The organism is Stenotrophomonas sp. P5_A9, assembly GCF_056400525.1.
In genome coordinates this window covers 1-57,671 of the sequence record NZ_JBFULC010000007.1, presented here as the reverse complement: position 1 = coordinate 57,671, position 57,671 = coordinate 1, and the positions used below count along the sequence as shown (strand labels likewise).

Genomic DNA, 57,671 nt, shown 5'->3' with positions numbered 1-57,671 from the left:
CAGGTGGTGGCCGGCGATGGCTCGCGCGAGGGCGTCGATGCCGAGGCGCTGGCCGACGGCGCGCCGCAGGCGGTGATCCGTCGGGGCACCGGCACCATGATCAACCGCAGCGCGGCCGCCGCCGCATCACCATCGCTGTCGCAGGCCGGCAACGGCACCGCCACCTTCAACTTCGAAGGCGAGTCGGTGCACGCGGTGGTCAAGGCGATCCTCGGCGACATGCTGGGCCAGAACTACGTCATCGCCCCGGGCGTACAGGGCACCGTGACCCTGGCCACGCCCAAGCCGGTGTCCTCGGCGCAGGCGTTGAACCTGCTGGAGATGGTGCTGGGCTGGAACAACGCGCGCATGGTCTACAGCGGCGGCCGTTACAACATCGTTGCCGCCGACCAGGCCTTGGCTGGTACCGTCGCGCCGAGTACCGCGCCGGCGTCCAGTGCGCGCGGGTTCGAGGTGCGGGTGGTGCCGCTGCAGTACATCTCGGCCACCGAGATGAAGAAGGTGCTGGAGCCGTATGCGCGGCCCAATGCGATCGTCAACGTGGACAGCGGCCGCAATGTGATCACCCTTGGCGGCACCCGCAGCGAGTTGGAGAACTACCTGCGCACGGTGGAGATCTTCGACGTCGACTGGCTGTCGGGCATGTCGGTGGGCGTGTTCCCGATCCAGACCGGCAAGGCCGAGCAGGTCTCGGCCGACCTGGAAAAAGTGTTCGGCGAGCAGAGCAAGACCCCCAGTGCCGGCATGTTCCGCTTCCTGCCGCTGGAGAACGCCAACGCGGTGCTGGTGATCACCCCGCAGGCGCGTTACCTGGACCAGATCCAGCAGTGGCTGGAACGCATCGACAGCGCCGGTGGCAGCGCGCGGCTGTTTTCCTACGAGCTGCGTTACGTCAAGGCCAAGGACCTGGCCGAACGCCTGGCCGAGGCCTTTGCCAACGAGAACGGGCGCAGCGGGCGGGGCAGCAGCAGTTCGCTCGCCCCGGGCGCGACCCAGATGGAGCTGGGCAGCAACCGCGACAACGCGCTCAACAACAGCACCATGGGCAACACCGGGTCCAGCAATGGCAGCGGTCTGGGCGATGGCACGATGAGCCTGCCGCAGCGGCAGTCCGGCAACGCCAGTTTCAGCCTGGAAGTGAAGGGTGACACCGTCGGCGTATCGGCGGTGGAAGAAACCAACACGCTGCTGGTGCGCTCCACGCCGCAGGCATGGCGCTCGATCCGCGAGGTGATCGAGAAGCTAGACGTGATGCCGATGCAGGTGCATATCGAGGCGCAGGTGGCTGAAGTGGCACTCACCGGCGACCTGAGTTATGGCGTGAACTGGTTCTTCGAGGAGGCGGTCAACGCGCCCGTCGAAAGTGGCGGGGCCGGATTGGCCAGCGCGCTCGGCCGCTCGATCTGGGGCAGCACCTCCGGTGTGGTTGGCAGTAGCGGGGTGGGCTGGACCTTCCTGGGCAAGAACGCGGCCGCGGTAATCAGCGCACTGGACAAGGTCACCAACCTGCGTCTGCTGCAGACCCCATCGCTGTTCGTGCGCAACAACGCCGAGGCCACCCTCAACGTCGGCACCAAGATTCCGATCAACTCGGTGTCGGTCAACACCGGCGTGGGCGACAATACCTACAGCCAGGTGCAGTATCTGGACACCGGTGTGATCCTCAAGGTACGTCCGCGCATTACCCGCGATGGCGTGGTGTTCCTCGATATCGTGCAGGAAGTCAGCTCGGCGGGCGCGACGCCGAACGGTTGCGATGCGACCAAGACCACCTGCAACCCGCCGATCAACACCCGCAAGATATCCACCGAGGCCGCCGTGCAGAGTGGCGATACCATCATGCTGGCCGGCCTGATCACCGACTCCAACGAGGATGGCTCCAACGGTGTCCCCGGTTTGAGCCGGATCCCGGTGGTTGGCGCGCTGTTCGGCCGGAAGACCCAGAAAAGCGCCCGCACCGAAGTCATCGTGCTGCTCACCCCCACGATCGTGCGCAACGCCCAGGAGTCGCGCAACCTCACCGACGAGTACAGCAGCCGCTTCCGCGCGATGGAGCCGTTCCCGAGCCATCCGAAGAAGAACTGAGCCGCCGTCGCGCTGTCACCGCAGCCGGCGCGCCTGCTACGCTGCGGCCAGGCGTCGGTCATCGTGACCGGCCGCTTCCCGTACGCCGCGCACAGGAGGACCGATGGGGACGATCGTGTTGCTGCCGATCGGGGTCGATGACAGCGCCCTGGACCGCTGCCTGGGCGCGCTGGATGCCGGCACCCCGGCCGACACCGCGCTGTGGCTGGCCGATGACGGCCAGGCCGGGCCACGCGCGCAGGCGGTGATCGCGCACTGGCTGGCACACACGCCGTTGCAGGCCGAGTACACCCGGCGCGCCAGCAGCATCGGCGAGGTCGCCCACCTGGATGAAATGCTGCGCGCCTGCGCAGGCGCGGATGTGGTGGTGCTGGCGCCCGACGCCATCCCCGCGCCGGGCTGGCTGCAGCAGCTCGATGCCTGCTTCGCGCGCGATTCCTCGATCGGCTCGGCCACCCCGTGGTGCAATGCCGGTGAGACTGCCGCATGGCCACGCCTGGGCGAGATCGACCCGGTGCCGGTCGACCTGGCGGCGATGGCCCAGGCCTGCGCAGCACTGCCGCCGATGCATCCGGAACTGCCCTCGGCCGTGACCCACGCGGTGCTGCTGCGCGCCAACGCCCGGCGCAAGGCCGGCGGACTGGACATGCACAGCTACGGGTCCTGGAACGCCGCGCTGGTCGACCTCAGCCTGCGGATGGCGGGCCTGGGCTGGCGCAATGCACTGTGCGAAACCGCGTTCGTCGCCCGCGCCAGCGAAGGCCGTGCGTTCGATGGCGACATGGACGCGCTCGGCACGCGCTGGCCCGGCTGGCAGCCGCGGCTGGCCGCGTTCCTGATGACCGACCCGCTGCGCCAGATGCGCGACACACTGCAGCAGCTGCACCGGCAGGCGATAATGCCGCGGTCCCAGGGCGATCTGTTCGCCGTGCCCGCCGCCCCACCGGAGTCACCTGCTTGAGCCTTGCCATTGCCGCGATCATCGTCAGCTACCAGAGTGCCAGCACCCTGGACAGCTGCCTGACCCGGCTGCGCGCCGCCCGTGGCGTGGTCGAGATCCGGGTGGTGGACAACGGGTCCAGCGACGGCACCCTGGAGATCATGCAGCGCCACGCCAGCGCTGACCCGCGCGTGCGTTTCATCGCCAATCCGGACAACCCCGGCTTTGCCGCCGCCAACAACCAGGGCGTGGCCGCCAGCCAGGCACCGTGGCTGGCCTTCATCAACCCGGACCTGATGGTCGACGCCGAGACCCTGGCGCAGCTGTGCGAGCGGGCGAGGGGCATCGGTGACTGCCTGCTCGGGGTCGAACAGGTCGATGAGCACGGCCAGCCCGATGCGGCGGTGCGCCGTCGCGATCCGGATTTCGGCGCGATGCTGCGCTCGCCCGGGCAGGGCGCGAAGCTGGCCCTCCCTGCTGATCCGAACCAGTCGCTGCAGCCGGTGCCGGCGCTGTCCGGCGCGCTGCTGCTGATGCCACGCACGCTGTTCGACCGCATCGGCGGCTGGGATGCCGGCTACCGCCTGCATGCCGAAGACCTGGACCTGTGCCGCCGGGTGCGCCAGGCCGGTGCGCTGGTGGCGATCGCCAATGACCTGAAGGTCGTCCACGTGCGTGGCGTATCCAGTCGCTCGCGCCCGTTCTTCGTCGAGTGGCACAAGCATCGCGGCCTGTGGCGCTATTTCCGCAAGTTCGAAGCCGGCCAGCGCAGCCTGCCGGTGCAGGGCGCGGTGTTCGCTGCGATCTGGGCCCACGCGCTCGTGCAGATCCCGCGGCTGCTCCGCGCGCGCTGACCGCCGGGCGTTGGTCGGTACATCCGGGCAGGCGCATAATCCGGGCATGATCATCCAGTCCCTGCTCGACACCGACCTGTACAAATTCACCATGATGCAGGCGGTGCTGCATCAGCATCCCGGTGCCCAGGTCCAGTACCGGTTCAAGTGCCGCACCCCGGGCATCGACCTGGCCGCCTACATCGATCAGATCAACGAAGAGATCGATCACCTGTGCCGCCTGCGCTTCAGCACCGACGAGCTCGACTACATGCGCGGGCTGCGTTTCGTCAAACCGGACTTCGCCGATTTCCTCGGTCTGTTCCACCTGGACCGCAAGTACATCGATCTGCGCCCGTCGGACAGCGTGCCCGGCGAGATCGACCTGAACATCACCGGCCCGTGGCTGCATACCATCCTGTTTGAAGTGCCGCTGCTGGCGATCATCAACGAGGTCTGGTTCCGCAACACCACCACGCCGGACGTCGCCGAAGGCGAGCGTCGCCTGCAGGCAAAGACCGCGCTGCTGCGCGACACCCCGGGCTTCGAGCTGTGCCGTATCGCCGATTACGGCAGCCGCCGCCGCTACTCGCGTGACTGGCATGCGCGCATGCTGCCGATGCTGCGCGAGGCGCTGGGTGCGCAGTTCGTGGGCACCAGCAACGTGCATTTCGCCCGCCTGTACGGCATGACCCCGCACGGCACCATGGCCCACGAATACCTGCAGGCGTTCCAGGCGCTGGGGCCGCGGCTGCGCGATTCGCAGGTGGCCGCGCTGGAATCGTGGGCGCGCGAATACCGCGGCGACCTCGGCATCGCGTTGTCCGACGTGGTCGGGCTGGACGCCTTCCTGCGCGATTTCGACATGTATTTCTGCAAGCTGTTCGATGGCGTGCGCCACGATTCCGGCGATCCCTTCGCCTGGGGCGACCGCATGCTGGCCCACTTCCAGGACCGTCGCGTGGATCCGCGCAGCAAGGTGCTGGTGTTCAGCGATGGCTTGAACATCGAGAAGGTGATGCAGCTGTTCGACTACTTCCGCGGCCGCTGCCAGGTCGCTTTCGGTGTCGGCACGCACCTCACCAACGACCTCGGCCCGACCCCGCTCAACATTGTCATCAAGATGGTCCGCTGCAACGGCCAGCCGGTGGCCAAACTCAGCGATTCGCCGGGCAAGAGCATGTGCGACGACCCCGGCTACCTGGCCTATCTGCGCCAGGTATTCGAACTTTCACCTGAGTGAAACGCGCACAAAAGCAACAATGAAGTGCACCTCGGGGCAATAAGTGACGCACAGCGTCACTTTTCTTGGGAAATGTGATCCACATCACGTTGCACTGGCTAGCTCTCGCCACTTGGCCTACGATTTGCGTGATGGAAGTCACACTCGTTGGTCATCACAGGGAGCTGTCCGGTGAAGGTTCTATCTGTTTTCGGTACCCGTCCTGAAGCGATCAAGATGGGACCGCTGGTCCGGGCGCTGCACGCCGCGCCGGATATCGAGTCCATTGTCTGCATCACCGGGCAGCACCGGGCGATGCTCGATCAGGTGATGTCGCTGTTCGACATCCAGCCCGATCACGACCTCGATGTGATGGTGGCCAACCAGACCCTCAACGGGCTGTGCTCGCGCCTGTTCGCCAAACTCGATGCCCTTTACGAACAGGTACAGCCGGACCGGGTGCTGGTGCACGGCGATACCAGCACGGCCATGACCGCGGCATTGGCCGCTTTCCAGCGCCGCATTCCGGTGGGGCATGTCGAGGCCGGCCTGCGTACCGGCGACCTGCAGCAGCCGTGGCCGGAAGAAATGAACCGCCGCGTCATCGACGTGGTCGCCGACCATCTGTTCGCCCCGACCGACAGCTCGCGCTACAACCTGGAACAGGAAAACCTGGCCGGGCGCATCAGCGTGACCGGCAACACCGTCATCGACGCGCTCAAGCAGACCGTGGAGCGCATCGACCAGGATGCCGCGCTGCGTGCATCGATCGATGCGCAGTTCCCGTTCCTGCAGGCCGACCGCAAGCTGCTGCTGGTCACCGGCCACCGCCGCGAAAACTTCGGCGGCGGCTTCGAGAACATCTGTCGCGCGCTGGCCGAACTGGCGCAGCGTCCGGACCTGCAGATCGTCTACCCGGTGCATCTCAATCCGAACGTGCAGGGGCCGGTGCATACGCACCTGGGCGGCCTGGACAACGTGCACCTGATCGCACCGCAGGATTACCTCAACTTCGTCCGCCTGATGCAGCGCGCGCACGTGGTGCTGACCGACTCCGGTGGGGTGCAGGAAGAAGCCCCGGCGCTGGGCCGGCCGGTGCTGGTGATGCGTGATGTCACCGAGCGGCCCGAAGCGGTGCAGGCCGGCGTTGTCCGCCTGGTCGGCACCGATCCTGCGCGGATCGTGGCGGCCGTGCATGCCGCCTGCGATGCGCCGCAGGTGGCGGCGCACTTCATCGCCGACGCCAGTCCCTACGGCGATGGCCGGGCCTCGGCGCGGATCGTTGCTGCATTGCGTGGTCAGCGGTTCGACGAGTTTGTGGCCGCCCACGCCGTCCCGATGTCCCACACCTCCCTTTCAGAACTGACGCCATGACCAACACCATCCGTAGTACCGCACGCTTCCCCAAGGTATTACCGCTGGTCTTGGCCTTGGCCTTCCCACTCAGCCCTGCGATGGCGGCCGACACCGCCGCCGGGCAGTTCAGCGAGTGGGCCGGCGATGCCACGGTGACCCGCAGCATGACCCTGCGCGAGCTGGGCTTCCGCCAGCCGATCACGCTCAGCGGGCAGGAAAGCCAGCGCGAGATCTACCTGCCGGTACCGGCAGGCGTGCCGACCCGCGACGCGCAGCTGCAGCTCGATGGCCGCTACGTGCGCGGGCATACCGGGCGCAGCTCGGGGCTGTGGTCGGTGGATGGCGACCCGGTCGCCGCGCGCTCGATCACCGATCCGCAGGGCGATGCCAGCCAGCTGCTGGCCATCGACGGCCTGCCGCGCGACAACGGCTTCGTGCGGGTCAATGTGGGCTGGTGGTCGGTCGTATCCGACTACCGCTGCGCCGACCAGAGCGCGCCGGCCAACGTCCTGCGGCTGTCGCCGGATTCGCGTTTCAGCTACCGCTTCGATGGCCGTGCCGTGAACACCGTCGCCAAGGCCTGGGGCGCATTGCCGGCACGGGTGCGGCTGCTGGTCGATGGCAAGGCGCTGCAGGCACCGGCCTATGACGCCGCCTGGCGCGTCGGTGCGGCCTTGCGCAACGGCGGCAAACAGGTCGAGGTGGTAGCGCTGCCGGCAGTGGGCAGCACGGTCGACCTGACCGGCATCAGCATCCCCGCCAGCCTGCAGGGCGTGCCGGCCTACGCCGCGCTGGCCGCCGGCGGCGCGCAGCATCGCATCGCCAGCCTGGCCGAAGTGGGCGCGCTGCTGTCGCTGCGCGACAGCGGTCCGCTGGCGGTGGATGTGGCGATCAGCAGTGATCCGCTGCGCGCCGGCGTGCGCGCAGCGCTGGATGCACTGGCCACCGAAGTAGGCGCCAGCAGCAGCGATGCAGCGGCCGCGTTCACTGCCTGGCGCGGTAGCGACATGGCCGCGCTGGAGAAAGGGCCGGGCAACGCGTCGGTGAGCGTGGCCGCCGTGGCCGGGCGTCCGACCCTGGTGGTGGCCGCTGCGGCGGGCGGCAAGGTTGCCGGCCTGCTCAGCGAGCAGTGGCGCAACTACGCCCTGGGCCGCGAGCTGCAGGTGGCCCAGGCCAGCCCGGCGCCGGTCAAGCAGGATGCCGTGCTGCTCAGCCGCCTGGGCAATATCGCCGGTACGCTGGATATCGTCACCCGTGGCGACCGCAGCGCTACCTTCGAGCTGGGCGCGCTGTCGGCCGATGGCCGACTGCCCGACCAGGTCGTGATCGACGTCTCGGCCGCCCCCAACGCGGCCGGGCAGGGCGCGGTGGCGAGCATCTATTTCAACGACTACCTGCTCGGTGCCAAGGTGCTGGCCACCGACGGCAAGCCGCAACGGCTGACCGCCAAGGTGCCCGCCTATGCACTGGCGGCCCGCAATGAAGTGAAGATCAGCTTCCTGCGCCAGCCGGCGCGGCCGTACTGCCACGATCCGGCCACCGCGTTCCCGGTGTCGATCCTGCCCAGCAGTCACCTGACCCTGGCCAAGCGCACGCTCGACAACGATTTCATCGGGGCCGCCAGCCAGCTCGCACACGCCAATGAGGTGTTCGTGCCGGCAACCTGGCTGCAGGACGCCCCGACGTCGCTGGACAAGGTGATCGCCATCGCCAGCGCGGTGGGCGTGTCGCCGCAGGCCGCCGAACTGAAGGTGGTGGCGGCCGGCAGCGCGATCAGCCCGGGCCAGCCGTACCTGGCCTTCGCCCTGGCCCCGTCCGGCACCACGCCGGCCGGTCTCAAGGACGGTCGCCTGGTGGTCAATGGCGGCGACGCGCCGCTGCTCGACGTGGCCGGACTCGACCACGCCGCCGCCGTGCAGGTCGTGGACGGCGGTGGCCACATCGGTGTGCTCTACAACGACCTTGGCCAGCAGGGGCCGTCGCTGGAGGCGCCGTTCCGGCTGCTGCGCGGCGACCTGGCCGTGCTCGATGGCAGCGGTGTCGTCAGCGATTTCGACAGCAAGGATCCCTACGGGGCGCGCGTGGCCGATGCCGGCAACCCGCAGCCGGTGTGGCAGCAGCACATGGTGTGGCTGCTGGTGCTGGTCGGGCTGGTGGTGTTCGCGCTGCTGGCCGCACGCGTCGCGCAGATCCGTCGTCGCCGCAAGTCCGGCAGCAGCGGGCACTGATCGGCCGTGAACGGTCTCCCCTGGGATATCCACCTGGCCAACTACTACGCCGCGCTGGAAACAGCCGCGGCGGTGGTAGCGGTGCTGATCCTGATCTCCAGCCTCGATGACCTGTTCATCGACGTCTGGTACTGGATCCGCGAAAGCTGGCGCACCCTGACCGTCAAGAAACGCCGCGACTACCGCCCGCTGACCCAACAGGATCTGCTGCAGCGGCCGGAGCAACCGCTGGCGATCATGGTGCCGGCGTGGGCCGAGTACGACGTGATCGCGCAGATGGTGGAAAACATGATCGATGTACTCGACTACCGCGAGTACATCGTTTTCGTGGGTACCTATCCCAACGATGCCGAGACCATCGCCGAAGTGGAGCGCATGCGTCGCCGTTACAAACGCCTGCGCCGGGTCGAGGTGCCGCATGCCGGGCCGACCAGCAAGGCCGACTGCCTGAACTGGCTGATCCTGTCGATCTTCGATTACGAGAAACGCCACGACATCGAATTCGCCGGGGTGATTCTGCATGACAGCGAAGACGTGCTGCACCCGATGGAGCTGCGCTTCTTCAACTACCTGCTGCCGCGCAAGGACATGATCCAGCTGCCGGTGACCTCGCTGGACCGCGAGTGGTACGAGCTGATCGCCGGTGTCTACATGGACGAGTTCGCCGAGTGGCACGCCAAGGACCTGGTGGTGCGCGAAAGCGTGTCCGGCATGGTGCCGTCGGCCGGCGTGGGCACCTGCTTCTCGCGCAAGGCGCTGCTGGCGCTGAGCGCGGCCACCGACAACCAGCCCTTCAACAACGACAGCCTGACCGAAGATTACGACGTCGGCGCGCGGCTGGCGGCGATGGGCATGCAGTCGATCTTCGCCCGCTTCCCGGTGCAGTTCCGCGTGCGCCGCCCGTCGTGGTTCGGCTGGGGGCCGGTGCGCGAGAGCACCCAGTCGATGGCGCTGTGCGTGCGCGAATATTTTCCCGACAACTTCCGTGCCTCGTACCGGCAGAAGGCGCGCTGGGTCCTGGGTATCGGCCTGCAGAGCTGGGAGACGCTGGGTTGGCGCGGCTCGCTGGCGACCAAGTACCTTTTGGCGCGCGATCGCAAGGGCATCATCACCTCGTTCGTCAGCATCCTCGCCTACTTCATCTTCCTGCAGCTGCTGCTGTTCTGGGTGCTGAAGATGACCGGGCTGTGGCATACCCAGTTTCCGACCATCTTCCAGGCCGGCACGTGGCAGATGAACATCGCCCTGATCACCACCGCCGCGCTGGCCTCCCGCGTGGTGCAGCGCTTCTACTTCGTCAATCTCCTGTATGGGTGGGAACATGCGTTGATGTCGATCCCGCGCATGGTGGTCGGCAACATGATCAACTTCATGGCCACCGCGCGTGCGTGGCGGATGTTCCTGCTCTACCTGCTGTTTGGCAAGCGCATGGTGTGGGACAAGACCATGCATGATTTCCCCAGCGCCTCGCAGCTGGTGCAGACCCGAAAGCGGCTGGGCGAACTGCTGACCACCTGGCAGGCGGTCGAACCGGAACGGCTGGAGCAAGCACTGCAACAGCAGCAGGGCGGCCGCCAGCAGCCGTTGGGCCGCATTCTGGTGTCGCAGGGCTGGCTCGACGATGAGACCCTGGCCGAGGCGATTGCCTTCCAGAGTGATCTGCCGCGCGCGTTGATCGACGTGGACTACCTGCGGGCCGGCGTGTTCCCGTTGTCGGTGGGAGCCTGCGTGCAGTGGCGGCTGTTGCCGCTGCCGGGCAGCACGCCCGGCACCCTGTCCATCGCCGTGGCCAACCCGCTGAACGGGGCCGAGCAGGCGCAACTGCTGCAGGATGTGGAGGCCACCGCGCTGGAGCAGTCGATCGCGCGCGAAAGCGAAGTCAATGCCGGCCTGCGCCTGATCAGTGGCGAAAGCTACCGCATCGATGCGGTGCCGCTGTTGGGTGATCTGCTGGTGGAAATGCGCTTGATCGCACGCGACCAGTTCGAACGTGTGCTGGACGAGTACAAGCCGCAGCGCGATGGCCGCATCGGCGACTACCTGGTCAAGCACGGCGTGGCCACCGAGGCGGCCATCGCCGAAGCGGTACGCGAGCAGCACCGCCGTTCCGGCCAACCCCAGTACAGCGCAGACGGAGAGCTGAAGGCATGAGGACCACCCTGCTTTCGAGCGTGATCGCGCTGAGCCTGTTCGGCCTGGGCAGTGCCGGCGTGCACGCACAGGAATCGCTGCCGCTGGCCGGCAATGCCTACCGCATTGCCGAGCAGGCCTTCGGCGCCTACGAGCGCGGCGACTACGCGCAGGCCTATCGCAACGCCACCGAAGCGGCGCGCCTGCGCCCGGACGTGGCGCGGCTGCGCCTGCTGCAGATCTACGCGGCGCAGAAGCTCGGTCGCAACGACGAGGCACGCGCGCTGGCCCAGCGCGCGATCGCCGACGGCATCAACGACCCGGCGCTGCCGGCGCTGGCGAGCGCGCCGCGTACGGGCAGTGGCGTGGCAGGCGCAGGGCGTGTCACCACCGCCGCCAGACCCACCGCTGCCGAGCTTGCCTACCAACGGGCTTTCGCGCTCGCCACCCAGGCCTACGAGGCCTAYAACAACGACCGCATGACCGAAGCGGCCAGCAAGGCCGAACACGCGTTCCGCCAGCAACCGCAGCAGGGTGCGTGGGCAACGCTGTGGGTGGCGTCGCTGGAAGCGCAGCAGCAACTCGAGCAGGCCGATGCCGCCGCCGCGACGGCGATCCAGCTGGGCGCACCGAACGTGGGCGACCTGCAGGCCAAGCGGGTTGCGCTCGGCCGCCAACGCGCGGTCAAGCCGGCGCAGGAAGCCTACCAGGCCCTCATCGCGCAGGATTTCGGCGCGGCAACCGGCTTTGCCAGGCAGGCGGTGGAGCGTGCGCCCGACGTCGCCTCGCACCGACTGCTGCTGATGACCGCGCAGATGCTCGATGAGCAGCTGCCGGCGGCCGAAGCCACGGCCGACCAGGCCCTGGACAACGACAGCGACGACACCGTCGCACTGGTGATGCGCGCCTACCTGCGCCAGCGGCAGATGAAATCCGCGCAGGCCAATGCAGACTTTGATGCCGCGCTCAAGCAGGACTGGCTGGACGCGCAGCAGCAACGCAACGTGCGTCTGCTGGCCGTGGACGCGGCACTTGCCGCCGGCGACCATGAGCGTGCCGTACGCCTGCTGCAGCCGCTGCAGCAGGGCAGCGACGCCGACCTGGATGCCGACAGCCGCAAGGCGATCGAGCAGGCGGTGGTTACGCGGGGCAAGGCCTTGCGCCATCCGCATGCCGCCACCGACCTGAGCCTGAGCGCGTACCCGGCACCGTTCCAGCAGTGCCGCGATACGCCTTACGGCACCCAATGCGAAGTGATGCCGGCCGATCTGCAGGGCGAGGGCGGCGCATCGCAGCGGGCCTATGCCGCCTTCGGTCGCCAGGATTACCAGGAAGCCATCCGGCAGGCGCAGCAGGCGCTCAACGATGATCCGGACAACCTCACCCTGCAGGCGCTGCTCACCACCACGCTGTCGGCCGGCGACCGCGCGCAGGCCGCGCAGGCGCGCCAGCGGCTGGATGCTGCCCTGGCCGCCAAACCGAATGATGCCGGCCTGCTGATGCAGCGCGGTTACCTCAACCAGCGGGTCGGCCAGCCCGAACAGGCCCTGGCCGATTTCCGCGCGGCCGAGGCCACCGGCAAGGCGCCGCCAACCGTGTTGCTGGACCAGGCCTATGCCAGCGCCGCCAGCGGCGACAACCGCCTGGCGGTCACCCTGTTGCGCGGTGCCATCGACAGTGCCGACGCCGGTACGTTGAAGCTGGACAAGGCGCAGCGCTACAACACCCGCAGCTCGATCGCCAACCTGTCGCGCGAGTGGGGCATCATCGCCTCGGCCGGCTATCGCGGTGCACGCCAGGCCGCCACCAACCTGGGCGGTGCGGCGATCAGCACGCCGGGCGATTCGGTGTTCGGCACGCTGGAAGCCTTCTGGCGGCCCTCGGCGACCAACAATCGGCACGGCACGCTGGAAGCCTATGCGCGTATCGCAAATACGCTCTACGACGGTGGCGGCACGTTCGAATCGATCAAGGCCGTGGACCCGTGTACGGGCGTGGCGACCGACGATGCACGTGAACGCGCCGAGCGCCTGAGCCGTTCGCGTTCGATCGCCGGCTGGCCGTCCACCATCGCCTCGTTCGGTGTGCGCTACGCGTTCGGCCAGACCGGCCTGAGTGCCGGCATCGAGCGCCGTCAGTTCGTCGGTACCGCCACCCGCAACGGCGGCATCTATCCCGATTCGGCGGCGATCCAGTGCCGCATCCAGGTCGAGTCGAACCGGCCGCTGCAGATCAACACGCTGGCCCGCTATCGGCTGGACAGCAACGCCGGCGGCTGGATGTCCTATCTCACCTACGGCTTCTACAAGGGCACCGGGGTCCGCACGGACGTCAACCAGTGGTGGACCGTCAGTGGTTACGCCCAGGCTGGCTACACCTGGGACGACAACGACGCGCACTTCACCATCGACAGTCTGGATGCCAACGGCGATCCGGCCCAGCGCATCCTCGCCTCCGACGGTCACCTGCGCCGCCAGCAATGGTTCGGCGCGGCCGAAGTGCGGGCGGGGCGCAGCTACCGCTTTGGAGCAGACCAGACCCGTTGGGTGGTCAATCCCTACCTGGTGGTGGGCGCGGACTGGATCGACCAGCGTTCCAAGGTGCGCGGCATCGAGTACCCGTTGATCGGCGTGCAGTCCTTCAACCTGTCCGATACCGCCAGCAGCTGGTCGCTCGGCGCCGGCCCGGGGATCGGCGTGCGCTACTGGTTCCGCGAAGACCATTACAACGCCGCGCGTTCGTACCTGGACTTGGGCGTGCAGTACCGCTTTGCCATCGGCGGCGGCGATACCCAGCGTGCCAAGGGCCTGTTCGCCACGGCCACGCTCTACTACTGATCATGCAGAAGGAATTGACGATGACCCTTGACCGTCGCAACGCCCCCCCGGCCCGACCGCTGCTGCGGGCCGTACTGTGCACCGCGCTGCTGGCCGCGGCGCCGCTGTCGGCACTGGCACAGGCCGCACCCGCGCCTGCTGCCGCCCCGGCCAGCCAGGATTCGTCCATCGTGATGATCGGCAAGGACGGCTGGCTGTTCCCGGCCTGGGGCAGCCTGACCGAGGTCGATGCCCCGGCGATCAACCGCAACACCCAGCTGATCGCCCAGGCACGCGCCGCGCTCGCCGCGGCGGGGGTCAAGCTGGAAGTACTGGTGCTGCCGGACAAGGCGCTGTTCTACGAAGACAAACTGCCCGATGGCAAGCGCATGAGCGATGCCGTGCGGGGTCGCTATGCGCTGGTCCACGACGGCCTGGTGAAGGCCGATGTCCCCGCGGTGGATGCACTGCAGGTGCTGCGCCAGGTCAAGCAGGGGGGCAAGGACGTGTTCTACCGCAGCGACCAGCATTGGACCCAGCCGGCCGCCGATGCGGTCGCCGTGGCGGTGGCCGCGCAGGTCCGCCAGCAGGTGCCACAGCTGGAGGGGCAGGCCGGTAGCGGCATGGCACTGGGCAGCGAGATCAAGGAACGCCGCTTCGGCGACCTGGCCGAGCTGTTCCTCACCGATGACCAGCGCAAGGCCATTGGCCGGGACACCTTCACCGTGCGCCGCCAGGCCGAACAGCAGTCGCTGCTCGACGACGCGCCGGCACCGGTGCATGTCACCGGGCACAGCATGGTGCAGCCGTATTTCGGTTTCCCGCAGAAACTCTCCAACGTGCTCGACCGGCCGGTGTCGGTGAACTGGAAGCCGGGCAACGTCGGGCACTGGGTGATGCTGCTGGAGTATCTGGAATCGCCCGAATTCCGCCAGCACAAACCCCAGGTGCTGGTCTGGCAGATGTTCGAGCCGTCCTACGTGCAGGGTCCGGAGGCGCGCGGCCAGTGGGACAACGCCTCGATCATGACCCCGCAGCAGTGGACCGCGCGCTTGAACAAGGCACTGGGGCAGTAAGGCGATGAGTGCACGTCCCGGCGCGCCTGCGCCCCTGCCACCGGCCGCGCCGGCCCGTGCCCACATCGCCACCGCGGTGGTGGTGATCGCGCTGCTGCTGATCGGCCTGCTTGCCGGCGGCTGGATGCTGGGCCATGCCAGGCTGCCGGCCGGCTCGCTGGCACCGGCGCGCTGGGCCGATGGCGCGGCGGGTCGCGCGATCAACGATGCGCTCAAGCTGCCCGTGCAGGCCCAGGCCGATCGGGTCACGGCCGCGCTGCGCTATCGCCTGCTCGGCGACCTCGGACCGCAGGTGGCGCTGGGCTGCCCGGACTGGCTGTTCTACCGCGATGGGCTGCGTCCGCAACCGGGCGCGGGCGCGGACGTGTTCACCCAGCGCGTGCGGCTGATGCAGCACTGGTCGAGCCAGCTCAAGGCGCAGGGCGTGCAGCTGCTGGTGGTGGTGGTGCCGGACAAATCGCGGATTGAACAGGCCCACACCTGCGGGCTGCGCACCTCGACCGCGATGCGTGCGCGCCTGGGCCAGTGGCAGCAGGCGCTGCGCGCTGCGCAGGTGCCGTCCACCGATCTGCTGCCGGTGCTGCAGGACGGGACGGCGCCGATGTTCTTCCGCACCGACGTGCACATGAACCGGATCGGCGCCCAGCGCGCCGCCGATGCCGTGGCCGGCTCCGCGCTGCCGCTGCTGGGGGGGCAGGGCGGGCAGGCCTTCGACGTGGGCGCGCCGGGTCCGGCCAAGCCGCGCATGGGCGACCTGATCGTGCTGGCCGGACTGGAACACGCACCACCGGCATGGCGACCGGCGCTGGACCGCGAGTCGGAGCAGGTGATCACCCCACTGCGCAGCGGTGGCCTGCTCGATGACACCCCGCCGGTGGAGGTGCTGCTGCTGGGCAGTTCCAATGGCCGTCGCAGCCTGTTCGCCGAACGCCTGGGCCATGCGCTTGGGCGCGAAGTGTGGAACCAGAGCCTGGATGGCGGCCAGTTCTCCGGCGCGCTGCTGGCGGCCTGGCCGCAGCGCGCGCAATGGCCGCCGACAGTACAGCTGGTGGTCTGGGAATTTTCTGAAATGGCCCTGTCCTTGCCGTTGACCGACGGTGAGCAGGCAACGCTGGCCGAGATCCACTGAGCGCTACGGACGATGCTTTTCAACTCTTTCCTGTTCCTGCTGGTCTTCCTGCCGATCGCGCTGGGCGTGCACTACGCCCTGGGTGCGGTGCGGCCGCGCCTGGCCGCGCTGTGGCTGTGCGTGGCCTCCATCGTGTTCTACGGCTGGTGGAACCCGCAGTTCGTGCTGCTGCTGTCCGGCTCGATCGTGTTCAATTACCTGATCAGCCTGGTGATCCTGTCACTGGCCAAGCGACCGAAGCTGCAGCTGCTGGCCACCGCGCTGGGCGTGGCCGCCGACCTGTTGCTACTGGTGCACTACAAGTATTTCGCGGCGATGGTGAACTTCGTCGGCGAGATGGGCTTCAACGTCGGCCCCATGGATGCGCTGATCCTGCCGCTGGGCATTTCCTTCTTCACCTTCACCCAGATCGGCTACCTGCTCGACTGCCGCGCCGGCGTGGTCAACGACCGCAGCCCGCTCAGCTACGTGCTGTTTGTGACCTTCTTCCCGCACCTGATCGCAGGGCCCATCCTCCACCACAAGGAGATGATGCCGCAGTTCAGCAAGCGCGAAACCTACCGCTTCCATGCCGACAACCTGTCGGTGGGCGGCATGCTGTTCGTGATCGGGCTGGCCAAGAAAGTGCTGCTGGCCGACACCATCGCCCCGTATGCCGATGCCGGGTTCGCGTCCACCGGCGATGTCCAGTTCTGGGGCGCGTGGGCCACCGCGCTGAGTTACGCGCTGCAGCTGTACTTCGATTTCTCCGGCTATTCGGACATGGCATTGGGGCTGGCGCGGATGTTCGGCATCCGGTTCCCGCTGAACTTCAATTCGCCGTACAAGGCGACCAGCGTGATCGATTTCTGGGCGCGCTGGCACATGACCCTGACCCGCTACATCACCGCCTACCTGTACTACCCGGTGGCCATGGCCGTGACCCGCTGGCGCACCCGCCATGGCCGCGCCACCGGCCCGACCGCAGTGGCCTCGGCCGGCGGCTTCCTGTCGATGATCGTGCTGCCCACGGTGTGGGCGATGGGCCTGGCCGGCATCTGGCACGGCGCCGGGCTGCAGTTCTTGATCTTCGGCCTGCTGCATGCCGGCTACCTCTCCATCAACCACGCCTGGCGCGTGTTCGTCGGCGGCCGCAAACCGGCCGCATTGCGCCAGCTGCGCTGGTACCAGCACGCCGGCTACGTGCTGCTGACCTTCGGCGCGGTGCTGGTGGCCCAGGCGTTCTTCCGTGCCGATGGCGTGCACGATGCCTGGGAACTGGTGCAAGGCATGTTCGGCGTCCGTGGCTGGGAAAGCATGGAGCAGCTGGGCTACCTGGGCCGCATGGGCCTGGCCGACGGCTGGCGGCTGCTGATGGGTCATCATCTGCAGCTGGTGTACATCGTGGTACTGCTGGTCATCGTCTGGGCCACGCCCAACGCGCAGCAGATCATGGGCGTGTACTCGCCCTCGCTGGCCAAGCCCAACCCGGCGCCGCGCGCGTGGATGCGCTGGCAGCCGAACCTGCCGTGGCTGGGCGTCATGCTGCTGATGTTGCTGCTGTGCCTGCTGAGCCTGCACAAAGAATCCCGTTTCCTCTATTTCCAGTTCTGACAAGGTGAACCCGATGGATATCCAGACCCTCCAGACCCAGTTGATCGACATCGTCGAGGCGGTGATCGGCACCCGCGTGCAGCCGGACGAATACATGGAGTCGCTGTTCGACTCGATGTCCAAGGTGCAGCTGATGGTTGAGGTCAAAGACCGCCTCGGCGTGACCCTGCCGGTGGATGAGATCGATGCACTGGTCGACTCGGTGCAGGTGCTGGCCGACTACGTGGCCGCGCACCAGCGCTGAGCCGTATCCCCCCTGCAGGAGCTGCGCGCATGCGATTCGATTTCGACAACTGCCGTTTCGTCGACCTGGACCATGCCGCGCATGCGCCAGCGCTGCACGATGCAGACGGCACGCTGGACTGGGCCGCACTGCATCGCGCCACCCTGGACTGGATCGTGCGCGCGCAGGTCGCGGGGGTCCGGCCGGGGTTTGCCCTGGTGATCTCCGGGCACAAGCAGTCCGCCTTCGTGGTGGCCATGCTCGGCTGCCTGCAGATGGGCGTCACCTACGTGCCGGTGGACACCATCAATCCGCCCGCGCGGTTGCAGCGCATCACCCAGCTGACCCATGCCGGCGCGGTCTACGATGCGGCCACCGATACCTTCGGGCCGGGCGCCGATGCACCGCGCGCGTTGCGCGTGCCGGACCTGGCGTACGTCATGTTCACCTCCGGCAGCACCGGGGACCCCAAGGGCGTGCAGATCGGCCGCGACAGCGTGGCGCTGTTCACCGGCTGGATCCGCGACTGCCTGCAACTGGGCCAGGCACCGGCGTTCCTCAACCAGATGCTCTTCAGTTTCGACTTCTCGCTGTTCGACCTGTGCGGTGCGCTGGGCCTGGGCGGCAGTTGCGTGCTGTGCCCGCGCGAGGTGATCGCCGACAGCGAGCGTTTCGTTGAACACCTGCGCCATTCGGCGGTGGCGGTGTGGGCCTCCACGCCCTCGTTCGTACGCCAGCAGATGCTCAACCCACGCTTCAATGCCGAGCATCTGCCGTCGTTGCAGGTGTTCGTGTTCGGCGCCGAATCGTTGACCCCGCGCGTGGCAGAGGAATTGTGGGCGCGCTTCCCGCAGGCGCGCATCATCAATTCCTACGGCCCCACCGAGGCCACCTGTTCGACCACCTGGGTCGAGATCGATCCGGCCTTGCGCGCGGCCGCCCCCAACCCGTTCCCGATCGGCGTGGCCAAGCCCTATGCGGAGGTGTTCATCGACGATGGCGAAATCTGCATGGCCGGCGACCACGTCATGCGCGGCTACCTGGATCGTCCGGACCTGGACCAGGGCGTGCTGTTCGACCACCAGGGCAAGCGCGCCTACCGCAGTGGCGACCTCGGCGATCTTGACGAACAGGGCCGGGTGTATTTCCGCGGCCGCAAGGACGACCAGATCAAGCTCAACGGCTACCGCATCGAGCTGGCCGAAGTGGACGCCTGCCTGTCGACACTGGACGGCGTGGTGGCGGGTGCGGCGGTGGTGCTGCGCCGCCCCGACGGCAGCCTGGTGCGGATGATCGGCTTCGTCGAACTGGCCCAGCCCGGCGACGGCCTGGTGCAGCCGCTGCCGGCCGCGCTGCAGGACTGGAAGGAACAGCTCGGCCGCCGCGTTCCGCCCTACATGATTCCCTCCGAACTGATCGCCGTGGATGCGTTGCCCACCGGCAACAGCAACAAGGTCGACCGCAGACAACTGGAGCAGCGCTATGCCTTGGCGCGCACGCTCCGCAGCCAGGAACCCAGACCATGAAGCTCCCCCTGATCCCGCTCGCCGCCGCCTTGTTCGCGCTTTCCCCGCTGGCCGCCCACGCGCAGCAGGGGGGCCAGGAAGGCCGTCTCGCGCAGCTGTATGCGCCGCGGCCGCCGGCCGGTTCGGCCTTCGTCCGCGTGCTCAACCCGGGCAGCGCCGCGCTCAAGGTCGCCGTCGGCAACGGTGCCGAGCAGAGCATCGGCCCCGCCACCCGCGCCACCCGCTACGCCATCGTCGAAGGCGGCAAGCCGTTCAACCTGCGCGTGGCCGGCAAGGCCCGCAGCCAGGCCCAGGTCGCCGCCGGCAGCTTCACTACGCTGGTGCTGGATGCGTCCACGCCGACCAAACCGCTGGCGGTATTGGCCGATGGCGGCGGCACCAGCGACGCGCTCAAGGCCGAGATCCGGTTCTACAACCTCGCCAGCGGCTGCACGCAGGGCCGCCTGGCCATGGCCGACAAGGGCGCGGTGGTGTTCCCCGCCGTCGCGGCCGGCAGCAGCAGCGCGCGCGGCATCAACCCGGTCAAGGCGCGCCTGGTCGCTGGCTGCGGCAGCAAGGACAGCGCACCGCTGGCGCTGCCGGCGCTGCAGCCTGGCGATCACTACAGCCTGTTCCTGACCGGCACGGCCGCTGCCCCGGTGCTGCAGGGCCAGCTGAGCGGCACCGATGCGGTGGGCCGCTGATCCCATGTCCGAGCGTTCCGTTTTCCGCGACGACCACGCCCTGTTCCGCGCGCAGGTGCGTCGCTTCATCGACAGCGACATCGCGCCGCATTACGCACAGTGGGAGCGCGATGGCATCACCCCGCGGTCGCTGTGGCGCGCCGCGGGCGAGGCCGGCCTGCTCAACTGCCAGCTGCCCGAGCCCTACGGCCTGGGCGGCGACTACGGGCATGCCGCGTGCGTGACCGAAGAACTGGCGCGCGCCAATTACCTGGGCATCGGTTTTTCGATCCATTCGGACATGGTGGCGCCGTACCTGATGCAGTACGGCAGCGACGCACTGCGTGATGCATGGTTGCCGGCGATGGCGCGTGGCGAGGCGATCGGTGCCATCGCCATGACCGAACCCGGCGCCGGCAGCGACCTCAAGGCGATCCGTACCCGCGCCGAGCACCAGGGCGATCATTACCTGTTGAACGGCCAGAAGACCTGGATCACCAACGGCAGCAATGCCGATGTGGTGGTGGTGGTGGCGACCGTCGCGCCGGAGCTGGGTGCGCGCGGGTTGACGCTGTTCTGCGTGGATACTTCCTGGCCCGGCGTCACCCGTGGCGCGCCGATGCCCAAGATCGGACAGCACGCGCAGGACACCAGCGAGCTGTTCTTCGACAACGTGGTGGTGCCCGCGTCGCACCTGCTGGGTGAAGCGCAGCGCGGCTTCGATTATCTGGGTGAACAACTGGCGGCCGAGCGGCTGGCCATCGCGCTGCGTGCGGCGGCCTCGGCCGAAGGCATGCTGGCCGAGACGGTGGCCTACGTGCGCCAGCGCAAGGCGTTCGGGCGCTTCCTGATCGACCACCAGAACACCCGCTTCGTCCTCGCCGATGCGGCCGCCAAACTGGCGATGCTGCGCAGTTTCCTCGACCAGTGCCTGGGCGAGCAGATGCAGGGGCGGCTGGATGCCACGATGGCGGCGATGGCCAAGCTCAACGCCACCGAACTGCAGGGTACGGTGCTCGATGACCTGTTGCAGCTGCATGGCGGCTACGGCTACAGCAGCGAGTACGGCATCGGTCGCGCCTGGACCGACGCGCGCGCGCTGCGCATTTTCGGTGGCAGCAGCGAGATCCTGCGCGAGATCATCGGCCGGACGCTGTAACGCGCGTACGGCACGAACCTGCCGGTACCCACTGTTGGTCGGTACCGGGGGACGCCCTACAGACCCCAGTGCCGGCGCAATGCCTTGGCCTGCGGCGTGTCCTGCGACAGCCACGGGTCCAGCGCGTACACCAGCACATGTTCGGCACCGCTGTCGCGGGCCCAGGCCAGTTGCCGTTCGATGCGCGCGGCATCGGCGGTTTCGCCCTTGAACTGGGTGCCGTCGGTGTTCTCGCCGGGCAGTTCGCGGAACAGCTCCACGATCGCATCGAAGGCCACGCCGCGCTGTTTCAGCATCGCCAGCAGCGGCCGCAGTTCCTGCACATTGCCCGCACCGGCCACCCCGACCCCGTCCTGCACCATCGGCCGCAATGGCACCTGGTCGAGCAGGCTGGCCCAGACCGTTTCCAGCCGTCCGCTGGTCTGCAGCCGGCTGAAATAGGTCGACACCGCGCAGTCGCCACCCTGTGCGTGCGCGGCCTGCTGCAGTCCGTGCAGCCACTGCCCCAGCCATTGCACGCGCGCTGGATCGGCCCAGTGGTATTGCTCGATTTCATACGGCAGGTACCAGCCGCCGAAGGCCTGCAGACGCGCCCACGGTGCCTGTGCCAGCCACTGCTGCGCGCGCGTCAGGGTCTGGGCGAAGAACGCCTGCAGGGTGGCGTCATCGCCGCCGATCGCCTTCCACCACGACTGCTCGAACGGCAGCCCGACCCGCACGGTGATGCCCGCTTCACCCGCAGCGGTGAACAGCATCCGCAGGCTCGCATCTGGCAGCTGCCAATCGCCCTCGGGCGCGCCATGGATGCCGGTCCATTGCAGCACCAGCTGTCTGCAGCCCAGCCGCTTTGCCAGCTGCACCGAACGCTGCCAGTCGGCCATCGTCCAGTCCAGGTGGCTGCGCCAGGGCTGCAGGAAGGTGCCATCCACCTGCGCGGGCATCGAACAGCCGGGCAGGGTGGCCAGCATGCCGACCGCCGGGGCCAGCAGTGCGGCACGCAGCAGGCGGCGGCGCAACGGCGAGCACGGATCGGCAGGCAGGCGGGCATCGGTCATGCCCCATCATCCCAGAGCCACGTTGCGGAGGGGTGAACCGCCGCGCGCCGCGGCGGCGCCGCAGTCATTCCAGTGCGTAACGCAGCACGAACAACCCGGCTACCAGCCACACCGCCGGATGCACCTCGCGCCAGCGACCGGTGCCGGCCTTGAGCACCGCATAGGCGATGAAGCCGAAGGCCAGGCCGTTGGCGATGGAGTAGGTGAACGGCATCGCCAGCGCACACAGGGCGGCCGGCACCGATTCGGTCAGGTCGTTCCATTCCACGTCGACCAGCTCGCGCAGCATCAGCCCGGCCACGAACAACAGGGCTGGGGCCGTCGCGTAACCGGGCACCATCGCCGCCAGTGGCGAGAACAGCAACGCGGCCAGGAAGAGCGCGGCCACCACCAGTGCGGTCAGCCCGGTGCGGCCACCGGCCTGCACGCCCGAGGCGCTTTCGGCAAAGGCGGTGGTGCTGCTGGTGCCGAGCAGCGAGCCGGCCACGATCGCGGTGCTGTCGGCCAGCAATGCGCGGCCGAAACGCTTCTGCGCGCCCGGCAGCTTGAGCAGGCCCGCACGTCCCACCACGCCATACAGCGTGCCGGTGGCATCGAACACTTCCACCAGCACGAACACCAGCACCACCTGCAGCAGCACCGCGATGGGCGCGCCGCCGTCGTGATGCAGCAGGCCGGGCAGGTCCAGTTGCAGGAAGGTCGGGGCCAGGCTCGGCGGCAGCGAGATCATCCCGTGGAACTGCACGTCACCGAGCAGCCAGGCCGCGCCGGTCACCGCCAGGATGCCGATCAGGATCGCACCGCGCACCTTGCGTGCTTCCAGGATCGCGATCAGCAGGAAGCCGGCCAGCGCCAGCAGCGGGGTTGCCGTATTGAGCGGGCCGAGTGCCACCAGGGTGTCGGTGTTGGCGATGATCACGCCGGACTTCTGCAGCGCGATGATCGCCAGGAACAGGCCGATACCGGCCACGATCGCCGCGCGCAGCGAGGCGGGAATGCCCGCCACCAACCACGCGCGCACGCCGGTCAGCGACAGCAGCAGGAACACCAGTCCGGAAATGAAGACCGCCGCCAACGCCTGCTGCCACGGCAGCCCGGCGGCACCGACCACGGTGAAGGCGAAGAACGCATTCAAGCCCATGCCCGGGGCCATGCCGACCGGGAAATTGGCGGCAAACGCCATCACCAGCGAGCCCAGCGCGGCGGCCAGGCAGGTGGCGACGAACACCGCACCGGGATCCATGCCGGTGGTGGCCAGGATGTCCGGGTTGACGAAGACGATGTAGGACATCGTCAGGAAGGTGGTCAGGCCGGCCAGCAGTTCGGTGCGCACGGTGGTGCCGTGCTGCTGCAGCTGGAACAGGCGCTCGGGGAGGGACATGGGGGAACCTCGTGACGATAAGGCGTCACGACCAACGGTCGTGACCTACCGGAATGCAAACGGCCGCGCAGTGCGCGGCTGTGTCATGACCAACGGTCATGACCTACCCAAATGCAAACGGCCGCGCAGTGCGCGGCCGTTTTTCTTCTCTTATTTCAGCGCCTTGAAGCGCAGGCGCTTGGGCGCGGCGTCGTCGCCCATGCGGCGGCGCTTGTCTTCTTCGTACTCGCGGTAGTTGCCCTGGAAGAACTCCACRTGCGAGTCGCCTTCGAAGGCCAGGATGTGGGTCGCGATGCGATCCAGGAACCAGCGGTCATGCGAAATCACGAAGGTGTTGCCCGGGAACTCCAGCAGCGCATCTTCCAGCGCACGCAGGGTTTCGATGTCCAGATCGTTGGACGGTTCATCGAGCAGCAGCACGTTGCCACCCTGCAGCAGGGTCTTGGCCATGTGCAGGCGGCCACGCTCACCACCGGACAGCGAACCGACCAGCTTCTGCTGGTCCTGGCCCTTGAAGTTGAAGCGGCCGATGTAGGCGCGCGACTGGATCTCCACGCCATTGATGTTGAGGATGTCCAGGCCGCCGGCGATTTCCTGGAAGACGTTGTGGTTGCCCTCCAGCGCGTCGCGGCTCTGGTCCACATAGGACAGCTTCACGGTCGGGCCGACCACGATCTCGCCGGTATCGGGCTTTTCCTGGCCGGTGATCATCTTGAACAGGGTCGACTTACCGGCACCGTTGGGGCCGATGATGCCCACGATCGCGCCACCGGGCACCAGGAAGTTCAAGTCGTCGAACAGCAGGCGGTCGCCGAACTTCTTGGAGACGTTCTTGAATTCCATCACCGCATTGCCCAGGCGCTCGCCCGGCGGGATGAAGATTTCATTGGTCTCGTTGCGCTTCTGGTAATCCACCGACTGCAGTTCTTCCAGGCGGGCCAGACGGGCCTTGCCCTTGGTACGGCCGCCCTTGGCATTCTGGCGCGACCATTCCAGTTCCTTCTGGATCGCCTTCTGGCGGGACTTTTCCTGGTTGTCTTCCTGACGCAGGCGGTCGTCCTTCTGGGTCAGCCAGTCGGTGTAGTTGCCCTTCCACGGAATGCCGCGGCCGCGGTCCAGTTCCAGGATCCACTCGGCGGCGTTGTCCAGGAAGTAGCGATCATGGGTGACGGCCACGACGGTGCCGGTGTAGCGCGCCAGGAACTGTTCCAGCCATTCCACGGACTCGGCGTCCAGGTGGTTGGTCGGTTCGTCGAGCAGCAGCATGTCCGGCTTCTGCAGCAGCAAGCGGCACAGCGCCACGCGGCGCTTTTCACCGCCGGACAGGGTGCCCACGACGGCCTCCCACGGCGGCAGGCGCAGGGCATCGGCCGCCACGTCCAGCTGGTTTTCCAGGGTGTGCGCATCGCCGGCGGCCAGGATCGCCTCCAGGCGCTCCTGTTCCTTGGCCAGCTTGTCGAAGTCGGCGCCTTCCTCGGCATAGGCCAGGTAGACGGCGTCCAGCTGGGCCTGGGCCTGCAGCACTTCGCCGACGCCTTCCTCGACCGCTTCACGCACGGTCTTGGTCGGGTCCAGCTCCGGTTCCTGGGCCAGGTAACCGACCTTGATGCCGGCCTGCGGGCGGGCTTCGCCCTCGAAGTCGGTGTCCACGCCGGCCATGATCTTCAGCACCGTGGACTTGCCGGAGCCGTTCAGGCCCAGCAGGCCGATCTTGGCACCCGGGAAGAACGACAGCGAGATGTCCTTGATGATCTGCCGCTTGGGCGGGACCACCTTGCTGACGCGGTTCATGGTGTAGATGTATTGCGAGGACATGAGGTCTCCGAAGGCGCAACCCTGAGCCCGTTCCGAGCGGAACAGGAACAGATGGATAAAAGGGGTACCCCCGATTATAGCCGGAAGCGATGACAGCCGCCGGTGGCCCCATGGGGCGGGGCTTGCCGCCGCCTGAATGGGCGGTCAAACGGCATAAACTGGAAACCGTTTCCAGCCGGAGACCGTTCAGATGACCTGCGCATGATGGAGCCATCAATCCACCAAGCGAGGCCAATCATGAGCATCAATCGATTTGTGGTCGGGGCCGTCGCCTCGCTGCTTGCCCTGGGTGCAGTGGCCCCGGCCTTCGCCGACGACGACCATCGTGGCCGTGGGCATGACCGCCACGACCGTCATGACGATCGCCGTTACGACCGTCATGATCGCCGCGACTGGCGCGATGACCGCCGCGAGGCGCGGCATGATCGCCGCTACTACGACAACCGCGGCCACTACCGCCCGGCGCCGCCGCCGCCGCGCGTGGTCTATCGTCCGGGACCCGGTCGCGGCTATGGGTGGGCGCGCGGTCACCGCTACAACGAGTACTACCGTGGCCCGGTCTACGTGGTCAACGACTACAACCGCTACTCGGTCCGTCGCCCGCCGTATGGCCACCACTGGATCCGCGATGACCGCGGCAACCTGCTGCTGGTCGCCATCGCTACCGGCATCATCGCCGACTACGTGATCAACAGCCGGTAAGCCGGCAGTTTCTGGCCACCTCATGCGGCGCCCTCCGGGGCGCCGTATGTCGTTCGGATATCGCGTGGCATGGCTTGGAAGAGCTTCTTCTTCTATGTGCGTTCCATGCGCTTGGCGTGCGTTGAGCTTTTTCAGACGCGGCCGTCGGTGGGTCGGGCGCTGGGCCCCCATGCCCTTGGAGGCGAAATAAAGGAGGAGGCCGCGCAGCGGCCGGGGGACATTCGCCGGAAAGGGCATGGGGGCCCAGCGCCCGACCCACCGACCCGCCAGAAAAGCCTGGCTTCTGCCTGCGCACCGCGAGCCGAGCCCCGTAGCGGCCGGTAGGCTTCTGGGCAAAATCAAGGAGGAGGCCGCAGGCCGGGGGACATTTGCGCCAGGGGCCTACCGGCCGCTACGGGGCCCTCACGCGCGCGACACTCCCGATCGGAGACGCCACCAGATCCAAAGGGCGCCGGGACTGCCCGAGCATCCAACGCCGCGCACCCTCGGCTGTGGTCCCTGGAACGCGACGCTCCCCTCCATTGAGAAAAGAAAAAAAAGGGCGCGCCTACAGGCGCGCCCTTTGATGGCTGCGCCGGCCATTGGCCGGCACACCCGCTTCCCGCTCACGTCAGAAGCCGACCGACCAGTCCAGCTGGGCACCAACGTCACGCTGCCCATCCCCATCGCGCCCCTGCACCTGCAGCGACACGCGGCTGTTGGCGGTCGGGCTGACCGCCACCCCGAGCTGGGCCAGCACACTGCTGCGTGCCAGCGGTGCACCGGTGATGGCGAAGTCCTGCGTGCCCGCCACGAAACGGGCGGTCGCCGTCGGCAGGCGGTCGCCGTCGGCGTACTGCCAGCCCACGCGTGCGGTCAGCACGGCCTTGTCCTGCTCGCCGCCACTGATATCCCAGTCCGCCTTCAACGCCGCCAGACCGGTACGGTAACGGCCATCGGAAGAGGCGATTCGCAGCGCGCTATGGCCACCGTGTTCCTGGCTGCCATCGCTTTCCAGACGCACCTGGGCCAGCTCGATTTCCGGCGTCAGCTGCAAACGCGGTCCGCCGAACGTCCAACCGGCACGCACGAAAGCAGTAGTGGCGGTGGCATCTTCGCGGGCCGACAGCGTCTCGGCGAACGTCGTGCCGATCTGGGCTGTGCGGGTGCTGTCGGTGCGGTAGTCCGCGCGGGTCACCCCGCCGCGCAGGCGCAGCCCCAGCCAGCCATAGTCGGCGTAGACGCCGTACTCGGTCGCATCGGTCTCGGCGCGTGCGTCGCGCTCGCGCAGGCGGGTGTCCAGCTGCTGCTGGCCGGCGGCCACGCCGAACTCCAGCGACTCGCCCACCTGCCAACCGGCACCAGCCATAAGCCCGTGCTGCTGCGCGCGCGTGCCGACATTGGCGGCAGTGGCGTCAGTGCGCCGTTGCCCGCCACTGCCGGCCAGCCACACGCGCACGCCCGGTGCGATGCCGCCGCTGATCGCGCGGCCATCCAGGTGGCGGTCGATGCCGTCGTGCAGGAAGCGGTTCTGCAGCAGCGTGCCGCGGTTGGCCGCATGCACTTCACCGCTGAGGCTGTCGAAGGCCGGCACCACCTGCGGCACTTCCAGGCGCACCACTGCGTCATAGACCGCGTTGCCGGTACCCAGCGCTTCCACGGCGCCGGCCACCGCCTTCTGGTTGTCGTTGACCACCACGTCCGGGAACGTCAGCTGCACGTCCGGCATCGATACGTCGTTGCGCGCCATCGTCAGGTAGACGTTGTTGGCGTCGTAAGCCAAGCTCGGATCGAGGAAGGCGAAGTTGCTGCTCACCCCGGCGAAGGTGCCCTGCACGCCGTCACCGGCGCTCAACACGGTGTAGCGTGTGGACACCTTCCAGTCGCCGGCCGCAGCCACCGCCACGGTGCCCGCACCACCCAGCGTGGCCACGCCCGCCACGTCCACGCGGTCGCTGCTGCCGTCGGCGGCGACATCGACGCGATAGGTCGCGCTCGGGTCGAACACCAGATCGCCGGTAACCGTCAGCCGGCCCACGCCCATGTTCGGGCCCGGGTCCAGCGTGCTGCCCGAGCGCAGGTGCACGTTGCCCACCCGGCCACTGCCGGCCAGGTACGCCGCGTTGTCCAGGTTCACCTGGCCGCCGAGCGCGCCGTCCACCATCAGGCGGCCGCCATCCACCACCGTGGTCCCGGCGAAGGCACTGCTGTCCCCGGTCAGGGTCAGCCAATGGCGCCCCTGCGCGAAGGTGCCGGTGCCGCTCAGTTGCCCGGCGTACTGCAGCACGCGGGTGGTGTCGATCTGGAACGTGCCGGCACTGCCGATGGCGATGTTGCCGGTGGGCAGGGCATTGCCGGTGGCCAGCACGCGGCCGTCGTCAATGCGGGTGGCGCCGCTGTAGGCGCTGCCCGCCATCACCAGCTCGCCGCCATCGGTCTTGACCAGCACGCCACCGGCGCTGGCACGCACGTTGCCGGCCAACGTGGCACGGCTGGCGGTGCCGACGGACACGGCCACTTCGCCGCGCAGCTGCACGCTGTTGTCCAGCGCCACCGCATCACCCAGTTCCAGTCGCGTGGCATCGTCCAGGGTCACCAGGCCGGTGCCCAGCGCCTTGCTGCCATAGACCGCCAGGGTCCCCGCATCGACCACCGTGCCGCCGCTCCAGCCACTGCTGTCCACGCTCATGGTGAGGCTGCCGGCCCCGGTCTTGCGCAGCTGGCCGTTGCCACTGACGGCACGCTGCATGAGCACATTGTTGACCGTCTCCATGGTCGAATCGGCCGCCAGCAGCACGTTGCTGTCCACGCGCAGCACGCTGTTGGCACGCAGCGTGCCACCGCCCAGTTCGAGGGTGCCGGTGCCATTGCCGGTGGTGATGCTGGCCGGCAGCGCGCCGCCGACTGCGAGCACCGCCTGCGGGCCGACTACCAGGGTGCCGACGCCCAACGCGTTGCCGCCCAGCAGGATGTTGCCGCGCACGGTTGCCGTGGCGCCATCGGCGATATCCACGCGCCCCCAGCCATTCACGCCGATCCGCAGCGACGCGGCGTCCAGGCGCGAGCCCGTGCCGGTCACCGAGGCGGTGCCGACGCCGCTGGCGGCCAGGCCGAACGTGGTGGCGTCCAGGCTGACCGCGCCGCCGTTGGAGACGTCGATCGCACCGATGCCCGCGTTGCCGATCACCGCGACGCTGCCGGTCTGGACAAAGCGCGCGTCGGTGCCGGAGACCCGCAGGTCGCCGCGTGAGCGGTCGCTCGCCGAGCGCGCCTGGTTGCCGATGTACAGCGCGCCGCGCACTTCTACGCTGGCACCGTCCTCGACCTTCACCGTGCCTTTACCGAGCTGGCCGATGTAGAGCACGTCGGTGTTCACCCACCGGCTGCCGGTGCCGGAGATCTCGGCCAGGCCCACGCCGGTATCGGTGTTGCCGACGTAGCCGGCGAGGCTGGTCATCTGCGCCCCATCGAGGATGCGCACCGTGCCGTTGCCCTGGTTGCCCAGCAGCAGGTTGCGATCGGTGCGGAACAGCGACTGCGCGCCGCTGACGTTGACCGTGCCCACGCCGCTGATGGCGGCGCCGATGTAGGAATCCAGGCCGATCGACAGCGTGCCGCCGTTGTCGATGTCGACCAGGCCCCGGCCGAGATGGCCGACGCCGAGGGTGGTGAGCGAGGTCCAGGTCGACCCCGCACCGGAGATCAGCACCCGCCCGTCGGCGGTGGCGGCGGTGCCGCCGTCACCGGTGCCGACGAAGATGGTCCCCGAGGTCAGCGTGCCGCCGGCCAGGACCGACAGGTCGCCCCGGCTGGCATAGCCGACGTGGAGGTGGTCGGTTTCCTCGCCAGGCTGGGACACCACCGCCGTGCGGCTGCCGTCGATATAGGCGGCCACCGAGCCGGCGGTGGGTTCACCGAATTCCCAGTTGCCGCCCGTGCCCCAGTCGTTGTTGATCGAGGCGCGCCACTCGTTCCAGCCGTTGACGCCGGCCAGCGCGGCCGGGGCCATGCAGGCCAGCGCGATGCCGGTGACCAGCGGTGCCAGGCGCGGCGCGCGGCGCGCACTGCGCGCGCCTGCACGGCCGCCGCCACGGGCGAATTCGGATACCACCTGCACGCACTTGAGCGCGTGGTTGAAGACCACGCGGTAAACATGATTCACAGCCAACCCCTGTTTTGATCTGAATCGGCGGTATCGGCCGTCGGCTGAACGACTTTAGGGTTTGAAATCGATTAATCTGAATAATTCAAGGAACGGCGTCGCATATCCCGTGTTTGCCCTGTACCTGCCCGACCGTCAGGCGGCCGGTCGACCGGCACGGGCCAGTCATGGGCGACCGGGCTTACAATCAACGGCTTGTCGTTTCTCTCATCCAGCCTGGAGTAACCGATGTTCCCGCGTGACGTCCGCATCGAAACCTACGATCCCGAACTGGCCAAGGCCATCGCCGCCGAAACCCAGCGCCAGGAAGACCACGTCGAGCTGATCGCCAGCGAGAACTACACCAGCCCGGCGGTGATGGAAGCCCAGGGCAGCCAGCTGACCAACAAGTACGCCGAAGGCTATCCGGGCAAGCGCTACTACGGTGGCTGCGAATACGTGGACATCGCCGAGCAGCTGGCCATCGACCGCCTCAAGCAGCTGTTCGATGCCGACTACGCCAACGTGCAGCCGCACAGCGGTTCGCAGGCCAACCAGGCGGTGTATTTCGCGCTGCTGCAGCCGGGCGACACCATCTTGGGCATGTCGTTGGCCCACGGCGGTCACCTCACCCACGGTGCCAAGGTCAATGCCTCGGGCAAGCTGTTCAACGCCGTGCAGTACGGCGTGGACGAGGCCGGCCTGATCGACTATGACGAGGTCGAGCGCCTGGCCGTCGAGCACAAGCCGAAGATGGTCGTCGCCGGTTTCTCGGCCTATTCGCAGGTGGTGGACTGGGCGCGCTTCCGCGCCATCGCCGACAAGGTCGGTGCCTACCTGTTCGTGGACATGGCCCACGTGGCCGGCCTGGTCGCCGCCGGTGTCTACCCGAGCCCGCTGCCGCACGCCCACGTGGTCACCTCGACCACCCACAAGACCCTGCGCGGTCCGCGGGGCGGCATCATCATCGCCAAGGGTGCCAGCGAAGAGCTGCAGAAGAAGCTGCAGTCGATCGTGTTCCCGGGCATCCAGGGCGGCCCGCTGATGCACGTCATCGCCGGCAAGGCCGTGGCGTTCAAGGAAGCGCTGGAGCCGGGCTTCAAGGCCTACCAGCAGCAGGTGGTCAAGAACGCCCAGGCGATGGCCAACACGCTCATCGCGCGTGGCTACAAGATCGTCTCCGGTGGTACCCAGAATCACCTGATGCTGGTGGACATGATCGGCAAGGACGTGTCCGGCAAGGATGCGGAAGCTGCCCTCGGCCAGGCCCACATCACCGTCAACAAGAACTCGGTGCCCAACGACCCGCGCTCGCCGTTCGTGACCTCGGGCCTGCGCCTGGGCACCCCGGCCGTCACCACCCGTGGCTATCTCGAGCAGGACTGCGTGGACCTGGCCAACTGGATCGCCGACGTGCTCGACGCCCCGGCCGATGCGGCGGTGATTGCCCGCGTCCGCGACGCGGTCAGCGCGCAGTGCCGCAAGTACCCGGTTTACGGCTGAGGATGGACGAGGGCCGCCAGCGTCGTCGATACGCGCTGGTGGCGGGTCTATTGGGTGTTCCCGGTGCTGGCTGCGCTGGCGCCGGTGCAACGCTGCTGGTCGGCACTGCCGCATGGGAAGGCGCGCGGTGGTCTGCGCTGCTTGGGCTGGCCTGCTGGCTGGCCCTGATCGCTTGGGCCGTGCTGAGCTGGCGCTACCTGCGGCGAGGTCGCGAGGGCCTGCGCGCGGGTCGGTGGCCGTTCTGGGACCGGTCGCTGTGGGCACTGCTCATCCTGGGCCTGATCGCCGCCGGCTGCATGCTCGCGATGTCGGGCCTGCTCGTGCTTGGTGGCCTGATGAATCGGGAACCAGGCATGATCGCGACCGGCGCCATCCTGCTGTTGTTTGGCCCGGCGCTGATGTGGCCAGTCACCCTGCTGCTGCAGGCACGTGCTGGATACTGACGCTCACAGCCAAGAGGCCCCGATGCCGACCGTCGACGATGTTCGCCACCAACGCCTCTACCTTGCCCAAGCGCTGGTGTTGGGCGTGCCCGCGGTGTTGGCCGGCGGTGGGCTGGCGATCCTGGCGATCTGGGCGTTTTTCACCCGACGCACCTATATGGGGGCCAGTGAAGGCCCGCTCCTGCTGATCTGGAGCGTGGCTGGCCTGTGCGGGCTGCTGGCCTGGCTATGGCTGAGTGGCGTGTACCTGCGGCGCGGGCGCAGCGGTCTGCGGCATGCCGGCGCGCTGGCGTGGGCTGGTCTGGGCCTGGGCATGCTTGGCGCGCTCGGGGTAGCCGGTTTCATTGCATTCGCCCTCGTCAACGGCAGCCCGTGGCAGGTGCTCGGTTACCTGGTGTTCGGCCCGCTGCTGCTCTTTCCCAGTGCGCACCTGGTGTGGCTCGCACGAGGGCAGATGCGCTGAGCGCATGCACCGAGAACATTTCTGCGGTGAGGGAGCCTCGATACGCGATCGGTGGATCGACGTGTGAAGACCGGCGACTGGCGCATCTGGCGTGATCCAGGCGCAGGCTGCAGCCGAGGGCAGGGCCTCCAGCACTTGATATTTGCTGCCGGCAGGCCTTCTCAGGTACCGTTGCGACGCTGCCGTGACCACGGCATGACGTTTTCCTGATGCAAGGCGTTCCATGTACTGTCCGTTCTGCCAGCATGCCGATACCCGTGTGATCGATTCTCGCGTCTCTGAAGACGGGGCGACGATCCGGCGTAGGCGTGAGTGCGAGGCCTGCAGCGAACGCTTCAGCACCCTGGAAACCATCGAACTGAAGCTGCCGGCGATCGTCAAGAGCGACGGCAGCCGTGAAGCGTTCGATGCGCGCAAGGTGCGCAGCGGCTTCGACCGCGCGCTGCAGAAGCGGCCGGTGCCTGAAGACAAGATCGAGCTGGCGGTGCGCGCGGTGATGCAGCAGGCGCGGATCTGCGGCGAACGTGAAATCCCCTCGATCAAGGTCGGCGAGTTTGTGATGAACGAACTGCGCAAGCTCGACCATGTCGGCTACGTGCGCTTTGCTTCGGTGTACCGCAGCTTCGAAGACGTGGCCGATTTCCGCGAAGAAATCGAGAAGCTCGAACGTGAGCTTCCTTCCAGCACCGAACAGCTGCAGTTGCTCGGCGATGTGATCGCGCTGACCAAGAAGAAAAAGGGCTGAGCCCGGCCGCATCGCGGCCAGCATCGCTGGGCTACCATCGGCGCTGAACACCTGCTGCCGATGACTGCCGCCATGACCGACTTCTCCGCCCTCGACCACCTGCACATGGCGCGCGCGCTGCGCCTGGCCGAACGCGCCGCCTACACCGCACGGCCCAATCCGATGGTCGGCTGCGTGATCGCACAGGGCCAGGACGTGGTGGGCGAAGGCTGGCACCAGCGCACCGGCGGGCCGCATGCGGAAGTCTTCGCCCTGCGCCAGGCCGGCGAACGCGCCCGCGGCGCCACTGCCTACGTCACCCTGGAACCCTGCGCGCACCATGGCCGCACCCCGCCGTGCGCGCTGGCGTTGATCGACGCCGGCGTCAGCCGCGTGGTCGCGGCGATGCGCGATCCGTTCCCGAAGGTGGATGGCGGCGGCTTCGTGCTGCTGCGCGAAGCCGGCATCGCGGTGGTTGAAGGGCTGATGGGCGCGCAGGCGCGCGAACTCAATCGCGGCTTCCTGTCGCGCATCGAGCGCGGTCGGCCGTGGCTTCGGGTGAAGCTGGCCGCGAGCCTGGATGGGCGCACCGCGATGGCTGACGGCCGTTCCAAGTGGATCACCGGCGCGGCCGCGCGCGAGGATGTGCAGCACTGGCGCGCGCGTGCCGGCGCCATCCTCACCGGTGCCGACACGGTTCTGGCCGACGACCCGATGCTGACCGTGCGGCTGGCCGACACCGAGGTGCTGCCGCCGCTGCGCGTGGTGCTCGATACGCGGTTGCGCTCGCTGGAATGCGCCCGCGTGCGCGAGGGCGGGGCGCCGACGCTGTACCTGCACGATGCCTCGGTGAGCGCGCCGGACGCCGCCGATGCCGAGTTTGCCAGCGTGCCCAGCCGCGACGGCCGCCTGGACCTGGGCGCAGTACTGCGCCTGCTCGCCGAGCGTGGCATCAATGAAGTGCACACCGAAACCGGTGCCACCCTGGCCGGCGCGTTGCTGGCCGGTGGCTGGGTCGATGAGGTGCTGCTGTACCAGGCGCCCACGCTGCTGGGTGAGCACGGCTTGCCGCTGCTGTCCGGGCTGGGCATCCATGCGATGGACCAGCAGCGCCGGTTGCGCATGGTGGATCAGCGTCAGGTGGGCGAGGACCTGCGGTTGCTGCTGCGGGTGTGATCGGTGCGCGTGGGTCGGTTTGGGTGGGGGCCGGCCGCCGTCGGTGGGTCGGGCGCTGGGGCCCCATGCCCTTTCCGGCGAATGTCCTCCGGCCGCGGGGCGGCCTCCCCCTTTATTTCGCCTCCAAGGGCATGGGGCCCCAGCGCCCGACCCACCGACAAAAGCCTGGCTCCCGCTTGTGCACCGCAGCCGCTACGGGGCCCTCACGCGCGCGACCAGCCCGAACGAAGCCCCCATGGATTCACACCGTGCCAAGACCACACGACCACACGGTCACACGCGTATCGCGCGACGCGATCTGCCAAGTCCAATGGAACAGGACGCTCCCCTCCAGTGTGAGAAGAACCAAAAAAAACGGGCCCCTTTCGGGGCCCGTTCGATCATGGCGCGGCGGAGACCGTCGCCGCCCGATCAGAAACTCGCGCGCACGCCCACCGACACCTGGGTGACATCGCGGTAGGCCTGCACTTCAGCGACCAGACCCCAGGTCTGGGTGAAGTTCACCTGGCCACCGAGGTTGCCTACCCACGTGCCCTTGAAGTCGCTGCCGCCGTCCAGGTAACCGGCCTTGGCCCACGCTTCGGTACGCACCGACGGCTTGCCACGCACGCCCACGGTGGCGCGGCCGGCGTTGGTGTGGTCCTTGTCGGTGGCGCTGTCGAAACCGTCCACGGACAGCTTGGCTTCCACGTTCTGGCGGATCCAGGCGATGTCGGCGGTGAAGTCGACGCGGTCGCTCATCGGCATGTGATAGCCGATGCCCAGCTCGGGCTGATTCAACTCCAGCTTGAGGCTGGCGTCATAACCGGCGTAGCTGCCGTTGTACTTCTTGGACACGTACGACCAGGCGCCGAATACATTGACCTGCGGGCCGATGTCGAACGAGCCGCGGATATAACCACCGTCGACCTTCGGATCGCCGAAGTAGTCGTCGTTGGTGTCCAGCTGGGTCCAGCCGGCTTCGACATAGGTGTAGCTCACGCGCTCGGCGGCGGAAGCGGAAAGCGGGGCGGCGGCCAGCAGGGCGGCGGCCAGGAGAATCTTGCGCATGCAGGTTCCTTGGGTGAAGTTGAGGTCCATTTCAGCCAGCCCTTCGTGGGCGGCAGGGCGGCGATCACTGCCGCGCGGCCGCATTTTAACCATATCTTCACAAAAAGCGAGCAGTCAGCTTGGCTTGCTACAATGGCGCGGCCGGTTCGCCGGTACACAAACGTCTTCAGGGCGGGGTGCGATTCCCCACCGGCGGTAGGTGCGCAAGCACGAGCCCGCGAGCGCTTCCAGTTCCGCTGGAAGGTCAGCAGATCCGGTCCGATGCCGGAGCCGACGGTATAGTCCGGATGAAAGAAGACGGTGCGGCCGTGCCTTTGCGCGCGGCGTGCGCCTATATGCCTTGCGGCGTTTTTCGCTCACTTTCTGCGGGAAACGTTATGTCTGATTGCACCTCCATCCCCTGCCTCCGTCCGGGGGGCCGCTGATGTTCACCGGCATCATCGAAGGCGTCGGCCGCCTGGCCGCGCGTGACACCCTTGGCGGCGACGTCCGCTTCACCTTCAACGTCGGCAACCTGCCGTTCGACAGCGTCCAGCTCGGCGAAAGCATCGCCATCAATGGCGTCTGCCTGACCGTGATCGCTTTCGACGCGACGAGCTTCCAGGCCGATGCCTCCACTGAAACCCTCGGGTTGACCACGCTGGGTCAGCTTGCCGATGGCGCAGTGATCAACCTGGAACGTGCGATGCGTCCGACCGACCGCCTGGGCGGGCATCTGGTCAGCGGCCATGTCGATGGCCTCGGCCGGGTCCTGTCCATCCACGACGACGCCCGGGCCCAGCGCTGGCGTTTCGCCGCGCCTGCGGCACTGCTGCGCTACATCGCCAAGAAGGGCTCGATCTGCGTGGACGGGGTCAGCCTGACCGTGAACGAGGTCGACGACCAGGGCTTCGAGGTCGCGCTCATTCCACACACCGTGGCCAACACCGCCTTCGCCGCCACCGGCGTGGGCAGCGCAGTCAACCTGGAAATCGACCTGGTCGCCCGCTACGTCGAACGGCTCATCGCCGTGCCCGCCCAAGGCCCGCAGCAGGGAGCCAACGCATGAACTTCGCCTCCATCCCCGAGATCCTCGAGGACATCCGCCTGGGCCGCATGGTCGTCATCGTCGATGACGAAGACCGCGAGAACGAAGGCGACCTGATCATGGCCGCCGAGCTGGTCAAGCCGTCGGACATCAACTTCATGGTCACCCACGGCCGTGGCCTGGTGTGCCTGCCGCTGACCCGCGAGCGCGCCGCCGATCTGGGCCTGGCGCCGATGGTCCAGGCCAACACGGCCCAGTTCCAGACCAACTTCACCGTCAGCATCGAGGCCGCCGAGGGCGTCACCACCGGCATCTCGGCCTACGACCGCGCGCACACCATCCGCACTGCGGTGAAGCCGGACGCCAAGCCGGCCGACCTGCACCAGCCGGGCCACATCTTCCCGCTGATCGCCCAGCCGGGCGGAGTGCTGACCCGCGCCGGCCATACCGAAGCCGGCGTCGACCTGGCCATGCTGGCCGGCCTGGAACCGGCCGGCGTACTGGTGGAAATCCTCAACCCCGACGGCAGCATGGCGCGTCGCCCGGAGCTGGAAGTGTTCGCGCGCGAGCACGGCCTGAAGATCGGCTCGATCGCCGACCTGATCGCCTACCGCCTGGCCACCGAGAAGACCGTCGAGCGCGTGGACGAGCGTGAGATCGAGACCGAGTTCGGCCCGTTCACGCTGGTCACCTACCGCGACCGGATCGCCCACGACCTGCATTTCGCGTTGGTTCGTGGCACCCCCGACGCCGAGCCGACGTTGGTCCGGGTCCAGGTGGAGAACCCGCTGGCCGACCTGCTGCACTGGCGCCGCGACGACTTCGGCGTGGCCTCCACCGATGCCCTGCGCGCGATCGCCGCCGCCGAGCGGGGCGTGATGGTGGTGCTGTCCGCGCCGCGCGACAGCAACAGCCTGCTGGCCCGCCTGCGCCAGCAGCCGGTGCCGGTGGTGCCGGGCAAGGACAAGGATGTGAGCCAGTGGCGCCGCAACGGGGCCGGGGCGCAGATCCTGTCCGACCTGGGCCTGGGCAAGCTGCGGGTGCTGGGCACCCCGCGCCGGCAGATCGGGCTGGCCGGGTATGGCCTGGAAGTGGTCGAGACGGTGGGGAACACGTCATCGCATGCGCGCTGACGCCCCACGATGTGCTTCGCAAACCGCGGGCCCCTCTTACCACCATCCAGGCCCCCGCCGCGTCGCGGCAGCCCCCTGACTCAGGGGGCTGCTGCACCCGACCCGTCCCGTAACGCGCGGCGACCCGGCTACACGCGGCCATGCGCTAGAATATTCACCTATTAAATGGACCCCACGCCGAACATGAGCCACTACGAAGGCGACCTCCGTACTCCGGAAAAGGCCCGTTTCGCCATCCTCGCCAGCCGCTGGAATGCCCGCATCACCGACGTGCTCGTCGCTGGCGCGCGCCAGAGCCTGGCCGGCAATGGCATCGCCGAGTCGGCCATCGACGTGATCCGGGTGCCCGGCGCGTGGGAACTGCCGCTGGTCGCCGCGCGCCTGGCCGCCGCCCATGAGCATGCCGCCATCATCGCCCTGGGCTGCGTGATCCGGGGCGATACCCGCCACTACGAGCACGTCGCCGATGGCTGTGCCGAGGGCCTGATGCGGGTCCAGCTGGACTTCGGCGTGCCGGTGCTCAATGGCGTGCTGGCGGTCGAACGTGCCGAGGATGCCGAGGCACGCGCCGGTGGCAGCCACGGCAACAAAGGTGAGGAAGCCGCACTGACGGCGTTGGAAATGGTCAATCTTCTGGAGCAGTTGCCGTGAACAAGTCAAACCCGGGCAAGCCCTCCGGAAAGCCCGTCCGCCGCGATGGCATCGACCCGGTGCTGCGCTCGCGCGCGCGCCGTCGTGCCCTGCAGGCGATCTATGCCTGGCAGATTTCCGGCGGCAACGCGCAGTCGGTGATCGCCCAGTTCGCCCACGAACAGGCCCGCGAAATCGCCGACCTGGCCTACTTCGAAGCGCTGGTGCACGGCGTGCTCGACCACCGCAAGGACCTGGACGAGGCGCTGACCCCGTACCTGGACCGCGGCGTCGAGGAAGTGGATGCGATCGAACGCGCCGCGCTTCGCGTGGCCGCCTACGAAATGCGTTACCGTCTGGACGTGCCGTACCGCGTGGTGATCAACGAGGCGATCGAATCGGCCAAGCGTTTCGGTTCCGAACACGGTCACACCTACGTCAACGGCGTGCTGGATCGTGCGGCCGTGGAATGGCGCAAGGTCGAAAGCGGCCACTGAGCCGATTGTTCGCCGGCGGCTGATCCCGCGCACGCCGCCGTGTGATCGTTGGTAGAGCCGACCGTTGGTCGGCTGACCGCTTGGTAGAGCCGACCGTTGGTCGGCTAACCGCTTGGTAGAGCCGACCGTTGGTCGGCTGGCCGCGCAAAGCGCGATCCGTCGCAGCCGGCATGATGTCCGGTTTCAAGGCAGCCGACCAACGGTCGGCGCTACATCCCAACGGTCTTGCCGGATCCGACCACGGTCGGGCCCCACACGGCGGACGTTCCGCTGCCGGAGTTGCCTATGTCCCTTGCCGAATTCGCGTTGATCGACCGCATCCGTGCCCGCACCCGTGCGCGCGCCGACGTGGTGCTGGGCATCGGGGACGACGCGGCCCTGCTGCAGCCGCGCGCCAGCGAACAGCTGGTGGTCACCGCCGACACGCTCAACAGCGGCGTGCATTTTCCGACGGAAACGCCGGCGTTCGAGATCGGCTGGAAGACGCTGGCGGTGAACCTGTCCGACCTGGCCTCGATGGGCGCGCGTCCGGCGTGGTGCACCCTGGCCATGTCGCTGCCGTCGACCGAGCCTGAGTGGATCGACGCCTTCGCCGATGGCTTCTTCGCACTGGCCGACGAGCACGACATCGTGCTGATCGGCGGCGATACCACGCGCGGTCCGCTGTCGCTGTCGGTCACTGCGATGGGGCAGGTCTCGGCCGGCCACGCGCTGCGCCGCGATGCGGCCCGGGTGGGCGACGACATCTGGGTGAGTGGCACGCTGGGCGATGCCGCCGGTGCGCTGCGGTTGTGGCAGCAGGGCCGGCTGGATGTGGCGGTGGTGTCCGATGATCCCGACCTGGAAGCGCTGCGACAGCGTCTGCTGTGCCCCGTTCCGCGGGTGAAGCTGGGCCAGCGCCTGCGTGCCTACGCGCATGCGGCGGTGGACATCTCCGACGGCCTGCTCGCCGATCTCGGCCATATCGCGGCCCGCAGCGAGGTGGCCGCGCGCCTGGAAGTGGACACGCTGCCGATGTCCTCGGCGCTGCGCAACGCGCTAGGTCGCGATGACGCGCGCGATTGCGCGTTGCGCGGTGGCGATGACTACGAACTGTGCTTCACCGCCGCCGCCGACCAGCGCGACGCGCTGCATGCGCTGGCCGAAGCGCTGGCGCTACCCCTTACCCGCATCGGCCGCATCACCACCGGCCAGGGCGTGCACGGCGACGACCTGCCCAACGCGGACGGCTACGAGCACTTCGTCCTCCAGTAGAGCCGACCGTTGGTCGGCTGCTGTTAGAGCCGACCCTTGGTCGGCCGCTGTTAGAGCCGACCGTTGGTCGGCTGCTATGCGATGGGGGGATGTCTGCAACTGGACGAGGAGCAGCCGACCAACGGTCGGCTCTACGAAACGGTTGCGTCGACGATGGCCGCACGAAACGGTTGCGTCGGCGGTGGCCGCACGAAACGGTCGCGTCGGCGGTTGCCGCACGAAAAGGTTGCGTCGGCGGTTGCCGCACGAAACGGTCGCGTCGGCGGTGGCCGCACGAAACGGTTGCGTCGACGGTGGACGCACGAAACGGTTGCGTCGACGGTGGACGCACGAAACGGTTGCGTCGACGGTGGACGCACGAAACGGTCGCGTCGGCGGTGGACGCACGAAACGGTCGCGTCAACGGTAGCCGCACGAAAAGGTTGCGTCGGCGGTTGCCGCGCACGCGAGGATCACCCTACAGGCGGCAGCACCTTGCCCGGGTTAAGGATTCCGTCCGGGTCCAGCGCCTGCTTGATCGCGCGCATTGCCGCCAGCGTGGCCGGGTTGAACGCCTTGGCCATGAAATCGCGCTTGGCCAGGCCGATCCCGTGCTCGCCGGACAGCGTGCCGCCGAGCGACAGCGTCAGTGCGAAGATCTTCGGCAGCGCCGCGTGCGCACGCGCATTCTCGTCGGCATCGTCGGGGTGGTAGAGGATGTTGACGTGCAGGTTGCCGTTGCCGGCATGGCCGAAGGTGACGATCACCAGCTGATGCTCGCGCGCCAGCGCCTGCACCCCGGCCACCAGGTCGGGGATGCGCGACACCGGCACCACCACGTCTTCATTGATCTTGCCCGGGGCGATGCTGCGCAGCGCAGGCGACAACGCCTTGCGCGCGGCCCACAGTTTCTCGCGCGCGCTGCCTTCCATCGCCACATCCAGCGCGATCATGCCGTCGCCTTCGGCGGCCGTGGCCAGGGCCTGCAGCAGGTAGGGGAGGGTGTCGTGGTCGCCGTCGGCCTCGACCAGCAGCATCGCGCCGGCTTCGGGCACCTCGGCGCCATTGCGGCGCAGCAGCTCCAGGCTGCGGGCATCCATGAATTCCAGCCGGGTCGGCACCACCGGCTGGCCCATCAGCCGCGACACGGCCGCGGCCGCCGCATCGGCATCGCGGTACAGCACGCGCAGGCCGGCCTGCGCCACCGGTAGCGGGGTCAGTTTGAGCGTGGCCTCCACGATCAGCGCGAGGGTGCCTTCGCTGCCGACCAGCAGGTGGGTGAGGTCGTAGCCGGTGGCGTCCTTGGTATAGGCGCCACCGCAGTGGATGAGCTCGCCGGCGCCGGTCACCGCGACCAGACCCAGCACGTTGTCGCGGCTGGTGCCGTACTTCACCGCGCGCGGGCCGCCGGCATTGCAGGCCAGGTTGCCGCCGATGCTGCAGATGTCCGCGCTGGACGGGTCCGGCGCCCAGAACAGGCCATGCGGTGCCAGCGCGTGCTGCAGGTCGCCGTTGAGCACGCCYGGCTCGACCACCGCGCAGCGGTTGCCCGGCTGGATATCGAGGATGCGCGCCATGCGTGCGAACGACAGCACGATGCTGCCCGTGACCGGCACCGCTGCGCCGGTGGTGCCGGTGCCGGCACCGCGCGCGACCACGGCGATGCGATGTTCGCGGCAGGCGTGCACCAGCGCCACCACCTGCTCGCGGTCACGCGGGAAGGCCACGCCGAGCGGCAACCGATGCCGCCAGGAATTGTCCTGCGCGTGCGCGGCGAGCGCGGCCTCATCGGTGCGCCAGCCGTCCTCGCCCAGAAGCGCATGCACAGTGGAAAGGAAGGCGGCGGGCAGGGCGGTCGTCATGACGGGGTCCGGGCATCGACAGGGGCGCGTTGGATCAGCTTCCAGCCGATGACGGCGGCGGCCAGAGGCAACCACACCCAACGCAGTTCAGAGAAAACGGTGGCCAGTCCGCGCGCGCTGAAGAACTGGCCGGCGAAGGGCGAGACGCGGATCGGTCGCCAAGGTGCGAATACGCGCTCGCCGCTCCACGGCCACCACAGGGCAACGCCGAGGCCACCGGAGGTGAAGGCATCCAGCAACGGGTGCGACAACGCGCTGATCCCCACGAACGCAGCGGCCTGCACCGTGCCCGCACGCAGCGGCCGGTGCAGCACTGCGGCGAGCACGGCCAGCAGGGTGGCAAACACGATCGAGTGACTGGCTCCGCGATGACCGAAGCTGTCGGCGTAGGGGATGTGCAGGGCGAAGGCCAGCACGTCGGTATCGGGAAGTATCGCCGCGACCACGCCAGCAGCCAGCAACGGCCTGGAAATGCGCCCGCGATCAGCGGCGCACCACAGCGCCAGGGGAATCGCGGCGTGGGTAAAGATGCTGGGCATCAACAATCCTCCAGCCGGAACGCATCGCGCAGCCAGCGCAGCTGCGGTGGATCGCCGCTGGCCTCGACCACGTCGAACCGGCACGGCCGTTGCGCCAGCGCCGGGTGCGCGCCGAGGAATAACTGCGCGGCCAACACCAGCTTGCGTCGCTTGCGCAGGTCCACCGACGCCGCGCCGCCACCAAAGCCGGCGCTGGCGCGGTAGCGCACTTCGACGAAGACAGTGGTGTCGCCATCGCGCATGATCAGGTCCAGCTCGCCGCCGCGATAGCGCGCGTTCTGCGTGATCGGGCTCAATCCCTGCGTGCGCAGGTACGCCTGCGCCGCAGCTTCCACCGCTGCCCCACGCTGTGCCCGCGCGGTCGGCACGGGCCGCAGATCAGTTGGCGTTGGCGATCGGCATCGGCCGGCCGCCGCTGAAGGTCGACCATGCCGGCACGCGCAGCACGTTGCCGTTGCTGTCCAGGAACAGCGTGCCGGTGGCGCCGGCCAGGCCGCCCTCGTTGGCCATCTTGTCCAGGTAGGCGCTGATCTTCCACGCATCGAAGCCGAAGGCGAACAGGCGGCCAGCCGCGCCGCGCGCGTTGGGCAGGATCTGACCGGCCGTGCTGGCCGAGGGCAGGCCGGCGACGCCGCGCACGTTCCATGCCTCGTTGGGATAGACGATGCCGTCCAGTGCCATGTCTTCCTCGGCCTTGCCCGCGCCGACGGTCAGCTGCGAGGTGCCCACGCGGGTGGCGCCACCGGCACCGGCCAGGGCCAGCTGCGGTGCCAGCGCGCGCGCCTGCGGCGCCTTCACCGCCAGCAGCACGCCATCGACGCTGCCGGCCGCGCGGATCTGCGCGCTGATATCGCCCACGGCTTCGCCGACCCCGATCGTGGCCACCACCTGGCCGCCGCGCTGGGCGAAGCGTTCGCGGAAGGCGGCGGCGGCACGGCGGCCGTTGTCGTCGTTGCTGTGCACCACCAGCACCTTGCTGCGCTCGCGGCCGCGCAGGAATTCGGCGGCGATGATGCCGTCGTCTTCCGGGGCCAGCGAGAACCCGGCGCTACCGGCCGGCGGGCTGCTCTTGCCACGGTTCAGCGCCAGCACCGGCACCGGCAGCTGGGCGCGGCCGAACACCGCATCGACCTCGTCGCGGCCGAGCGGACCGACCACGAAGTCCACGCCGGCACCGACGGCTTTGTCATAGGCCGCCACCGCACCGGCAGCGGTGCCGGCGGTATCGATGAACTGGATGTCCGGGCGACGGCGGGTTTCGGCGTAATAACCGCTGAGCAGGCCATCGCGCACCGGCTGGGCGGCGGTGGCCAGGCGACCGCTGAGCGGCAGCAGCACGGCCATCTTCAGCGGCGGGCGGTAGCCATCGCTCATGGCCGGCGGACGCTTGCTGGTATCGAACTGCACCGCCTGCTCGCGATCAAACGGACGCGGCAGCGGCAGCCCGCGGGCGATCAACGCGCGCCCGGCGAAGTTGTACAGCGGCTCGTTGGCCGGCAGTGCCGCCGCGCGCGAACGCAGGGTGGCATCGTCGAGCGTGCCGAGCAGACCGGCGATGGCCTGCTGGTTGTCGGTGCGCGCCTTGCCGGTCAACGCGGCATGCGCGCGGGCGCGCTCCTGCGCGGCACCGATGATGTCGCCGGTGCCCTGCAGCGCATCGGCGCGGGCCAGCTGCCAGCGCGTGCGCAGCTGCGGCACCACCGTATCGGAGGATTCCTTCAGCGAGGCCAGCGCCTGCGCCGGCTGCTTGTCGGCCAGGGCCAGCTCGGCGGTGGTCAGGTGGTAGCGCTGCAGGTTGGCGCCGTTGAGCTGGCGCGGGGTGATCTGGGCCAGCAGGCTGCGCGCGCGTGCGCTGTCGCCGGCCTCATGCCAGGCAAAGGCAGCATCGGCCAGCGCGGCAGCGCGGGCGCTGCCCTTCAAGGTGTTGGCCAGTGCTTCCAGCTGCACGGCGGCGTCGCGCGGCTTGCCCTGGTCGATCAGCGCCAACGCCTGGCTCTGCGCCGGCGATTCGGGCGCACTGGTCAGGCTCGTCGTGGCGCAGCCGGCAAGCAGCATCAGCGACAACGAAAGGGCGGAGATCCGTGCGACGGGCTTGTTCATGATCAGGTCCATTCGATGGGGGCAGCGGCCGTGGCCGGGGAACGGTACGATTCTACCCTTGACCCACGAGTGCCGTTGCGATGAGTGTTGTCCCTACGCTGTATGTCGTTGCCACCCCGATCGGCAACCTGGCCGACCTGACGCCGCGGGCGCAGGACGTGCTGCGCTCGGTGGCGGCGATCTGCGCCGAAGACACCCGCCGCAGCGGCCAGTTGCTGGCCCATTTCGGCATCCAGCAGCCGCTGGTGGCATTGCACGACCACAACGAGGAAGCGCTGTCCCAGCGCATCGTGGCGCGCCTGCTGGCCGGTGAATCGCTGGCGCTGGTGAGCGATGCCGGCACCCCGCTGGTCAGCGATCCGGGCTATCGGCTGGTGCGCGCTGCCCGCGAGGCGGGCATCCGGGTGAGCCCGGTGCCGGGTGCCTGCGCGGCGATTGCCGCATTGAGCGTGGCCGGCCTGCCCAGCGACCGCTTCACCTTTGAAGGCTTCCTGCCGGCCAAGGGCTCGGGCCGCCGCGAACGCCTGCAGGGCCTGACTGGCGAAACCCGCACGCTGGTGTTCTACGAATCCTCGCACCGCATCACCGAGTCGCTGGCCGACATGGTCGCGGCCTTCGGCGCGCAGCGCCCGGCGGTGCTGGCCCGCGAGCTGACCAAGCTGTTCGAGACCGTCCTCGACGGCACGCTGGCCTCGCTGCTGCAGCAGGTGGAAGCCGACGACAACCAGCGCAAGGGCGAGTTCGTGGTGATGGTGCAGGGCGCCGCCGACGACGAACAAGCGCAGCTGGCCGCCGGCCGCCGCATGTACGCCAAGCTCAGCGAACACCTCCCGCCGTCCACCGCCGCCAAGCTCGCCGCCGAACTCACCGGCGCCCCACGCAAAGCCCTCTACGGCAGCTGATCGCGAGCTGGGCGCAGGCAGAGCCACCCCACGGGTGGCTGCACGCGRTGCCGAAGAGGTAGAGCCACCCCAYGGGTGGCTACGCACGATGCCGGAACGAACARCAGCCACCCATGGGGTGGCTCTACCAGRCGTGCAGCAAACACCGCWTTKGAATAAMSCCCCCCGCAAACCGTCTGGAGGCACAGCCCCCTTTAGTAAAGGGGGCGCGGCGACAGCCGCGGGGAATTGGACGCTGGTGGCGCCCGGGGCCCACGGTTTGCACCGCAAACCGTGGGGCTTCTTCGCGGCATCGCGAAGAAAGGGCGGAGCCGGCCGATAAGCCGGGTTTTGTCGTGGACAGTCATTCCTCTAGGCGCTACGTCACCGCAGCGCTCAAGCAACCTACCCGGACCCGACGCGGGCCACGCCATTAGGTCCCTATTTGGTCTTGCTCCAGGTGGGGTTTGCCGTGCCGGTCTGTTGCCAGACTCGCGGTGCGCTCTTACCGCACCATTTCACCCTTACCGGCTTCCCGAAGGAAACGTAGGCGGTATCTTTCTGTTGCACTTTCCGTCGGCTCGCGCCGCCCAGGCGTTACCTGGCACCTTGCCCTGTGGAGCCCGGACTTTCCTCGGCATCCGCAAGGGATGACGCGACTGTCTGGCCGACTCCGCCGCGCGCATTGTCCCACATCCCGGCGTGCGGAGGGCGGGCGATCACCCCGGCGTTCGGTATTGCCCGGCCGAGATGAACTGCGCGAAGCGCTCGCACCACACCACCACAGTGGTGAATTCCTCGACATCCACGCCCGGTGGCACCTCGACCAGGAAGCGGTTGAAGGTCTTCACTTCGCCGATCCGCACCGCATCGGCCTTGATCCGTTCAAAGCCGGCCTTGGTGTCGACGAACTCGCGGGTCAGATAGACCTTGTAGTCGGGCCCCGGAGCGATCTTGCCGGTGAAGGCCACCTGGGTGGCGCTCACGCTCAGCGCGCCATCGGCCCAGTGCAGCGCATCGCTGCCCTTCTGGTCGCGGTGGAGGTTGGCGTGGTAGCGCGCCTGCTCCATCGCAGCCTGTACCTGCTGAGCCGGCGGATCGTCCGGTGCGGTGAGGATCGGCAGGAAGTACACGCCCAGGCCGAAGCCCACGCCAAGCACAAGCAGGTGGCTGATCAGAAGAAGGAGGATGCGTCGTCGCATGGAAGCTCCGTACAGAGTGGAGACGCGGCAACGGCGCCGCCCCGCCATCCTCGGCACGCAGCGCGTCGCGTCAAGGCGCCCTGGAGGCGGCGTCGGGCCGGCAACCTGCGCAGAACCAGCTCCATCTGGGCCGAGGGGCCGGGAATGCCTTCTGGCGCAGCGGCGTTAAACTTTCGTGAACACCCTTGCTTGTGGCTGAAGTGCCGCAATGCCCGGTCCCTGAAGATTGGCTTGGCAACGTCAAAGTGCGCCGATCTGCGCCCTTGCCTCCAGCCGGGTCTCACCGATGCAACTGCCGTCCGGCCCAAACCGGCGCTCGTGGATGAAACCCTCGCCATTGGCATCCAGTGCGATCAGCGTGCTGGCGCGGGTGCCGTACTCCGGGCTGCGGATGAACGCTGCGCTCAGCCAGCGCTCGCGTTCCAGGCCGATGCCGGTGTTGGGCAGGGCGCTGTCATCAGCCCGGGTTTCATCGGCCAGCGCCGCCCACAGGGGCCCCAGGTCGTCGCTGCCGCTGGCGATCCAGCCCCGCAGGGCGGCGTTCAAACGCTCGGTCTTGGGCCACGGCGCATCCAGCGGCCCGTTGGACATGCCGTGGATGCCAGGTGGCAGCGCCTGGCGGCCCAGCGGGTGATTACCCAGGAACTGGCAACTGCCGCGGTCGGCCAGCAGCAGGTTGAACGGCGCGAAGGTGGTGGCGCGGGCGGCCAGCTCGTCGGCGAAGGTGGCAGCCGACGCGTCGGCACGCAGGTAGTCGGCCACCAGAGCACCACGTGACGGGCCGGTCTGGCGCGCCAGCGGGTCGCGGACATTGGTGACCACCGCCATCCGGCCCTCGGGCGCGACCCCGGCCCAGGTCCCGCCCGAACGCAGGTCACGTCCGGCCAGCAGGCCGGTGTCCGGCGCCGGCCAGGCCACCAGTGCGGCGGTGGGGCGGGCGTGGAACTCGTCGCGGTTGCCGGCCATGACCAGCTGCCACCGCGGGTGTGTTTTCCAGGCAAGGGCGAGAAGGCACATGGCCGGCATTGTGCCGGGGTTTGCGCAAGACCGGGTCAATGGCGACGGGGCTCGGGATGAATGCGCGCCTATGTTTCACACCCTCTACACGCGCCTGAACTTCGCCCCAATCTCAAAAGATGAGACGAAACAGCAACTTGTGGATAAGCTTTGAACAAGTCTCTAAACATTGCTGCAAGCCCTTGATGTCCAAGGTGATTTCCCGCTTGCAAAGTTGTTGACAACCCAATCGGCACTGCTAAGGTGGGCAACAGAGGCAAAACCGGGTTTTTTGTGGTTTTTCGTGGTTCAATGTTTCATCCGGGCGAAGGAAAGGTGCACGCGTCGTGTTTCAGGGCGAGACGGCCATCACGGTTGACGATAAAGGGCGCATGGCGGTTCCCACCGCGCATCGCGACCTTGTCGCGCGCGTGAGCAACAACCGCCTGGTCCTGACCTACAACCCCTTCGAGTCCGGCTGCCTCTGGCTGTATGCCGAGCAGGAGTGGGAGCGGGTCCGCGACGACGTCATGTCCAAGCCCAACACACAGCGTGTCGTGCGTCTGCTGCAACAGAAGCTGGTCGGCTCGGCCGCGCATCTGGAGCTGGACGGCAACGGTCGCATCAGTATTCCTGCCAGCCACCGCGGTGCCGTTGGCATTGAAAAGAAGGCGGTTCTGCTGGGCATGGGCGACAAATTCGAATTGTGGAGCGAGCAGGCACATCGCGCGTTGATCCAGCAGACGTTGTCTGACGGGGATCTGGGCGATGGGTTGCTCGACCTGAAGTTGTGAGCCGGGGTGCCCGGATGCGCGGAGCAGCGCAGACCGGTCACCTTCCGGTGTCGCAGTCGCCGGCGGGGCACCTGCCGGTTCTGTACACGCAGGTCCTGGATGGCCTGAGGGTGATCGAAAACGGTACGTATCTCGATGGCACGTTCGGTCGTGGCGGTCACGCCCGCGGCGTGCTCGAGCAACTCGGTCCCGGAGGCCGGCTGCTGGTCATGGACAAGGATCCCGAAGCGATTGCGGTTGCCGAGCGCGATTTCGCGCCGGACCCGCGCGTGTCGATCTTCCGTGGCAGCTTCGCCGACCTGCTGCATTGGGAGGCCACCGCCGACGGCCTGGACGGGGTGCTGTTCGACCTCGGCGTGTCGTCGCCGCAGCTTGACGTGGCCGAGCGCGGTTTCAGTTTCGGCAAGGACGGCCCGCTGGACATGCGCATGGACCCGGACAGCGGCGAAAGCGCCGCGCAGTGGCTCAACCAGGTTGAAGAGCGCGAGCTGATGGACGTGCTGTGGACCTACGGCGAAGAGCGCCAGGGCCGCCGTATCGCCAAGGCCATCGTGGCCCGCCGCGACAAGCAGCCCTTCACCCGCACCGCCGAGTTGGCGGAGCTGATCGCCTCGGTGATGCCGCGTGGCAAGGACAAGATCCACCCGGCCACGCGCAGCTTCCAGGCCATCCGCATCCACATCAACCGTGAACTGGCCGACCTCGAAGCCGGCCTGGACGCGGCGATGGCGCGGCTCAAGCCCGGTGGCCGGCTGGCGGTGATCAGCTTCCATTCGCTGGAAGACCGCATCGTCAAGCAGTTCATGAACCGTCACGCCAAGGCCCCGCCGAGCAATCGCCGGCTGCCCGAGCTGGCCGCGTTCGTGCCGACCCTGGATCTGCACGGCGGCGCGATCAAGGCCGAGGACGACGAGCTGGCGGTCAACCCGCGCTCGCGCAGCGCGGTGCTGCGCGTGGCCGAAAAGCGCGAGGTGGCCGGGTGAGTCGCCTGCTGCTCATCGTGCTGCTGGCCTGCACCATCGCCTCGGCGATCGGGGTGGTGTTCATGCGCCACCGCCACCGCCAGACCTTCATCGAGTTGTCCAAGGTCGAGCGCGCGCGCGATGAGATCAACATCGAATTCGGCCGCCTGCAGCTGGAGCAGGCGACCCTGGCCGAGTCCACCCGGGTCGACCGCGTCGCCCGCGAGAAGCTCGGCATGAAGTTCCCCGAAGCGGCGGACGTGGTGGTGGTACGGCCATGAACAAGTCCGGTCGCAACCGTGCACGCAACAGCTTCAACCTGCGCCAGCGCCTGAAGTGGGTGGGTCTGGCGCTTGGGCTGTGCTCGGTGTCGCTGGTCGGCCGCGCGGCCTATGTGCAGATCATCAACAGCGAGTTCTACCAGCGCCAGGGCGAAGCGCGCTACCTGCGCGAGCTGCCGATCAACACCTCGCGCGGCATGATCACCGACCGCAACGGCGAGCCGGTGGCGGTGTCCACGCCGGTGGCTTCGATCTGGGTCAACCCGCAGGAACTGCTGCGCTCGCAGGACCGTATCCCCGAGCTGGCCACCGCGCTGGGCATGCCGCTGGACGAGCTGACCTCCAAGCTGGCGCAGAAGTCGGACAAGGAATTCATGTACCTGCGTCGCCGAATCAATCCGGACGAGGCGGAAAAGGTGGTCGCGCTGAAAATTCCGGGCGTGGCCTCGCAGCGTGAGTTCCGTCGCTTCTACCCGCAGGGTGAGGCGATGGCGCACGTGCTGGGCTTCACCAACATCGACGACCGCGGCCAGGAAGGGCTGGAGCTGGCCTTCGACGAATGGCTGCGCGGCAAGGCCGGCGCCAAGCGGGTGATCCGCAACCGCAAGGGCGACACCGTTGAAAGCGACCTGCTGCGCCCCGCCGAGCCGGGCAAGGACCTGACCCTCAGCATCGACCGCCGCATCCAGTTCCTGGCCTTCAAGGAGCTGCGCAACGCGCTGATCGCCAACAAGGCGGCCGGCGGCTCGATGGTGATCATGGACGTGGCCACCGGCGAAGTGCTGGCCATGGTCAACCTGCCCACCTACAACCCCAATTCGGTTGGCGGTGCGGCCCCGGATACCCGCCGCAACCGCGCGGTGACCGACCTGGTCGAGCCCGGCTCGACCATGAAGCCGTTGACCATCGCCTCGGCGCTGCAATCCGGCGTGGTCACCAAGGACACCACGGTGGACACCAACCCGGGCTACATGTCCGTGGGCCGCTTCACCATCAAGGACGTGCCGCGCAACAACGGCGTGCTCAATGTCACCGGCGTGATCACCCGCAGCTCGAACATCGGCGCGGCCAAGATCGCCGCAAAGATGCCGGACCAGGTCTTCTACGACCACGTCCACAGCTTCGGGTATGGCGTGTCCCCGCATAGCGGGTTCCCGGGTGAATCGGCCGGCGTGCTGCCGCGTCCGGCGCGCTGGAGTGGTTCGTCCAAGACCACCATGTCCTACGGCTATGGCCTGAATGTCACGCCGCTGCAGATCGCGACCGCCTACTCGGCGCTGGGCAACGGCGGCAAGCTGATCGCGCCGACCTTCGTCAAGGGCCAGCGCAACGAAGGCAAGCAGATCATCGACGAGAATATCGCCAAGCAGGTCGTGGCGATGATGGAAACCGTGGTCACCCAGGGCGGCGCCAAGCAGGCAGCGGTGCTGGGCTACCACGTGGCCGGCAAGACCGGCACCGCGCGCAAGGCCGGCCCCGGCGGGTACGAGCGCGGGCATTACAACGCGCTGTTCGCCGGTGTGGTGCCGGCCACCAACCCGCGCTTTGCCACGGTCATCGTGATCAACGATCCGCAGGCCGGCAAGTATTACGGCGGCCTGGTGTCCGCACCGGTGTTCCACAACGTGATGGAAGGCGCGCTGCGCCTGATGGACGTGCCGCCGGACGATATCGAGTCGTGGCTGGCCGCCCAGCAGTCCGGAAAGATGGGGCACGCCGCCTCGGTACTGCCGATGCCGCCGCCGGAAACGGTGATCGCCCCGGACGCCGCCGCCGAATTCGATGCCGCGCTGCCCAGCGCGCACGCCACGGTGCCGCCGCCGCAGGGAGGCACGCAATGAGCCAGACGATGTTGCTTTCGCACCTGCTTCCCGATGTGGCGCTCAGCCACGATCCGTCCATCACCGGCCTGGTGCTGGACAGCCGCGACGTGCGTCCGGGCAATGCCTTCGTGGCGATCGCCGGCTTCGGTGCGCACGGGCTGGGCTTCGTCGACCAGGCGCGGGCCAATGGCGCCGGTGCGATCCTGTTCGACCCGCCGGCCCCGACCGAGCTGCCGGCCCCGGCCGACGCGATCGCCGTGCGGGGCCTGCGCAACCGCATGGGCGCGATGGCCGACCAGTTCCACGGCCGCCCGTCGCGCGCGATGACGATGGTCGGGGTGACCGGCACCAACGGCAAGACCTCCACCGTGCAACTGCTGGCCCAGGCCTGGCACCTGCTTGGTACCCGCAGTGGAAGTATCGGCACGTTGGGCGTGGGTCTTTATGGCCACGTCGTGCCGACCGGCTTCACCACCCCGCTGGTATTGCAGATGCATCAGGTGCTGGCGCAGCTGCGCGATGACGGCGCACAGGCGGTGGCGATGGAAGTCAGCTCGCACGCGCTGGACCAGGGCCGCGTGGACGCCGTGCACTTTGATGTGGCGGTGTTCACCAACCTCACCCGCGATCATCTGGATTACCACGGCGATATGCTCCAGTACGGCGCGGCCAAGGCCAGACTGTTCCACCGCGAGGGCCTCAAGGCGGCGGTGGTCAACCTGGACGACAGCTTCGGCAGCGAACTGCTGCGGACCGTCGAGGCCGGCGTGCGCCAGATCGGGCTGAGCTCGCGCGGCGCGCAGCAGGCCACGCTGCGCGCGGACTCGCTGAAGCTGGATGGCCGTGGCATCGCCTTCGACCTGGTGGTCGATGGCACTCGCCATCCGGTGCAGTCGCCGCTGCTGGGCCGCTTCAACGTGGACAACCTGCTGGCCGTGGCCGGTACGTTGTTCGCCCTCGACCATGCCCCGGCCGCGATCGCCGACCTGCTTTCGCAGCTGCAGCCGATCGCCGGGCGCATGAACCGCCTGGGCGGCGAGCACGGCCTGCCCACCGTGGTGGTCGATTACGCACACACTCCCGACGCGCTGGAACAGGCGCTCGGCAGCCTGCACGACCACCTGAGCGGGCGTCTGGTCTGCGTGTTCGGCTGCGGCGGTGAGCGCGACACCGGCAAGCGTCCGCAGATGGCGGCCATCGCCGAGAAACTCGCCGACGTGGTGATCGTCACCGACGACAATCCGCGTGGTGAAGATGGCGACGTGATCGTGGCCGACATCGTCGCCGGCCTGAGTTCGCCCGCTGCCGCCACCGTGCAGCGCGACCGCGCCGCCGCGATCGCCACCGCGATCGGCCTGGCCGGCGCCGGTGACATCGTGCTGATCGCCGGCAAGGGGCATGAGCCCTATCAGGAAGTCCACGGCGTCAAGCATGCCTTCGACGACACCGAGGTCGCCGGTCGCGTGCTGGCGTCGCGGATGCAGGAGGTGGCCCCATGAAGCGCACCCCGCTGTCGCTGATCGCGCATTGGGCCGGTGGCGAGATCCATGGCGATGACACCGCCATCGACGCCATCAGCAATGACACCCGCACGCTTGCCCCCGGCAGCCTGTACGTGGCGCTGCGCGGTGAACGTTTCGACGGCCATGATTTCGCCGCCGACGCGATCGCGCGCGGTGCTTCGGCAATGTTGGTGGAGCGACTGCTCGACCTGCCCGTGCCGCAGATCGTGGTCGCCGACAGCGAACACGCGCTGGGCCGGATCGCCCACGGCATGCAGCGTGACCGCCGCACCGCCGTGTTCGCCATCACCGGCAGCAACGGCAAGACCAGCGTCAAGAGCCTGCTGCTGGCCATCCTGGCGCAGGTCGCGCGCGAACAGCACAAGGTCGTCTACGCCAATCCGGGCAACCGCAACAACGAGATCGGGCTGCCGCTGGCGGTGCTCGATGCGCCCGAAGATGCCGACTTCGCCATCTACGAGATGGGGGCCGGCAAGCCGGGCGACATCGCCTACCTCACCGAGATCGTGCGCCCGCACTACGCGCTGGTGAACAACATCGCCCCGGCCCACCTGGAGCGGATGGGCAGCCTGCAGGGCGTGGCCACCACCAAGGGCGCGATCTACGCCGCGCTGCCGGCCGATGGCGTGGCGGTGATCAATGCCGACGACGCCTTCGGTATCTGGTTCGAACAGCACATCGTCGGCCAGCCGCCGCGCAGCCGTGTGCTGCGCTACGGGCTGGACCACAGCGCCGATGTGTCGGCGCTGGCGATCCGTCCGAGCGCTTCGGGCAGCCAGTTCCTGTTGACCAGCCCGCACGGGCAGGTCGAGATCGCCCTGGCCTTGCCGGGTCGGCACAACATCAGCAATGCACTGGCCGCCGCCACGCTGGCGCTGGCCGCCGGTATCGGCCTGGACCAGATCGCCGCGGGCCTGGCCCGCGCCGAACCCGTTCCCGGCCGCCAGATCGCGCACCAGCTGCCCAATGGCGCGGTGCTGATCGATGACAGCTACAACGCCAATCCCGGCTCACTGGCCGCGGCGATCGATGCGCTGGCCGGCGGCAAGGCCGAGGGCTGGCTGGTGCTGGGCGACATGCGCGAACTGGGCCCGGACGGCGAGGCGCTGCACGCCCAGGCCGGGCGCCGCGCGCGCGATGCCGGGCTCAAGCGCCTGTACACGCTGGGCACGCTCAGTGCGGCCGCATCGACCGCGTTCGGCGAGGGCGGGCGGCACTTCGCCGACCACGACACGCTGGCCGCCGCGCTCGGCGACGAACTGCACGCTGGCGTGCGCTGCCTGGTCAAGGGTTCGCGCGGCAGTGCCATGGACAAAATTGTAAAAGCGCTGCTGGCGCGAGGAGAGGAAAGCCCCAATGTTGCTTGAACTGGCCCGATGGTTGCAGCAGTTGGAGAGCCTGTTCGGGCTGTTCGGCTATCTGACTCTGCGCGGCATCCTCGCTGCGCTGACCGCGCTGTTCCTGTCGCTGTGGCTGGGCCCGGCGATGATCCGCAAGCTGGCCCAGTTCAAGGGCGGCCAGCCAATCCGCACCGACGGACCGCAGACCCACTTCTCCAAGGCCGGCACGCCGACCATGGGCGGTTCGCTGATCCTGCTGACCATCACCCTGTCGGTGCTGCTGTGGGCCGACCTGCGCAACCGCTACGTGTGGGTGGTGCTGGCGGTGATGCTGTGCTTCGGCGCCATCGGCTGGTACGACGACTGGATCAAGATCGTGCGCCGCGACCCGAACGGCCTGAAGTCGCGCTGGAAGTACCTGCTGCAGTCGATCTTCGGCCTGGCCGCCGGGCTGTTCCTGTTCTACACCGCCGATGTCCCGGCGGCGTTGACCTTCTACATCCCGATGTTCAAGTCGGTGGCGCTGCCGCTGGCCGGGATCAGCTTCGTGGCCATCGCCTACTTCTGGATCGTCGGCTTCTCCAACGCGGTCAACCTGACCGACGGCCTGGATGGCCTGGCGATCATGCCGACCGTGCTGGTGGCCTGCGCGCTGGGCGTGTTCGCCTACGCCTCGGGCAACGTGGTGTTCTCCAGCTACCTGCAGATCCCGCAGATTCCCGGTGCCGGTGAACTGGTGATCATCTGCGCGGCGATTGCCGGGGCAGGCCTGGGCTTCCTGTGGTTCAACACCTATCCGGCCATGGTCTTCATGGGCGATATCGGCGCGCTGGCGCTGGGTGCGGTGCTGGGCACCATCGCGGTGATCACCCGCCAGGAACTGGTGCTGGTGATCATGGGCGGCGTGTTCGTCATCGAGACCCTGTCGGTGATGATCCAGGTGGCCTCGTTCAAGCTCACCGGCAAGCGCGTGTTCCGCATGGCCCCGATCCACCACCACTTCGAGCTGAAGGGCTGGCCGGAGCCGCGCGTGATCGTGCGCTTCTGGATCATCTCGGTGGTGCTGGTGCTGATCGGCCTGGCCACGTTGAAGGTCCGCTGATGAATGATCTGTCGCGCCAGGCAACCCGCCTTGAAGCCATCGGAGGCCACTTCGACAAGTGGCTGCTGGGCGCGATCATCACGCTCACCGGGCTGGGCGTGGTGATGGTCGCGTCCAGCTCGATCGCGTTGATGAGCAGTCCGTTCTACTACCTCAACCGCCACTTGATCTTCCTGGCGGTGGGCATCGTGCTGGCCATCATCGCCATGCGCACCGAGCTCAAGACCATCGAGCAGTACAACCAGGTGCTGCTGCTGGGCTGCTTCGCGCTGCTGGTGGTGGTGTTCATCCCCGGCCTGGGCAGCAGCGTCAACGGTGCCCGCCGCTGGATCAACCTGGGCTTCTCCAAGTTCCAGACCGTCGAAGCGGTCAAAGTGCTCTACATCGTGTGGCTGTCCAGCTACCTGGTGCGCTTCCGCGACGAGGTCAACGCAACCTGGCCGGCGATGCTCAAGCCGCTCGGCGTGGCCGGTGCGCTGGTGGTGCTGTTGCTGCTGCAGCCGGACTTCGGCTCGTCGACCCTGCTGCTGGCGATCACCGCCGGCATGCTGGTGCTGGGCGGGGTGAACCTGCCGCGCATGTCGATGCCGATCGTGTTCGGCCTGGTGGCGATGAGCGCGCTAGCGATCATCGAACCCTACCGCATGCGCCGCATCACCTCCTTCTGGGACCCGTGGGCCGACCAGCAGGGCGACGGCTACCAGCTGTCGAACGCGCTGATGGCCGTGGGCCGCGGCGAATGGACCGGCGTGGGCCTGGGCAATTCGGTGCAGAAGCTCTACTACCTGCCCGAAGCGCACACCGACTTCATCTTCTCGGTCACCGCCGAAGAACTGGGCTTCCTCGGTACCTGCCTGATCGTGGGCCTGTACGCGCTGCTGGCCGGCCGCGCGTTCTGGATCGGCATGCGCTGCGTGGAAATGAAGCGGCACTTCTCCGGCTACATCGCCTTCGGCATCGGCCTGTGGGTGAGCATGCAGAGCTTCGTCTCGATCGGGGTCAACCTCGGCATCCTGCCGACCAAGGGCCTGACCCTGCCGCTGATCTCCGCCGGCGGTTCCAGCGTGCTGATGACCTGCGTGGCGATGGGCCTGCTGCTGCGCGTGTCCTATGAACTGGATCGCGCCGAGCGCCGCCAGGCCGTGCGCATGCACGTGGCCGAAGGCGAGGAGCCGATCGCCGCCGAGCCGGGCAGGGCGCCGAGCGCGTCGGCCGTGGCGGCTGCCATGCAGGAAGGTACCCCGCGCGACGGCACCCCGCGTGACAGCTCGCCACGGGGCACCAGCCGCATGCAGCAGCGCATCGAACCGACCCTGGGGAGGATGGGATGAGCACCCGCCCGACTTCTTCCCCGCGTCCGGTGATGATCATGGCCGGCGGCACCGGTGGGCACATCTTCCCCGGCCTGGCCGTGGCCGGGGTGCTGCGCGCGCGCGGCATTCCGGTGACCTGGCTGGGCAGCGACGGCGGCATGGAAACGCGCCTGGTGCCGCCGCACGACATCCACATCGATACGCTGGCCATCAGTGGCCTGCGTGGCAAGGGCAAGCTGGCCCTGCTCGCCGCACCGGCACGCCTGCTGCGTGCGGTGCGCGCGGCCGGCTTCCTGATCCGCGACCGCCAGCCGCGCGCGGTGATCGCCTTCGGCGGCTTCGCCTCCGGCCCGGGCGGCCTGGCCGCGCGCCTGCATGGTCTGCCGCTGCTGGTACACGAGCAGAACCGCGCGCCGGGCCTGACCAACCGCGTCCTGTCGCGCTTCGCGCGCCGCGTGCTGACCGGGTTCCCGGGCAGCTTCGCCCAGCGCGAGGAAGCGGTGGGCAACCCGGTGCGTGCCGAGATCGCCGCGATCACACCGCCTGACATGCGCCTGGCCAACCGCCAGGGACCGCTGCGCCTGCTGGTGCTCGGCGGCAGCCAGGGCGCGCGCGCATTGAACAACGCGGTGCCGCAGGCGCTGGCAGCACTGGGCAGCCGCGTCGCCATCGAGGTGCGTCACCAGAGCGGTGAGAAGCTGCATGCCGAAGCGCTGGCGGCTTACCGCGATGCCGGTGTCGAGGCGCGCGTGGAGGCCTTCATCGCCGACATGGCCGAGGCCTTCGCCTGGGCCGACCTGGTGGTGTGCCGTTCCGGCGCCTCGACCCTGGCTGAGCTGTGCGCGGTCGGTGTCGGCAGCGTGCTGGTGCCCTTCGCCGCCGCGGTCGACGATCACCAGACCCGCAATGCGGAGTATCTGGTCGAGCGCGGCGCGGCCGTGTTGCTGAAGCAGGATGAAACGCTGGCCACGCATCTTGAAGGCGTGCTGCGCGAATTGTCCGAAAATTCCGACCGACGCATGC

47 protein-coding genes, 1 other RNA gene and 1 riboswitch (1 of these 49 running past the window's edge) are annotated in these 57,671 nt (G+C 68.2%); of the genes, 36 read left to right on the top strand and 12 right to left on the bottom strand.

Translation table 11 applies throughout. The annotated features are described in order from the left end of the window. From gspD to AC1DR7_RS03720, 15 genes are all read left to right on the top strand, one after another. Positions 1 to 2,085, top strand: partial view of a type II secretion system secretin GspD gene (gspD, locus tag AC1DR7_RS03790; RefSeq protein ID WP_457318062.1) — the 3' portion only. Its footprint begins 123 nt before the window's first position; 2,085 of the gene's 2,208 nt are visible here — the last part of the coding sequence; its start codon lies beyond the left edge, outside the window; it ends in the stop codon at positions 2,083 to 2,085. 103 nt (positions 2,086 to 2,188) lie between these two features. Next, positions 2,189 to 3,046: a glycosyltransferase family 2 protein gene (locus AC1DR7_RS03785; RefSeq protein ID WP_457318063.1), complete on the top strand. Its 858-nt coding sequence runs from the start codon at positions 2,189 to 2,191 to the stop codon at positions 3,044 to 3,046. Next, on the top strand, positions 3,043 to 3,879 hold the full coding sequence (locus AC1DR7_RS03780; protein WP_256775373.1) for a glycosyltransferase family 2 protein: 837 nt from the start codon (positions 3,043 to 3,045) through the stop codon (positions 3,877 to 3,879). The genes AC1DR7_RS03785 and AC1DR7_RS03780 overlap by 4 nt, the downstream gene beginning before the upstream one ends. 46 nt (positions 3,880 to 3,925) lie before the next feature. After that, positions 3,926 to 5,101: a nicotinate phosphoribosyltransferase gene (gene pncB / locus AC1DR7_RS03775; RefSeq protein ID WP_457318064.1), complete on the top strand. Its 1,176-nt coding sequence runs from the start codon at positions 3,926 to 3,928 to the stop codon at positions 5,099 to 5,101. 171 nt (positions 5,102 to 5,272) lie between these two features. Then, on the top strand, positions 5,273 to 6,454 hold the full coding sequence (gene wecB, locus AC1DR7_RS03770; protein WP_457318065.1) for a non-hydrolyzing UDP-N-acetylglucosamine 2-epimerase: 1,182 nt from the start codon (positions 5,273 to 5,275) through the stop codon (positions 6,452 to 6,454). After that, a complete protein-coding gene (locus AC1DR7_RS03765) occupies positions 6,451 to 8,664 on the top strand; it encodes a hypothetical protein (RefSeq protein ID WP_478051492.1) in 2,214 nt (737 codons plus the stop codon). Before wecB ends, AC1DR7_RS03765 begins: the two co-directional genes overlap by 4 nt. A 6-nt stretch (positions 8,665 to 8,670) precedes the next feature. Next, positions 8,671 to 10,815, top strand: coding sequence for a glycosyl transferase family protein (locus tag AC1DR7_RS03760; RefSeq protein WP_478051491.1), 2,145 nt, complete (start codon positions 8,671 to 8,673; stop codon positions 10,813 to 10,815). Further along, positions 10,812 to 13,631 carry an NfrA family protein gene (locus AC1DR7_RS03755; RefSeq protein WP_457318068.1) on the top strand — a complete coding sequence of 940 codons (2,820 nt, stop codon included), beginning with the start codon at positions 10,812 to 10,814 and terminating at the stop codon, positions 13,629 to 13,631. Before AC1DR7_RS03760 ends, AC1DR7_RS03755 begins: the two co-directional genes overlap by 4 nt. A gap of 20 nt (positions 13,632 to 13,651) precedes the next feature. Then, the gene (locus AC1DR7_RS03750; protein WP_457318069.1) at positions 13,652 to 14,686 is read left to right on the top strand and encodes an alginate O-acetyltransferase AlgX-related protein; all 1,035 of its coding nucleotides are present in this window, start codon (positions 13,652 to 13,654) and stop codon (positions 14,684 to 14,686) included. Positions 14,687 to 14,690: 4 nt separating this feature from the next. Continuing rightward, positions 14,691 to 15,815: an alginate O-acetyltransferase AlgX-related protein gene (locus AC1DR7_RS03745; protein ID WP_457318070.1), complete on the top strand. Its 1,125-nt coding sequence runs from the start codon at positions 14,691 to 14,693 to the stop codon at positions 15,813 to 15,815. A gap of 12 nt (positions 15,816 to 15,827) precedes the next feature. Then, on the top strand, positions 15,828 to 17,408 hold the full coding sequence (locus AC1DR7_RS03740; RefSeq protein ID WP_478051489.1) for an MBOAT family O-acyltransferase: 1,581 nt from the start codon (positions 15,828 to 15,830) through the stop codon (positions 17,406 to 17,408). A gap of 13 nt (positions 17,409 to 17,421) precedes the next feature. Further along, the gene (locus tag AC1DR7_RS03735; protein ID WP_137191072.1) at positions 17,422 to 17,652 is read left to right on the top strand and encodes an acyl carrier protein; all 231 of its coding nucleotides are present in this window, start codon (positions 17,422 to 17,424) and stop codon (positions 17,650 to 17,652) included. Between the two features lie 29 nt (positions 17,653 to 17,681). Continuing rightward, the gene (locus AC1DR7_RS03730) at positions 17,682 to 19,157 is read left to right on the top strand and encodes an AMP-binding protein (RefSeq protein WP_457320062.1); all 1,476 of its coding nucleotides are present in this window, start codon (positions 17,682 to 17,684) and stop codon (positions 19,155 to 19,157) included. Next, positions 19,154 to 19,840, top strand: coding sequence for an alginate O-acetyltransferase AlgF (locus AC1DR7_RS03725; protein ID WP_457320060.1), 687 nt, complete (start codon positions 19,154 to 19,156; stop codon positions 19,838 to 19,840). The genes AC1DR7_RS03730 and AC1DR7_RS03725 overlap by 4 nt, the downstream gene beginning before the upstream one ends. Before the next feature lie 4 nt (positions 19,841 to 19,844). Next, positions 19,845 to 20,978 (top strand): acyl-CoA dehydrogenase family protein, encoded by a 1,134-nt coding sequence (locus AC1DR7_RS03720; RefSeq protein ID WP_256775384.1) that lies wholly within the window; start codon positions 19,845 to 19,847, stop codon positions 20,976 to 20,978. A 56-nt stretch (positions 20,979 to 21,034) separates the two neighbouring features. Here AC1DR7_RS03720 and AC1DR7_RS03715 read toward each other — a convergent pair whose 3' ends face one another. The 3 genes from AC1DR7_RS03715 to ettA all read right to left on the bottom strand — a co-directional run bounded on the left by AC1DR7_RS03715 (position 21,035) and on the right by ettA (position 25,229). After that, a complete protein-coding gene (locus AC1DR7_RS03715) occupies positions 21,035 to 22,033 on the bottom strand; it encodes a DUF4434 domain-containing protein (RefSeq protein ID WP_478051488.1) in 999 nt (332 codons plus the stop codon). A 64-nt stretch (positions 22,034 to 22,097) separates the two neighbouring features. Further along, positions 22,098 to 23,414 (bottom strand): NCS2 family permease, encoded by a 1,317-nt coding sequence (locus tag AC1DR7_RS03710; RefSeq protein ID WP_478051487.1) that lies wholly within the window; start codon positions 23,412 to 23,414, stop codon positions 22,098 to 22,100. A 150-nt stretch (positions 23,415 to 23,564) separates the two neighbouring features. Continuing rightward, positions 23,565 to 25,229 (bottom strand): energy-dependent translational throttle protein EttA, encoded by a 1,665-nt coding sequence (gene ettA / locus AC1DR7_RS03705; protein WP_256775387.1) that lies wholly within the window; start codon positions 25,227 to 25,229, stop codon positions 23,565 to 23,567. Positions 25,230 to 25,466: 237 nt separating this feature from the next. Here ettA and AC1DR7_RS03700 point away from each other — a divergent pair, with 237 nt between their 5' ends. Further along, positions 25,467 to 25,931 carry an RcnB family protein gene (locus tag AC1DR7_RS03700; protein WP_478052273.1) on the top strand — a complete coding sequence of 155 codons (465 nt, stop codon included), beginning with the start codon at positions 25,467 to 25,469 and terminating at the stop codon, positions 25,929 to 25,931. Positions 25,932 to 26,541: 610 nt separating this feature from the next. Here AC1DR7_RS03700 and AC1DR7_RS03695 read toward each other — a convergent pair. Then, entirely contained in the window at positions 26,542 to 30,072 is a 3,531-nt protein-coding gene (locus AC1DR7_RS03695; RefSeq protein WP_457319379.1) for an autotransporter outer membrane beta-barrel domain-containing protein, read from the bottom strand. 228 nt (positions 30,073 to 30,300) lie between these two features. Here AC1DR7_RS03695 and glyA point away from each other — a divergent pair, with 228 nt between their 5' ends. The 5 genes from glyA to ribD all read left to right on the top strand — a co-directional run bounded on the left by glyA (position 30,301) and on the right by ribD (position 34,360). Then, the gene (glyA, locus tag AC1DR7_RS03690; protein ID WP_256775390.1) at positions 30,301 to 31,554 is read left to right on the top strand and encodes a serine hydroxymethyltransferase; all 1,254 of its coding nucleotides are present in this window, start codon (positions 30,301 to 30,303) and stop codon (positions 31,552 to 31,554) included. Between the two features lie 2 nt (positions 31,555 to 31,556). Continuing rightward, positions 31,557 to 31,997: a hypothetical protein gene (locus tag AC1DR7_RS03685; RefSeq protein ID WP_457319378.1), complete on the top strand. Its 441-nt coding sequence runs from the start codon at positions 31,557 to 31,559 to the stop codon at positions 31,995 to 31,997. Positions 31,998 to 32,019: 22 nt separating this feature from the next. After that, on the top strand, positions 32,020 to 32,460 hold the full coding sequence (locus tag AC1DR7_RS03680; RefSeq protein WP_256775392.1) for a hypothetical protein: 441 nt from the start codon (positions 32,020 to 32,022) through the stop codon (positions 32,458 to 32,460). Between the two features lie 223 nt (positions 32,461 to 32,683). After that, complete coding sequence (nrdR, locus tag AC1DR7_RS03675) at positions 32,684 to 33,205, top strand: transcriptional regulator NrdR (RefSeq protein WP_256775393.1); 522 nt, start codon at positions 32,684 to 32,686, stop codon at positions 33,203 to 33,205. A gap of 72 nt (positions 33,206 to 33,277) precedes the next feature. Beyond that, complete coding sequence (ribD, locus tag AC1DR7_RS03670; RefSeq protein WP_457319377.1) at positions 33,278 to 34,360, top strand: bifunctional diaminohydroxyphosphoribosylaminopyrimidine deaminase/5-amino-6-(5-phosphoribosylamino)uracil reductase RibD; 1,083 nt, start codon at positions 33,278 to 33,280, stop codon at positions 34,358 to 34,360. 411 nt (positions 34,361 to 34,771) lie between these two features. Here the strand turns inward: ribD and AC1DR7_RS03665 are convergent, their stop codons facing one another. Beyond that, the gene (locus AC1DR7_RS03665; protein ID WP_256774889.1) at positions 34,772 to 35,410 is read right to left on the bottom strand and encodes an outer membrane beta-barrel protein; all 639 of its coding nucleotides are present in this window, start codon (positions 35,408 to 35,410) and stop codon (positions 34,772 to 34,774) included. A gap of 158 nt (positions 35,411 to 35,568) precedes the next feature. Further along, positions 35,569 to 35,713, top strand: a riboswitch (FMN riboswitch). A 121-nt stretch (positions 35,714 to 35,834) separates the two neighbouring features. Between AC1DR7_RS03665 and AC1DR7_RS03660 the strand changes: the two genes are divergently transcribed. The 5 genes from AC1DR7_RS03660 to thiL all read left to right on the top strand — a co-directional run bounded on the left by AC1DR7_RS03660 (position 35,835) and on the right by thiL (position 39,951). Continuing rightward, positions 35,835 to 36,458 (top strand): riboflavin synthase, encoded by a 624-nt coding sequence (locus tag AC1DR7_RS03660; RefSeq protein WP_256774890.1) that lies wholly within the window; start codon positions 35,835 to 35,837, stop codon positions 36,456 to 36,458. Next, positions 36,455 to 37,570: a 3,4-dihydroxy-2-butanone-4-phosphate synthase gene (gene ribB / locus AC1DR7_RS03655; RefSeq protein ID WP_457319411.1), complete on the top strand. Its 1,116-nt coding sequence runs from the start codon at positions 36,455 to 36,457 to the stop codon at positions 37,568 to 37,570. Before AC1DR7_RS03660 ends, ribB begins: the two co-directional genes overlap by 4 nt. Before the next feature lie 183 nt (positions 37,571 to 37,753). Further along, positions 37,754 to 38,221, top strand: coding sequence for a 6,7-dimethyl-8-ribityllumazine synthase (ribH, locus tag AC1DR7_RS03650; RefSeq protein WP_256774892.1), 468 nt, complete (start codon positions 37,754 to 37,756; stop codon positions 38,219 to 38,221). Beyond that, positions 38,218 to 38,697, top strand: coding sequence for a transcription antitermination factor NusB (gene nusB / locus AC1DR7_RS03645; RefSeq protein WP_457319412.1), 480 nt, complete (start codon positions 38,218 to 38,220; stop codon positions 38,695 to 38,697). Before ribH ends, nusB begins: the two co-directional genes overlap by 4 nt. Before the next feature lie 285 nt (positions 38,698 to 38,982). Beyond that, positions 38,983 to 39,951 (top strand): thiamine-phosphate kinase, encoded by a 969-nt coding sequence (gene thiL / locus AC1DR7_RS03640; protein ID WP_457319413.1) that lies wholly within the window; start codon positions 38,983 to 38,985, stop codon positions 39,949 to 39,951. A 452-nt stretch (positions 39,952 to 40,403) separates the two neighbouring features. Here thiL and AC1DR7_RS03635 read toward each other — a convergent pair whose 3' ends face one another. From AC1DR7_RS03635 to AC1DR7_RS03620, 4 genes are read right to left on the bottom strand one after another with little or no spacing between them, the layout of a single operon-like run. Continuing rightward, positions 40,404 to 41,792 carry an FAD-binding oxidoreductase gene (locus AC1DR7_RS03635; protein WP_457319414.1) on the bottom strand — a complete coding sequence of 463 codons (1,389 nt, stop codon included), beginning with the start codon at positions 41,790 to 41,792 and terminating at the stop codon, positions 40,404 to 40,406. Further along, the gene (locus AC1DR7_RS03630) at positions 41,789 to 42,331 is read right to left on the bottom strand and encodes a metal-dependent hydrolase (protein ID WP_256774896.1); all 543 of its coding nucleotides are present in this window, start codon (positions 42,329 to 42,331) and stop codon (positions 41,789 to 41,791) included. The genes AC1DR7_RS03635 and AC1DR7_RS03630 overlap by 4 nt, the downstream gene beginning before the upstream one ends. Next, complete coding sequence (locus AC1DR7_RS03625; protein ID WP_256774897.1) at positions 42,331 to 42,699, bottom strand: YraN family protein; 369 nt, start codon at positions 42,697 to 42,699, stop codon at positions 42,331 to 42,333. The genes AC1DR7_RS03630 and AC1DR7_RS03625 overlap by 1 nt, the downstream gene beginning before the upstream one ends. Positions 42,700 to 42,709: 10 nt before the next feature. Further along, complete coding sequence (locus AC1DR7_RS03620; protein WP_478050973.1) at positions 42,710 to 44,431, bottom strand: penicillin-binding protein activator; 1,722 nt, start codon at positions 44,429 to 44,431, stop codon at positions 42,710 to 42,712. A gap of 80 nt (positions 44,432 to 44,511) precedes the next feature. Between AC1DR7_RS03620 and rsmI the strand changes: the two genes are divergently transcribed. Next, positions 44,512 to 45,333, top strand: a complete 822-nt coding sequence (rsmI, locus tag AC1DR7_RS03615; protein ID WP_457318353.1) for a 16S rRNA (cytidine(1402)-2'-O)-methyltransferase — start codon at positions 44,512 to 44,514, stop codon at positions 45,331 to 45,333. Positions 45,334 to 45,636: 303 nt separating this feature from the next. Here the strand turns inward: rsmI and rnpB are convergent. The 3 genes from rnpB to AC1DR7_RS03600 all read right to left on the bottom strand — a co-directional run bounded on the left by rnpB (position 45,637) and on the right by AC1DR7_RS03600 (position 47,531). Next, an RNA gene (rnpB, locus tag AC1DR7_RS03610) (RNase P RNA component class A) lies at positions 45,637 to 45,987 on the bottom strand. Between the two features lie 44 nt (positions 45,988 to 46,031). Continuing rightward, a complete protein-coding gene (locus tag AC1DR7_RS03605; protein ID WP_256774900.1) occupies positions 46,032 to 46,514 on the bottom strand; it encodes a DM13 domain-containing protein in 483 nt (160 codons plus the stop codon). A gap of 240 nt (positions 46,515 to 46,754) precedes the next feature. Then, a complete protein-coding gene (locus AC1DR7_RS03600; protein ID WP_457318352.1) occupies positions 46,755 to 47,531 on the bottom strand; it encodes an NRDE family protein in 777 nt (258 codons plus the stop codon). 326 nt (positions 47,532 to 47,857) lie between these two features. Here AC1DR7_RS03600 and mraZ point away from each other — a divergent pair, with 326 nt between their 5' ends. From mraZ to murG, 9 genes are all read left to right on the top strand, one after another. Beyond that, the gene (gene mraZ / locus AC1DR7_RS03595) at positions 47,858 to 48,304 is read left to right on the top strand and encodes a division/cell wall cluster transcriptional repressor MraZ (RefSeq protein ID WP_256774902.1); all 447 of its coding nucleotides are present in this window, start codon (positions 47,858 to 47,860) and stop codon (positions 48,302 to 48,304) included. Positions 48,305 to 48,318: 14 nt separating this feature from the next. Next, positions 48,319 to 49,287 carry a 16S rRNA (cytosine(1402)-N(4))-methyltransferase RsmH gene (gene rsmH / locus AC1DR7_RS03590; protein ID WP_457318351.1) on the top strand — a complete coding sequence of 323 codons (969 nt, stop codon included), beginning with the start codon at positions 48,319 to 48,321 and terminating at the stop codon, positions 49,285 to 49,287. Beyond that, positions 49,284 to 49,547 carry a cell division protein FtsL gene (gene ftsL, locus AC1DR7_RS03585; protein ID WP_256774904.1) on the top strand — a complete coding sequence of 88 codons (264 nt, stop codon included), beginning with the start codon at positions 49,284 to 49,286 and terminating at the stop codon, positions 49,545 to 49,547. Before rsmH ends, ftsL begins: the two co-directional genes overlap by 4 nt. Then, the gene (locus AC1DR7_RS03580; protein WP_256774905.1) at positions 49,544 to 51,388 is read left to right on the top strand and encodes a peptidoglycan D,D-transpeptidase FtsI family protein; all 1,845 of its coding nucleotides are present in this window, start codon (positions 49,544 to 49,546) and stop codon (positions 51,386 to 51,388) included. The genes ftsL and AC1DR7_RS03580 overlap by 4 nt, the downstream gene beginning before the upstream one ends. Continuing rightward, positions 51,385 to 52,869: a UDP-N-acetylmuramoyl-L-alanyl-D-glutamate--2,6-diaminopimelate ligase gene (locus AC1DR7_RS03575; protein WP_457318350.1), complete on the top strand. Its 1,485-nt coding sequence runs from the start codon at positions 51,385 to 51,387 to the stop codon at positions 52,867 to 52,869. The genes AC1DR7_RS03580 and AC1DR7_RS03575 overlap by 4 nt, the downstream gene beginning before the upstream one ends. Beyond that, a complete protein-coding gene (locus AC1DR7_RS03570; protein ID WP_457318349.1) occupies positions 52,866 to 54,260 on the top strand; it encodes a UDP-N-acetylmuramoyl-tripeptide--D-alanyl-D-alanine ligase in 1,395 nt (464 codons plus the stop codon). Before AC1DR7_RS03575 ends, AC1DR7_RS03570 begins: the two co-directional genes overlap by 4 nt. After that, positions 54,250 to 55,335 carry a phospho-N-acetylmuramoyl-pentapeptide-transferase gene (gene mraY / locus AC1DR7_RS03565; protein WP_256774908.1) on the top strand — a complete coding sequence of 362 codons (1,086 nt, stop codon included), beginning with the start codon at positions 54,250 to 54,252 and terminating at the stop codon, positions 55,333 to 55,335. The genes AC1DR7_RS03570 and mraY overlap by 11 nt, the downstream gene beginning before the upstream one ends. Next, entirely contained in the window at positions 55,335 to 56,666 is a 1,332-nt protein-coding gene (gene ftsW / locus AC1DR7_RS03560) for a putative lipid II flippase FtsW (RefSeq protein ID WP_457318348.1), read from the top strand. Before mraY ends, ftsW begins: the two co-directional genes overlap by 1 nt. Next, on the top strand, positions 56,663 to 57,671 hold a 1,009-nt coding region (murG, locus tag AC1DR7_RS03555; protein ID WP_478076402.1), incomplete at its 3' end, for an undecaprenyldiphospho-muramoylpentapeptide beta-N-acetylglucosaminyltransferase. The genes ftsW and murG, both read left to right, overlap by 4 nt.

Bases quoted from the DNA above. Each gene is read 5' to 3' on its own strand.
- AC1DR7_RS03785 (WP_457318063.1), top strand. From the start codon at position 2,189: ATGGGGACGATCGTGTTGCTGCCGATCGGGGTCGATGACAGCGCCCTG.
- pncB (WP_457318064.1), top strand. From the start codon at position 3,926: ATGATCATCCAGTCCCTGCTCGACACCGACCTGTACAAATTCACCATG.
- AC1DR7_RS03765 (WP_478051492.1), top strand. From the start codon at position 6,451: ATGACCAACACCATCCGTAGTACCGCACGCTTCCCCAAGGTATTACCG.
- AC1DR7_RS03750 (WP_457318069.1), top strand. From the start codon at position 13,652: ATGACCCTTGACCGTCGCAACGCCCCCCCGGCCCGACCGCTGCTGCGG.
- AC1DR7_RS03745 (WP_457318070.1), top strand. From the start codon at position 14,691: ATGAGTGCACGTCCCGGCGCGCCTGCGCCCCTGCCACCGGCCGCGCCG.
- AC1DR7_RS03740 (WP_478051489.1), top strand. From the start codon at position 15,828: ATGCTTTTCAACTCTTTCCTGTTCCTGCTGGTCTTCCTGCCGATCGCG.
- AC1DR7_RS03735 (WP_137191072.1), top strand. From the start codon at position 17,422: ATGGATATCCAGACCCTCCAGACCCAGTTGATCGACATCGTCGAGGCG.
- AC1DR7_RS03730 (WP_457320062.1), top strand. From the start codon at position 17,682: ATGCGATTCGATTTCGACAACTGCCGTTTCGTCGACCTGGACCATGCC.
- AC1DR7_RS03725 (WP_457320060.1), top strand. From the start codon at position 19,154: ATGAAGCTCCCCCTGATCCCGCTCGCCGCCGCCTTGTTCGCGCTTTCC.
- AC1DR7_RS03720 (WP_256775384.1), top strand. From the start codon at position 19,845: ATGTCCGAGCGTTCCGTTTTCCGCGACGACCACGCCCTGTTCCGCGCG.
- AC1DR7_RS03715 (WP_478051488.1), bottom strand. From the start codon at position 22,033: ATGACCGATGCCCGCCTGCCTGCCGATCCGTGCTCGCCGTTGCGCCGC.
- AC1DR7_RS03710 (WP_478051487.1), bottom strand. From the start codon at position 23,414: ATGTCCCTCCCCGAGCGCCTGTTCCAGCTGCAGCAGCACGGCACCACC.
- AC1DR7_RS03700 (WP_478052273.1), top strand. From the start codon at position 25,467: ATGAGCATCAATCGATTTGTGGTCGGGGCCGTCGCCTCGCTGCTTGCC.
- glyA (WP_256775390.1), top strand. From the start codon at position 30,301: ATGTTCCCGCGTGACGTCCGCATCGAAACCTACGATCCCGAACTGGCC.
- AC1DR7_RS03685 (WP_457319378.1), top strand. From the start codon at position 31,557: ATGGACGAGGGCCGCCAGCGTCGTCGATACGCGCTGGTGGCGGGTCTA.
- AC1DR7_RS03680 (WP_256775392.1), top strand. From the start codon at position 32,020: ATGCCGACCGTCGACGATGTTCGCCACCAACGCCTCTACCTTGCCCAA.
- nrdR (WP_256775393.1), top strand. From the start codon at position 32,684: ATGTACTGTCCGTTCTGCCAGCATGCCGATACCCGTGTGATCGATTCT.
- ribD (WP_457319377.1), top strand. From the start codon at position 33,278: ATGACCGACTTCTCCGCCCTCGACCACCTGCACATGGCGCGCGCGCTG.
- AC1DR7_RS03665 (WP_256774889.1), bottom strand. From the start codon at position 35,410: ATGCGCAAGATTCTCCTGGCCGCCGCCCTGCTGGCCGCCGCCCCGCTT.
- AC1DR7_RS03660 (WP_256774890.1), top strand. From the start codon at position 35,835: ATGTTCACCGGCATCATCGAAGGCGTCGGCCGCCTGGCCGCGCGTGAC.
- ribB (WP_457319411.1), top strand. From the start codon at position 36,455: ATGAACTTCGCCTCCATCCCCGAGATCCTCGAGGACATCCGCCTGGGC.
- ribH (WP_256774892.1), top strand. From the start codon at position 37,754: ATGAGCCACTACGAAGGCGACCTCCGTACTCCGGAAAAGGCCCGTTTC.
- thiL (WP_457319413.1), top strand. From the start codon at position 38,983: ATGTCCCTTGCCGAATTCGCGTTGATCGACCGCATCCGTGCCCGCACC.
- AC1DR7_RS03630 (WP_256774896.1), bottom strand. From the start codon at position 42,331: ATGCCCAGCATCTTTACCCACGCCGCGATTCCCCTGGCGCTGTGGTGC.
- AC1DR7_RS03620 (WP_478050973.1), bottom strand. From the start codon at position 44,431: ATGAACAAGCCCGTCGCACGGATCTCCGCCCTTTCGTTGTCGCTGATG.
- rsmI (WP_457318353.1), top strand. From the start codon at position 44,512: ATGAGTGTTGTCCCTACGCTGTATGTCGTTGCCACCCCGATCGGCAAC.
- AC1DR7_RS03605 (WP_256774900.1), bottom strand. From the start codon at position 46,514: ATGCGACGACGCATCCTCCTTCTTCTGATCAGCCACCTGCTTGTGCTT.
- AC1DR7_RS03600 (WP_457318352.1), bottom strand. From the start codon at position 47,531: ATGTGCCTTCTCGCCCTTGCCTGGAAAACACACCCGCGGTGGCAGCTG.
- rsmH (WP_457318351.1), top strand. From the start codon at position 48,319: ATGCGCGGAGCAGCGCAGACCGGTCACCTTCCGGTGTCGCAGTCGCCG.
- AC1DR7_RS03580 (WP_256774905.1), top strand. From the start codon at position 49,544: ATGAACAAGTCCGGTCGCAACCGTGCACGCAACAGCTTCAACCTGCGC.
- AC1DR7_RS03575 (WP_457318350.1), top strand. From the start codon at position 51,385: ATGAGCCAGACGATGTTGCTTTCGCACCTGCTTCCCGATGTGGCGCTC.
- AC1DR7_RS03570 (WP_457318349.1), top strand. From the start codon at position 52,866: ATGAAGCGCACCCCGCTGTCGCTGATCGCGCATTGGGCCGGTGGCGAG.
- mraY (WP_256774908.1), top strand. From the start codon at position 54,250: ATGTTGCTTGAACTGGCCCGATGGTTGCAGCAGTTGGAGAGCCTGTTC.
- ftsW (WP_457318348.1), top strand. From the start codon at position 55,335: ATGAATGATCTGTCGCGCCAGGCAACCCGCCTTGAAGCCATCGGAGGC.